The sequence below is a fragment of the Pseudobutyrivibrio sp. ACV-2 genome (genome assembly GCF_900107545.1).
Classification (GTDB): Bacteria; Bacillota; Clostridia; order Lachnospirales; family Lachnospiraceae; genus Pseudobutyrivibrio.
Genome location: NZ_FNQZ01000021.1, coordinates 1 through 40389 on the forward strand (window position 1 = coordinate 1; position 40389 = coordinate 40389).

At 37.5% G+C, this 40389-nt stretch carries 36 protein-coding genes, 1 rRNA gene and 3 pseudogenes; 26 read left to right on the plus strand and 14 right to left on the minus strand.

Annotated elements, in window-relative coordinates; all coding sequences use genetic code 11:
- A pseudogene (locus tag BLV53_RS14915) lies at positions 1–191 on the minus strand (ISNCY family transposase); the annotation flags it as partial.
- A 396-nt stretch (positions 192–587) separates the two neighbouring features.
- Here BLV53_RS14915 and BLV53_RS14920 point away from each other — a divergent pair.
- Positions 588–2516 (plus strand): methyl-accepting chemotaxis protein, encoded by a 1929-nt coding sequence (locus tag BLV53_RS14920; protein ID WP_242879120.1) that lies wholly within the window; start codon positions 588–590, stop codon positions 2514–2516.
- A 39-nt stretch (positions 2517–2555) separates the two neighbouring features.
- Here the strand turns inward: BLV53_RS14920 and BLV53_RS14925 are convergent, their stop codons facing one another.
- Positions 2556–2972 (minus strand): sensor histidine kinase, encoded by a 417-nt coding sequence (locus BLV53_RS14925; protein ID WP_090302315.1) that lies wholly within the window; start codon positions 2970–2972, stop codon positions 2556–2558.
- A 336-nt stretch (positions 2973–3308) separates the two neighbouring features.
- Here BLV53_RS14925 and BLV53_RS17755 point away from each other — a divergent pair.
- Positions 3309–3446, plus strand: a pseudogene (locus tag BLV53_RS17755) (glutathione peroxidase); the annotation flags it as partial.
- 80 nt (positions 3447–3526) lie between these two features.
- Here BLV53_RS17755 and pdxT read toward each other — a convergent pair.
- Together pdxT and pdxS are read right to left on the minus strand one after the other, a co-directional pair.
- Positions 3527–4096, minus strand: coding sequence for a pyridoxal 5'-phosphate synthase glutaminase subunit PdxT (pdxT, locus tag BLV53_RS14935; protein ID WP_090302318.1), 570 nt, complete (start codon positions 4094–4096; stop codon positions 3527–3529).
- Between the two features lie 2 nt (positions 4097–4098).
- The gene (gene pdxS / locus BLV53_RS14940) at positions 4099–4974 is read right to left on the minus strand and encodes a pyridoxal 5'-phosphate synthase lyase subunit PdxS (protein WP_090302320.1); all 876 of its coding nucleotides are present in this window, start codon (positions 4972–4974) and stop codon (positions 4099–4101) included.
- Between the two features lie 82 nt (positions 4975–5056).
- Here pdxS and pdxR point away from each other — a divergent pair, with 82 nt between their 5' ends.
- The 3 genes from pdxR to BLV53_RS14955 all read left to right on the plus strand — a co-directional run bounded on the left by pdxR (position 5057) and on the right by BLV53_RS14955 (position 10884).
- Positions 5057–6136: a MocR-like pyridoxine biosynthesis transcription factor PdxR gene (gene pdxR, locus BLV53_RS14945; RefSeq protein ID WP_090302323.1), complete on the plus strand. Its 1080-nt coding sequence runs from the start codon at positions 5057–5059 to the stop codon at positions 6134–6136.
- Between the two features lie 184 nt (positions 6137–6320).
- Positions 6321–8420, plus strand: coding sequence for an endo-1,4-beta-xylanase (locus tag BLV53_RS14950; RefSeq protein WP_090302325.1), 2100 nt, complete (start codon positions 6321–6323; stop codon positions 8418–8420).
- Between the two features lie 82 nt (positions 8421–8502).
- Positions 8503–10884 carry a family 43 glycosylhydrolase gene (locus tag BLV53_RS14955; RefSeq protein ID WP_090302327.1) on the plus strand — a complete coding sequence of 794 codons (2382 nt, stop codon included), beginning with the start codon at positions 8503–8505 and terminating at the stop codon, positions 10882–10884.
- 208 nt (positions 10885–11092) lie between these two features.
- On the opposite strand, the gene BLV53_RS14960 is transcribed toward BLV53_RS14955, so the two are convergent.
- The 4 genes from BLV53_RS14960 to BLV53_RS14975 form a co-directional block, all read right to left on the minus strand.
- Complete coding sequence (locus BLV53_RS14960; protein WP_029319104.1) at positions 11093–11284, minus strand: helix-turn-helix transcriptional regulator; 192 nt, start codon at positions 11282–11284, stop codon at positions 11093–11095.
- Positions 11285–11287: 3 nt separating this feature from the next.
- Positions 11288–11815, minus strand: a complete 528-nt coding sequence (locus BLV53_RS14965; RefSeq protein ID WP_090302329.1) for a hypothetical protein — start codon at positions 11813–11815, stop codon at positions 11288–11290.
- 151 nt (positions 11816–11966) lie between these two features.
- Positions 11967–14237, minus strand: a complete 2271-nt coding sequence (gene lon / locus BLV53_RS14970) for an endopeptidase La (protein ID WP_090302331.1) — start codon at positions 14235–14237, stop codon at positions 11967–11969.
- Positions 14238–14444: 207 nt separating this feature from the next.
- Positions 14445–15389: an FIST N-terminal domain-containing protein gene (locus BLV53_RS14975; protein ID WP_090302333.1), complete on the minus strand. Its 945-nt coding sequence runs from the start codon at positions 15387–15389 to the stop codon at positions 14445–14447.
- Between the two features lie 229 nt (positions 15390–15618).
- On the opposite strand from BLV53_RS14975, the gene BLV53_RS14980 reads away from it, so the two are divergent.
- From BLV53_RS14980 to BLV53_RS15005, 6 genes are all read left to right on the plus strand, one after another.
- On the plus strand, positions 15619–16545 hold the full coding sequence (locus tag BLV53_RS14980; protein WP_090302335.1) for an ABC transporter substrate-binding protein: 927 nt from the start codon (positions 15619–15621) through the stop codon (positions 16543–16545).
- Between the two features lie 18 nt (positions 16546–16563).
- On the plus strand, positions 16564–17325 hold the full coding sequence (locus tag BLV53_RS14985; RefSeq protein ID WP_090302337.1) for an ABC transporter permease: 762 nt from the start codon (positions 16564–16566) through the stop codon (positions 17323–17325).
- On the plus strand, positions 17325–18098 hold the full coding sequence (locus tag BLV53_RS14990; RefSeq protein WP_090302339.1) for an ABC transporter ATP-binding protein: 774 nt from the start codon (positions 17325–17327) through the stop codon (positions 18096–18098). The genes BLV53_RS14985 and BLV53_RS14990 overlap by 1 nt, the downstream gene beginning before the upstream one ends.
- Before the next feature lie 34 nt (positions 18099–18132).
- On the plus strand, positions 18133–20265 hold the full coding sequence (gene cooS / locus BLV53_RS14995; RefSeq protein WP_090302341.1) for an anaerobic carbon-monoxide dehydrogenase catalytic subunit: 2133 nt from the start codon (positions 18133–18135) through the stop codon (positions 20263–20265).
- A 92-nt stretch (positions 20266–20357) separates the two neighbouring features.
- The gene (locus BLV53_RS15000) at positions 20358–20579 is read left to right on the plus strand and encodes a hypothetical protein (RefSeq protein ID WP_090302343.1); all 222 of its coding nucleotides are present in this window, start codon (positions 20358–20360) and stop codon (positions 20577–20579) included.
- A gap of 8 nt (positions 20580–20587) precedes the next feature.
- Positions 20588–20779 carry a hypothetical protein gene (locus BLV53_RS15005; protein WP_090302345.1) on the plus strand — a complete coding sequence of 64 codons (192 nt, stop codon included), beginning with the start codon at positions 20588–20590 and terminating at the stop codon, positions 20777–20779.
- A 14-nt stretch (positions 20780–20793) separates the two neighbouring features.
- Here BLV53_RS15005 and BLV53_RS15010 read toward each other — a convergent pair whose 3' ends face one another.
- The gene (locus BLV53_RS15010) at positions 20794–21618 is read right to left on the minus strand and encodes a PIN domain-containing protein (RefSeq protein ID WP_090302348.1); all 825 of its coding nucleotides are present in this window, start codon (positions 21616–21618) and stop codon (positions 20794–20796) included.
- Positions 21619–21773: 155 nt separating this feature from the next.
- Positions 21774–22631: a LysR family transcriptional regulator gene (locus tag BLV53_RS15015; protein WP_090302350.1), complete on the minus strand. Its 858-nt coding sequence runs from the start codon at positions 22629–22631 to the stop codon at positions 21774–21776.
- 137 nt (positions 22632–22768) lie between these two features.
- Here BLV53_RS15015 and BLV53_RS15020 point away from each other — a divergent pair, with 137 nt between their 5' ends.
- From BLV53_RS15020 to BLV53_RS15030, 3 genes are all read left to right on the plus strand, one after another.
- The gene (locus tag BLV53_RS15020; RefSeq protein WP_090302353.1) at positions 22769–25444 is read left to right on the plus strand and encodes a leucine-rich repeat protein; all 2676 of its coding nucleotides are present in this window, start codon (positions 22769–22771) and stop codon (positions 25442–25444) included.
- A 202-nt stretch (positions 25445–25646) separates the two neighbouring features.
- Entirely contained in the window at positions 25647–26564 is a 918-nt protein-coding gene (locus BLV53_RS15025) for a J domain-containing protein (RefSeq protein ID WP_090302355.1), read from the plus strand.
- A gap of 584 nt (positions 26565–27148) precedes the next feature.
- A complete protein-coding gene (locus BLV53_RS15030) occupies positions 27149–28420 on the plus strand; it encodes a hypothetical protein (RefSeq protein WP_090302357.1) in 1272 nt (423 codons plus the stop codon).
- 47 nt (positions 28421–28467) lie between these two features.
- Here the strand turns inward: BLV53_RS15030 and BLV53_RS15035 are convergent, their stop codons facing one another.
- Complete coding sequence (locus BLV53_RS15035) at positions 28468–29712, minus strand: hypothetical protein (RefSeq protein WP_090302359.1); 1245 nt, start codon at positions 29710–29712, stop codon at positions 28468–28470.
- A gap of 207 nt (positions 29713–29919) precedes the next feature.
- On the opposite strand from BLV53_RS15035, the gene BLV53_RS15040 reads away from it, so the two are divergent.
- From BLV53_RS15040 to BLV53_RS15060, 5 genes are all read left to right on the plus strand, one after another.
- Entirely contained in the window at positions 29920–30114 is a 195-nt protein-coding gene (locus BLV53_RS15040) for a hypothetical protein (RefSeq protein ID WP_090302361.1), read from the plus strand.
- Positions 30115–30343: 229 nt separating this feature from the next.
- Complete coding sequence (locus BLV53_RS15045; RefSeq protein ID WP_090302363.1) at positions 30344–30889, plus strand: GNAT family N-acetyltransferase; 546 nt, start codon at positions 30344–30346, stop codon at positions 30887–30889.
- Between the two features lie 51 nt (positions 30890–30940).
- On the plus strand, positions 30941–31681 hold the full coding sequence (locus BLV53_RS15050) for an HAD family hydrolase (RefSeq protein WP_090302366.1): 741 nt from the start codon (positions 30941–30943) through the stop codon (positions 31679–31681).
- 201 nt (positions 31682–31882) lie between these two features.
- Entirely contained in the window at positions 31883–33130 is a 1248-nt protein-coding gene (locus BLV53_RS15055; RefSeq protein ID WP_090302368.1) for a DUF3298 and DUF4163 domain-containing protein, read from the plus strand.
- A gap of 128 nt (positions 33131–33258) precedes the next feature.
- On the plus strand, positions 33259–33780 hold the full coding sequence (locus BLV53_RS15060) for a macro domain-containing protein (protein ID WP_090302370.1): 522 nt from the start codon (positions 33259–33261) through the stop codon (positions 33778–33780).
- Between the two features lie 126 nt (positions 33781–33906).
- On the opposite strand, the gene BLV53_RS15065 is transcribed toward BLV53_RS15060, so the two are convergent.
- Positions 33907–34494, minus strand: a complete 588-nt coding sequence (locus BLV53_RS15065; RefSeq protein ID WP_090302372.1) for a 50S ribosomal protein L25 — start codon at positions 34492–34494, stop codon at positions 33907–33909.
- Between the two features lie 180 nt (positions 34495–34674).
- On the opposite strand from BLV53_RS15065, the pseudogene BLV53_RS17760 reads away from it, so the two are divergent.
- Positions 34675–34773, plus strand: a pseudogene (locus tag BLV53_RS17760) (VOC family protein); the annotation flags it as partial.
- A gap of 12 nt (positions 34774–34785) precedes the next feature.
- Here the strand turns inward: BLV53_RS17760 and BLV53_RS15075 are convergent.
- Together BLV53_RS15075 and BLV53_RS15080 are read right to left on the minus strand one after the other, a co-directional pair.
- Positions 34786–35181 carry a substrate-binding domain-containing protein gene (locus BLV53_RS15075; RefSeq protein WP_090302374.1) on the minus strand — a complete coding sequence of 132 codons (396 nt, stop codon included), beginning with the start codon at positions 35179–35181 and terminating at the stop codon, positions 34786–34788.
- 45 nt (positions 35182–35226) lie between these two features.
- The gene (locus BLV53_RS15080; protein ID WP_170830897.1) at positions 35227–36042 is read right to left on the minus strand and encodes a helix-turn-helix domain-containing protein; all 816 of its coding nucleotides are present in this window, start codon (positions 36040–36042) and stop codon (positions 35227–35229) included.
- 299 nt (positions 36043–36341) lie between these two features.
- Here BLV53_RS15080 and BLV53_RS15085 point away from each other — a divergent pair, with 299 nt between their 5' ends.
- The 6 genes from BLV53_RS15085 to BLV53_RS15115 form a co-directional block, all read left to right on the plus strand.
- The gene (locus BLV53_RS15085) at positions 36342–36764 is read left to right on the plus strand and encodes a DUF4430 domain-containing protein (RefSeq protein WP_170830898.1); all 423 of its coding nucleotides are present in this window, start codon (positions 36342–36344) and stop codon (positions 36762–36764) included.
- A 4-nt stretch (positions 36765–36768) separates the two neighbouring features.
- Positions 36769–37281: a hypothetical protein gene (locus BLV53_RS15090; RefSeq protein WP_090302382.1), complete on the plus strand. Its 513-nt coding sequence runs from the start codon at positions 36769–36771 to the stop codon at positions 37279–37281.
- Between the two features lie 111 nt (positions 37282–37392).
- Positions 37393–38082, plus strand: a complete 690-nt coding sequence (locus BLV53_RS15095; RefSeq protein WP_090302384.1) for a hypothetical protein — start codon at positions 37393–37395, stop codon at positions 38080–38082.
- Between the two features lie 307 nt (positions 38083–38389).
- Positions 38390–38863 carry a MazG nucleotide pyrophosphohydrolase domain-containing protein gene (locus BLV53_RS15105; RefSeq protein WP_090302388.1) on the plus strand — a complete coding sequence of 158 codons (474 nt, stop codon included), beginning with the start codon at positions 38390–38392 and terminating at the stop codon, positions 38861–38863.
- On the plus strand, positions 38863–39603 hold the full coding sequence (locus BLV53_RS15110) for a YdcF family protein (RefSeq protein ID WP_090302390.1): 741 nt from the start codon (positions 38863–38865) through the stop codon (positions 39601–39603). Before BLV53_RS15105 ends, BLV53_RS15110 begins: the two co-directional genes overlap by 1 nt.
- A 672-nt stretch (positions 39604–40275) precedes the next feature.
- A 16S ribosomal RNA gene (locus tag BLV53_RS15115) occupies positions 40276–40389 on the plus strand; the annotation flags it as partial.

The following is a 40389-nucleotide window of genomic DNA, read 5'->3' on the forward strand; positions in this document are numbered from 1 at the left end:
AAGGCTTGTAAAGGGTATTTACGGGTTCGCCCCGTTGATGCATAGAAATGGTTTCTAAATGAAATCGGAATAATTTCATCAATGTCGATATAGGTCTCTAATAGAGAAAGAAAAGCAGGTTTGTCATTTTCAAATTTATCTTGGCAATCTTGAAAAATATCAGCCAAAGAAAGCTGTTTGTATGGTATCATAGATGTCAGAATAACTCCTTTCTTGGGTGTGTATGATAGTTTCTTTGAACAACTCTATTATACCATATCCAGTGAGGGGTTATTCTTTTTTAGTTAAGTGAAAATGCCGCATTTATGCGGCTTCTGGCGTTTCGCAAACGCCTAGTTTTCTTGAAAATAGTTGGAGGATTTTTTGATACTGGAATCAGAAAAGCCATATTTTATGCGGTCTGAAGATTCCGAGAGGCTATTTAATACAAATGGAGGTTTACGATGGGGATGAAGGATAATACTACAGGGTTTGCTGGTGGGGCTTCACCTAAAGCCATCAGTAGAAAGTTAGCTATGCTTTTTGGAACACTACTTATATGTAGTACTCTATTGGTGTAGAGTCTTATTCTTGGATTCGGGTATGGAATGATGAAGAAGCTGATTAATAGCTCCTTGAATAATGAAGTTGTAGTGGATGCAGGTCAGATTAACAAAGCACTGAATTCTATATTCTATTATCTGAATGGAATAGCAGACTCAACTGAAAAACTTCACTTTGAAGATAATGCTGAAATTATAGATTATTTGTCACAAACAGTAGGTAGATATGACCTTATTCCTACAGGAGCATATATTGGCACCAATACAGATGAATTTTTAGACCCATCAGGCTGGGTGCCTGGCGAAGATTATATGGTCACAGAAAAGAAATGGTATCAGCAGGGTATTGGATACGATAATACATGGTTTTACTACTATGATCAGCCATACTTTGATGCTGCGACAGGTGATTTGTGTGCAACAGTTATCCTTCATATTCATCTAAAAGATGGTAGAGAAGGTGTATTTGCAGCTGATTTGATTCTCACCGCATTACAATCTCAATTAAATGAAGTGACCCTCTATAAAACCGGTGGATGTATTATGGTCACAGCAGAAGGCCAAATTCTTTCGTATAGAGATACCACTCTTTGTGGAACCAATATCGCTGATAATTCATCAGACCAATTTTGGAAGGCAGTTGGAGAAAATCTCAGTGCTGAAGATAATGTGGTTTCAACAGTAAAGACACAGGGTGCAAGCTATTATATGGTTTCATCTACTGTAAGTGGAACCGACTGGAAGGTAATAGTATACGCTAAGAGAACAGAGGTATTGGAAGAACTTATCAGATTGGTTTATGTACTTATTGCTGCAACAATAATAGTTGTGCTTTTAGTTGTAGCACTTGTATTAAGAGTTCTTTCTAATATGATTAAAAAGCCTGTTACAATGCTTACAGAAAATATTGAAAAGATTGCAAGTGGTGATTTCACAGTTGAAATAACATCTACTGGTAATGATGAAATAGCATTTATGAATTCTGCTATGGGCAAATTTATAAATGGTATGAGAGATAGTCTGAGTGAAATAAAATCAGTTTCTACTAAGCTGATTGGAGATGCTCAGAATTCAAAGGATACTGCTGAGAATTTAAAGCTTGCAGCAAATGAGCAATCTGCTTCTATGAGCCAAATCAGGGATAATATTGATGATATGGCAGAAGCTGTAAATGAGGTTGCAGAAAACGCTACCGCTCTTGCTCATACTATTTCTGATGTTACGACAGAAGAAGAGCAGATTGAAGATATCATGAATCAGTTGGTTAAAAAGGCTGATGTGGGTCAAAACGACATGAAGTCTGTGGCTGAGGGAATGGATCACATTGTTTCTTCTATGAAGGACATGTCAGAAGCTGTACAGAGTGTAGATGATGCAGCACAGCAAATCACTCAGATTGTAGATATGATTAATTCTATTTCATCACAGACCAATCTGTTGTCTTTGAATGCTTCTATTGAAGCTGCCAGAGCAGGTGAGGCTGGAAAGGGATTTGCAGTTGTTGCTACTGAAATCGGAGCCCTTGCAAACAACTCTGCTGAGGCAACTAATCAGATAGTAGATATTATCAGAGAAATGTCTGATAGAGTAAAAGACCTTTCAGAGAAATCAGAGACTAATTCGCAGCTTATTGATGAAAGTTCAGGTTCTATTAATGCCGCAGCTGAGACCTTCCTTCAAATTACTACAGAGCTTAACAATGCCTCATCTACATTAAAAGATATGGCTGAACAGATGAGAAAGGTTAATGATGTGGCTACAAATATGGCATCTGTATCAGAGCAGCAATCTGCATCTACTCAGATGATTGCATCTAATGTTGAGAGAGTTACTATGGCATCACAGGAGGTTGCAGATTCCAGTGATCAGGTAGCAATTGCAGCAACAAACGTATCAAATGCAGTAGATACAATTAATAACAACTTGGTTAAGTTCACAATTGAAGCAAGTAATGAGATAAAAAATCAACTGTAATATAAGTGTAGATGCATTTACATGATACTTCTAAAGTGTTTATTGTAAAGGCAAAGTCACAATAAATTTACTGCCATTGCCGGGCTCACTCTCCACTAGAATAGTGCCGTGGTGAGCCTGAACAATGGCTTTTGTTATGGTAAGACCGATTCCTGCTCCACCTGTTTTTCTGGTTCTGGATTTATCTGTGCGATAAAATCTTTCAAACACGCGAGGCTGTTCCTCTTTAGAAATTCCTATGCCAGTGTCTTCCACAGCAAACTCCATTGCATTATCCTTTTTTGAAATAGAAATATTGATAGCGCCATCTTCATCTGTATATTTCAAAGCATTGGATAGAAGATTGGAGATGACTTGGCTGATTCTGTTTTTATCAGCAAAAATATTTACTGTGTCACCAACGAGGGATACACTAATATTTTTTTCACGGAAACCGGTCTCAAAGCTGGCTAAGATATTTTCTGCAAGTGTTTAGAGCGCATGTAATTGTTTCCTGACAGCTTGTACAAGCCATCCCTCCAACATTGATATGAATTGTTTTACTCATTTCACATACCTACCTTTTCTTTTGCGAGGATAATGTAGCAATTAGATATGTGGTTTTGTGTTGTTTTAAAGAAATTTGTTTTTCGGCATTATTATAAAGAGCACATAAGAATAGATGGATTTTTAGAGATGAAAAAAATAAAAAACTGCTCCATTACAGGAAAAATTGATGTAATGGAGCATGATGTAATGAGATTCGCCAAGGTGGCTAATCGTGTATGGGGCTGCCAGATGGACTTTGATCATCCAGAGGTAACTGCAAAGCCAGACATCAAGTGGAATTTCACAAAGTTCATCATCGATAGAAACGGTGAGGTTGTAGCTCGTTTTGAGCCTACAGCTGATGTTAAAGACATCGAAGAGTGCATTAAGACACTTTTATAATTTCAAATTATTAAAGCCTTGGGGTTATTTGTAATCCCCAAGGCTTTATTTTTGTGGATACAGTCTAAACTAATAAAGTCTCATTGGTTAGCCACCATGTCACAGAAATATTTATGAATGAGCAACGATTCATTAAGCTCAGGATGAAATGCAGTTACAAGCTGATTGCCTTGTCTAGCGGCTACTATATGACCATCAACTGTTGCCAGAGGTCTAGCTTTTTCTGAAACAGCTTTGATGTAAGGTGCTCTGATAAATGTCATGGGAACAGTACCAATTCCCTCGAATTCAGCTTCAGTGTAAAAGCTTCCAAGCTGTCTGCCATAGGCGTTTCTTTCAGCTACGATATCCATAGTCTGCAAGTAATTGCGATTGTCATTATTTATTTTATCTGCAAGAAGTAACAATCCTGCGCAGGTACCAAATACAGGAAGCCCATTTTCAATCATTTTTTTTATTGGAGCAAAAAGCTTGAGCTCTTTTAATAGCTTTCCCTGCACAGTACTTTCACCGCCAGGAATAATTAAACCATCGAAATCCTTTTCTAAATCAGGTAATTGTCTGATTTCTACAGTAGAAACTCCCAGCTTTTTTAGGATATTTTCATGCTCGATGAAGGCTCCCTGTAGGGCCAGTACAGCGATGTTCATTTTTACTTTCCCCTTTCAGCCATAAGTAAATCTATTTCCTGTTCATTAATTCCAACCATTGCTTCTCCTAAATCTTCAGAAAGCTCAGCAAGCATTTTTGCATCTGTAAAATTAGTGACAGCTTTAACAATAGCGGCAGCACGTTTTGCAGGATCTCCTGATTTAAATATTCCAGAACCAACAAATACACCCTCTGCTCCAAGCTGCATCATAAGAGCTGCGTCAGCAGGAGTGGCTACTCCGCCAGCAGCAAAATTTACAACTGGAAGCTTGCCATTTTCATGAACATATAGCACAAGCTCGTAAGGTACAGCAAGCTCTTTAGCTGTGTTGAAAAGCTCATCCTCTGACATCGAGCTGATGCGTCTGATTTCAGATTGCATTAAGCGCATATGTCTAACGGCCTGAACGATATCTCCTGTACCGGGCTCGCCCTTTGTGCGAATCATTGACGCGCCCTCATTTATTCTACGAAGAGCTTCCCCTAAGTCCTTGGCGCCGCATACAAATGGTACGTCAAATTTGGTTTTATCGATGTGATATTTGTCATCTGCTGGTGACAGCACTTCTGATTCATCGATGTAATCAATTTCAATAGCCTGAAGTATTTGTGCTTCTGCAAAGTGACCGATACGGCATTTTGCCATTACAGGAATTGATACAGCGTCCTGGATTCCTTTTATCATTTTTGGATCGCTCATTCGGGAAACGCCACCGGCTGCACGAATATCTGCAGGGATTCTTTCAAGTGCCATTACTGCGCAAGCACCTGCAGCCTCTGCGATTTTAGCCTGTTCTGGTGTGGTTACATCCATAATGACACCACCCTTTAACATCTGAGCGAGATTTTTGTTTAATTCATAACGATTATTAGACATTTTTAAATTCCTCCTTGCTTATGGGGGAAATTATAGAATATAATTGGATATATTAAATACCCAGTTTGGAGAAATAATATATATGCAAAACGAAAATAATGCCGCACATAACGAAAAAGTGCCCCAATACATACGTATTTACGATAATTTAAAAAAGAAAATTATTGAGGGAGATTATTCATATGGAAGTAGACTTCCTTCCAGGAAAACTATGGCTGATGAAATGAATGTCAGTGTAATAACCATAAAGCATGCCTATGAGCTTCTGTGTGATGAGGGGTATCTGGAATCCAAGGAAAGAAGCGGATACTATGTGATTTTTAAAAAGGAAGATGGCTTTGTTTCTACTGCAAAAATCATAAATCATGAAGGTCACTCCTATCATAGAACCACATATGCCTTTCCTTTTTCTGTATTAACAAAGGCTATGCGAAAAGTGGTGAATGACTATGGAGAAGCCATATTAGAAAGGCCTTCTAACAAGGGGTGTGAAGAAACAAGAGAGGCCATAAGAAAATATTTGGCCAGAAATAGAAATATACATGTAGATATCAGTCAAATCATCATAGGATCAGGCGCGGAGTATTTGTACAATCTTATAGTTGGTCTGTTTAGCAAGGATACAGTGTTTGCGCTAGAGTCGCCATCCTACAAGAAGATTGAACAGGTGTATAGAATGTCAGGGGTTACCTGTGAGATGCTGCCACTTGAGGAAAATGGTATTTCAAGCAGTGCTCTTTTAACCACAACGGCCTCTATACTACATATTTCACCTTACAGAAGTTTCCCGTCAGGGGTAACAGCATCCGCTTCGAAAAAATATGAGTATATAAGGTGGGCCTCACAGGGAGAGCGATACATAATAGAGGATGATTTTGAGTCAGAGTTTTCTATTTCAAGCAAACCGGAAGAAACAATGTTTTCCATTTCGGACAGGGACAATGTCATATATATGAATTCGTTTTCCCAGACCATATCATCATCATTACGTGCAGCATATATGGTACTGCCGAAACAGCTTACACAGATATTTGATGATAGGCTTGGGTTTTATTCGTGTACAGTGCCAACATTTGAGCAACTTGTGATAGCCCAACTGATAAATAGCGGTGATTTTGAACGACATATTAATCGAGTCAGAAGGAATAAGAGAAAGGCATAAAAATAGCCAATTTACTGTCCGCTCAAGGTGATAATCTACTAAAATTTAAAAAATGTCTATAATAGGCAATAATTGATAATTGTGGCGCAAGAATTGAAAATTAATGGCTTTTTAAATAAGTTACAATATTGTCACTTGAATGGGGAAGGGTAATAATACTCGAAATTTTACAGGGGGACAAACAATGAAAAGAAAAATGTTAAAGAGCTTATGCGGAAAGCTCTTGGCACTGGCATGCACATTTACAATGCTGCTTTCAGTGCCTGCGGTGGACGCTAAGGCGGCCAATGAAACACTCCTAAATACCTATGGAAGTGCATATGGTTATTCAGGAACATGTATTAATTTGTATCAGCTGCGTGATGCTGGCCAGTTGGCTACATTAAAGCAGCATTACAACAGTATTACACTTGAAAACGAAATGAAGCCGGATGCTTTGCTGGGAGGCTCAGCACGACTGATTTCAGTTTCTCAGGCAAAGAATCGTGGATATTATATCCCAGACAACTACCGTGAGTCTTATGTACCTGAAATCAACTTTAACACAGTTGATGAGGTAATGAAAATCTGCTACAACAACGGTCTTAAGATGAGAGCTCATACTTTGGTATGGCATTCACAGACACCATCATGGTTTTTCAGAAATAATTATGCTGGAAACGGTGGATTCGTAAATCAGCAGACAATGGATGCACGTCTTGAAATGTACGTAAAGACGGTAATGAATCACGTATATTTAAACCAGTATGGTAGTGTTGTGTATGCATGGGATGTTGCCAATGAAATCCTTCATGCAGAGAACTCAGGCTGGGAAGCAGTATATGGAAAAAACAAGGTAAATGCAACTTATGTAAAGAAGGCATTCAACTTTGCATATCAGACTCTTGAGTATTTCAAGCTTACAGATTCAGTTAAGCTTTTCTACAATGATTACAATACATACATGGAAGTAAATGATGTAATCAAGCTTGTAAATTATATTAACCAGGGTAAGAAGGTTTGTGCAGGTGTAGGTATGCAGTCTCACTTAGGTACAAATTTCCCTTCAGTTGATTACTACACATCAGCCCTCAATTCATTTTTAGGTGCTGGATTTGAAGTACAGATTACTGAGCTTGATATCAGCAACAAGGGTGATAGTGATTTAGCAAACTACACCTATCAGTTGATGAAGAATGTAAACAAAGCAAAGAAAAATGGCGGCAAGATTACAGGTGTAACATGGTGGGGTCTTTCTGATCAGACAACATGGGTAAAGAACCAGAAGCCACTGTTATTCTCTACACCAGGTAATCCAAAGCAGGCTTACTACAAAGCAATCCAGGCATATACAGAAACATTTGGTGCTGCGGGAAACACTCCAGTAAATCCACAGCCAACTAAGCCATCTGAAAACGTAAATACGAATTCAACTGCATCTATTGCAAATGGCTGGTACTATCTGAAGAATACAAATTCACAGAAGTATTTGACAGTACAGGATGATGCTGCAAAGCCAGCTGCAAATGTATGCATCAGCACAGGTACAGGTGTTAAAGGCCAGAAATGGTATGTTGAAAACAAGGGTGACGGATACATCACACTTAAGTCTGGACTTGGTGACTTTATGCTTGATGTGGCAAATGGTGTAGATGAGGATGGAGCAAATCTTCAGATTTACACAGCTTATGGTCATGATGCTCAGCAGTTTATCGTAAAGACTACAAAGAATAATGGTGTTTATACTATCGGAACAAAGTCTTCAGCTGCTACAAAATACGTAGATGTATATGAGCACAAGAAAGTGGATGGCACAAATGTATGTCAGTGGACATTCTATGGAAATCCAAATCAGGAGTGGATTTTTGAGCCAGTAAACAATTCAAATAATAATCAGGCATCTACTCTTCAGCAGCAGCCTACACAGCAGACACCGGCACAGGAGCCTGCTCAGACTCAGCCAGAGAGCAAGCCTGAAACAAAACCTGAGACAAAGCCAGAGACCAAACCAGCATCAAAGGGACTTGATTTAAGCTACTCTATCAACAGCTGGAATGGCGGCTACAATGTAAGCCTTAAGCTTGAAAATAATACAGGCTCAGCTGTAGATGGTTGGACAATCAAAATCAAAAAAAGTGATGTGACTATTGATTCGAGCTGGAATATGTCGGTTAAAACAGAGGGTAACTACTATGTAATCACACCTTCTGACTGGAACAAGACTATCGCAGCTGGACAGTCAGTAGAGATAGGCTTCCAGGGCAGCGGAGCAATCGGAAGCACAATCGATGCATCAGTTCAATAGAAATAATTAACAATCAGAAAATAACACCTGAGTAGAATTATCCTCCTCCCCATCAAGTATCAGACGAAAGAGGATAAATGTTATGAATAAACTTTATAAGAAAATGTTTGGAATACTCCTCACTGGAGCGATGATTCTAAGCCCGGCTATTACTGCAGATGCAGCATCTGTAGTAAACGGAAGTTATGTAAAGGGAGACAACGAAAACAATCCAATCGTTACCCAAAATTATGGAGCAGACCCAGGTGTGATGGTATATGGCGATACTGTTTATGTCTATACCACAAACGATACACAGCAGTTCACAGGCAATAATGAAAATAAATTTGACCGTATCAATCAGCTTAACTGCTATTCTTCAAAGGATATGGTGAACTGGACTGACCATGGTGCTTTCAATATTGCAGGAAAAAACGGCGCAGCAAAGTGGGCTAACAATTCCTGGGCTCCTACTATTTGCAGCAAAAGGATAAATGGTAAGGACAAGTTCTTCCTTTATTTTGCAAATAATGCAAGCAGCATCGGCGTGCTGACAGCGGACAGCCCAACAGGCCCTTGGAGAGATCCAATCGGCAGAGCTCTTATCACAAAGTCTACTCCAAACTGTAATGTGGAATGGCTTTTTGACCCAGCAGTTTTGGTGGATAGTGATGGTATTGGATATCTTTATTTTGGTGGTGGTGTACCAGCTGGACAGGCTGCGCATCCAAAGACCGCCAGAGTAATCAAGCTTGGAAATGATATGACAAGCACTGTTGGTACAGCAGCTACTATTGATGCACCCTATCTATTTGAGGATTCTGGAATCAATAAAATTGGTAATACTTATTACTATTCGTACTGCTCTAATTGGAATTGCAGCAATGGTTTTCGTAACGCCACAATTCAGGTTATGACAAGCCGCAATCCTATGGGACCTTTTACCTATCAGGGTGAGATTATGGCAAATCCTGCATCTGCCTTTAGGGGTTCGGACGGAAATAATCATCATCAGATATTTGAATTTAAGGGTAACTACTACATGGCATATCATACCCATACAGTAGAGACTCAGATTATAAGAAAGAATTTAGGATACAGATCAACTCACATCGACAGAGTAGATGTGTCTAATGGCAGAATCAACACAGTTAAGCAGACTCTTGCGGGTGTTCCAATGAATCCAAGCATTGATCCATATAGCTGGGTTCAGGCAGAAACATTGTTTACACAGGCTGGAATTACTGTAAAGGGCAATGGTGATGGATCGGCATGGGTTTCAAGCATTGATAATGGTGATTTCACAAAGGTAAAGGGTGTTAAGCTTTCAAATGGAGCCAAGAGCTTTACTGCCACAGTTTTAAGTAATGGAAATGGAAGCATAGACGTGAGAGAAGGTTCTCCATCGGGAAAACTTCTTTGCAATATTCCTGTTTCAAATACAAATGGCGCATTTAAGGACTTTAGCGCAAATGTTTCAAACGTATCTGGAACAAAAGATTTGTGCTTTGTATTCCATGGCAATTTTGCTTTTGACAGATGGATGGCTTCAGCTACAGAGCAGGGCAGCACTCCAGCTGTACAGGAACCTGAAAACGTAAATACGAATTCAACTGCATCTATTGCAAATGGCTGGTACTATCTGAAGAATACAAACTCACAGAAATATTTAACAGTACAGGATGATGCTGCAAAGCCAGCTGCAAATGTATGTATCAGCACAGGTACAGGTGTTAAGGGCCAGAAATGGTATGTTGAAAACAAAGGTGACGGATACATCACACTTAAGTCTGGACTTGGTGACTTTATGCTTGATGTAGCAAATGGTGCAGACGAGGATGGAGCAAATCTTCAGATTTACACAGCTTATGGTCATGATGCTCAGCAGTTTATCGTAAAGACGACAAAGAATAATGGTGTTTATACTATCGGAACAAAGTCTTCATCTGCTACAAAATACGTAGATGTATATGAGCACAAGAAAGTGGATGGCACAAATGTATGTCAGTGGACATTCTATGGAAATCTAAATCAGGAGTGGATTTTTGAGCCAGTAAACAATTCAAATAATAATCAGGCATCTGCTCCTCAGCAGCAGCCTACACAGCAGACACCTGCACAGGAGCCTGCTCAGACTCAGCCAGAGAGCAAACCTGAAACAAAGCCAGAGACCAAACCTGAAACTAAGCCAGCAGCAAAGGGCCTTGAATTAAGCTACACAATCAATAGCTGGAATGGCGGCTACAATGTAAGCCTTAAGCTTGAAAACAATACAGGCACTGCTGTAGATGGCTGGACAATTAAAATCAAAAAGAGCGATGTAACTATTGATTCAAGCTGGAATATGTCAGTGAAGACAGATGGAAATTACTATGTAATCACACCATCAGACTGGAACAAGACTATTGCAGCCGGACAGTCAGTAGAGATAGGCTTCCAGGGCAGCGGAGCAATCGGAAGCACTATTGATGCATCAGTTCAGTAAAAACCTAATCCTATTTATTAGCCACAAAATCTTTTTTTATCATATTAACACTCTAAATGGGTTGTAAAAAATTCTCTAAAAATGAAGGGTTCAGGGACTATCTTCGGATAGCCACTGAACCTTTTTAAGTCATTATGTTCTTTATGTTTTCAGTCGTTGTTCTGTGGCTAAATATATAGTATAATTTAGTCTTAGAATGATTTTTTTATTACTCCCAAAACAATTCATCTAGTGTTTTATCCAAAGCCTTACAGATGGCGATACAAAGCTTGATAGTAGGGTTGTAATCACCCTTTTCTATAGCACTGATTGTTTGTCTACTAACATCGCATAGTTTTGCCAAATCTTCTTGGGACAAATCTTTTGCAGCACGAGCTGATTTTAGACGTAGATTTTTCATTAACTAATTCTCCCATTTATCCATTGCTTTTCTTGCAAAAAAAACTACTGGAGTAATCCCATATACCAATGCCATTGCTAACTGTACAATTGGGCTGTTGCACTGTAATATTCCATTTTCGATGGCAAGAGGCAGTTCATCTAAATCAAGGGCAAAAGCTGCAAGATTGATGAATGCAATGGAGCCATACAAAATAAAAACGCCGGTTCCTTTTTGATTAACCTGTATGTAGGCGTGATTCCAAATGCTATAAGAGATGTCAACGGTAATACCAAGTACAATTGAAATGATGGCAAGCAAGGATGAAGAAAGTCTTATGAATGTATCACCCCAAATATAATCATATACAAAATATATTCCTAGAAAGCTGATAGTTGTAAGAAAAGCGACTTTACTGGCTTTGCCTCTATTTATCTCCTGCATTTCATCATAGTGCCCTTGATTATATTTTTGAGTAGGAATTAAAAATAGTAGACAGGTACCAAAAACTAGTGCAAATAGCACTAACATAAATATTTTTTTATTATCCATGACAGAACCCTCCTGAAAAAACATTATATTACTTATTACATAGCTTTAATTTAAGTATATACTCTATATGAAAAATGTCAAATATATTATACAAAATTCATATGGATTCACATCCTAAAGGCAGCCTATCATATATTCTAATGAATCACTATTATTTTATTCCTACAGCTGCAAGCACTTCATCCACAGTATTTACAGGAATGATTTCCAAATTATTTTTAACTTCTTCAGCGACATCTATTAAATCCTGCTCATTTTCAGCTGGGATAAATACCTGTTTTACGCCTGCACGTTCTGCAGCCATTAATTTTTCAGGTAGACCGCCTATGGCTGAAACCACACCTCTAAGAGAGACTTCACCTGTCATGGCAAATGTTGGCTTTACAGGGTTACCTGTTACAAGGGATGCAATAGCTGTGGTCATTGTGATACCTGCTGATGGACCATCCTTTGGAACGGCACCTTCTGGAACATGGATATGTAAATCGTTTTCTTCAAAAAGCTTTGACTTGTCAGGATACATGGATTTTACCAGGCTGACTGCAATTTGGGCTGATTCCTTCATTACCTCGCCGAGTTTACCGGTTATAATGATTCCACCCTTACCTTTTGTAAATAATGTTTCAATGTATAGAATTTTGCCACCTACTGCTGTCCAAGCAAGACCTGTTACTACACCAGGCTTTTGACTTTCTGGAACAGTATCGTGGTGAACCGGTCTCATATCAAGCTCAGTTCTAAGCTGTTCTGGTGTGATTTTCACAGGCTCATCTTCACCACGGGCTATCATCACAGCAGCGCCTCTGCATAGACTATCGATTCGTTTTCTAAGCCCACGCACACCAGCCTCTCTAGTGTAATCTGAGATAATGGTGTTGATTACATCATCGCTTACCTCAAGCTGCTTGTCATTTATGCCCATAGCATCCATTGATTTTGGAAGGAGATGTTTTCTGGCAATCTTTAGCTTTTCATCTGGTGTATAGCCAGTGAAGTTGATTACCTCCATACGGTTTAAAAGTGGGGCAGGAATGGTGTCGATGCTGTTGGCAGTGCAGATGAAAAGTACATCTGAAAGGTCGTAAGGCACATTCATGTAGTGGTCTGTAAAGGTGTTGTTCTGCTCTGGGTCAAGCACCTCTAATAGGGCGCTTGCAGGGTCACCATTATAGCTTTGAGAGAGCTTGTCAATCTCATCTAAAACCATTACCGGGTTGCTTACACCTGATTTTGAAATGGCATCCATAATACGTCCTGGCATAGCGCCAATATAGGTACGTCTGTGACCACGGATATCAGCTTCGTCTCTAACACCGCCCAAAGAAACTCTGGCGTATTTACGGCCTAAGCTTTTAGCAATGGATTTTCCGATACTTGTTTTACCAGTACCAGGGGCGCCTACAAATAACAGGATAGAGCCTGATTGCTTACGCTTAAGGTTCATTACCGCAATCTGCTGAATAATACGTTTTTTAACCTTTGCAAGGCCATAGTGATCTTCATCGAGAATTTTTTCAGCTTCAGGTAAATCTATGAATCTAGTCTCTTCCTTTTTCCATGAAAGGCCTGTCACGAAATCCAGATAATCATAAAGCATACCTGTTTCTGAGCTGTGGTGTCCCTCCTGCTTTAAGCGGTTTAACACCTTTTCAGCTTCTTTGCGGGCATCCTCGTTCATGCCGGAATCTTTGATTTTATTTTCAAAGCGCTGGATGTCAGTTACATTCTCAGGATGCATCTCATCCAATTCTTTTTGCAAATACTCCATCTGCTTTTTGATGGCTGATTCTCTGTATAAATCCTTGTATTCCTGTTCACGGGCAGTGTTGGCATCTGTTGTGACCTTTGTCACTTCCACGTATTCTACGATTTCCTGCTCCATCAATGCCATACGCTTGTTAACGCTGTCGTTTGCAAGTATATTTTGCATTTCCTCATTGGAATTTTTGAACCAGTATGAGAGGGACGCTGCAAGCTCTTCCACATTAGAAATGCCACTTAACAGTAGCTCTACGAAATTGGAAAACTGGAATCTCTTTGATAAATCCCTTACATCATTTTTTAGCGCTGCAAGGGTTTCAGCCTCTTTGTTGGTATCTAAAACATCCTCATCATTTCTGCGGGAAATGTTTAATTCTATTTCATGATTTTCATTTATAGAAATCTCTTCTACATTGATACGGCTGGTCACCGTTACGGTTACATAGCCATCAGGACTGATAGAAGACAGTGTACCTACAGCACCAATCTTATAAAAATTGTCTGCTGTCATCTCATTTCTGGCCTGATAATACTTGTTTTGAAGGATGATAACCTTTTCATCTTGAACAGCCTTACCAGCTAAAGATTTGAAGACATCTGTCTGGAAATACATGTTACCGCGGGATATTAATTGAATATTATAAAGTGGTAATACAATCATAATAGACCTCCTGTAATTGAAATCATAACTGTTCTGCTAGCAGACGCGTTCAATGAGTGCTAAGCATAGTGTAAAAAAATTAGCTCACTTTAGGAGCTATTTTTAATGAATTGTGCAAAATATAATTGTTAGGTTGATGATATCACCACTGAAATATGCTGTCAATAAATCAAATATTAAATAATTATAAAATTACAGAAGCAGACTCTAATTAAGGACTACCTCTGCACAGAAATTTTCCAAATCCTGAACCGATTGTTCAGTTAAAGCAAAAAGTTGTTCAGGGGTGGCATAGGACAACCTAAAATGATCGCCCACATGCACATCAGAAGCAAAGGCTATCTGTCCTTCTTCAGTGCAAGCCTCAGGAACTCTGGCTATCTGGTGGCCATTGCGCTCTAGTATCAAAGGAAAATCGCAAACATTCTGTACAAAATATTGGTTTGGGTTAACCTTTAAATACTTTGCATAAACTTCTGTGGCAGGATTTTTATCAATCTCAGAGACAATGTTGTCACCCTCAGTTTTGGTAATCGCCATTTCTCTGCCGATTGGTTGCCAGCCCAGATTATTCTCCATAAATAGTTTTAGGGTTGAGTTGATAAATGCAACTACAACAATACCATTAGCATAAACGTCCCTGCCATATACATGGGCAGTATTTTTTCTATTAATATTTCTGCCAGCTTTGATTCCAAACATAGGCAGCTTATGATGCCTGAATTCGTTTCTGAATACGGTTACGGAAATACTGTTTGAAGCATAGAACACCTGGAGACACTTTACATTATCCAATGTCTCTAGGATTTCGTTCATTACTCGGCCAGCCACAAATGATGTGGTGGTTTCCATATTGTAATCGTATTGAATTAGTTTCGTTTTAGTGAAAAATGTGACGGATAACTCCAGTGGAAAGAAGCTGATATCAAATTTCTCGCCGCCTAAATTTGCCACTGATACACCAGAAATACAAGCATCTGGAAAAGCATGATTTAATGTTTTAATAATCAAAGATTCATCTAAATCCAGGCGTGGATTATAAAGCTGCATCAAAACACCTGAAGCAGATTGAAATGCTGTTTCAGACTTAATATCACTAATGACATCATTTAGTTCGTTGAAATCATGAAAATGGTAGGTCTTTTGAATCATAGTTTTATTATCCAATGCTTGTTAACGGTTTAACTGACTAAATAATAACATCTATATTTGACATAACTGTGTTTTGTGCAACTTAGTTTTTTGCTATAAATAATATTGATATGTAGCTATCAGAAATGGTGGGAACCAGGTTTATTGACCAGATTTAATTCTTCTGTTAATATCCTATTAACCTAGTAGGTGGTAGGGATTTATCAGGATAAAGTGGAGGATAGTAAATATGAAAAAAATCTTACAGTTGACGACATTATTAATCATTACATCATTGACATTTATTGGCTGTGGAACTGCAAAGGCAAATGAGTCTGCAGAGACAGTGAAGATTGCTTATCTTCCAATAACACACTCGCTGGCTGCATTAGAAGAGGCTGATGAGCTTGCAGAAAATGATAATGTGCGAGTGGAGCTGGTAAAGTATGGATCATGGCCTGAGCTTTTGGATGCACTGAATTCAGGACAAGTGGATGGTGCCTCAGTTCTTATTGAACTTGCCATGAAATCAAAAGCTGAAGGCGTTGGAATAAAGGCCGTAGCACTTGGTCATAAGGACGGTAATGTAATCGTAGTATCAAATGATGTGAAAGACGGGGCAGATTTAAAGGGAAGAACAATTGCTATCCCACATCGCCAGTCATCACATAATATCCTGGTAAACGATGCCTTGGCAAAGGATGGATTGGCAATAGATGACATCAACGTAATAGAGCTTGCACCTACAGAAATGCCTTCGGCCCTTGCCGCTGGAACAATTGATGGCTATTGTGTGGCTGAACCATTTGGTGCTATGGGAGTTTCCATCGGGGCAGGAAAGGTACTTTATACTTCCGAGGAGCTTTGGGATGACTCAGTTTGCTGCGCACTTGTTTTGACAGATGATTTTATTGAAAATCACAAGGAGACAGCAAAGCTTTTCGTAGATGGATATAAAACAGCTGGAAACAATCTTGATGCAGATACTGCGAAAAAAGTAGCACAGAAATATTTAAATCAGAAGGATGATGTGCTTGATATTTCATTAAAGTGGATTTCATATGATGACCTTGATATTACAGAAGAACAGTACGGTGAGCTTTCTGAGAAGGTAAAGGATTATGGTTTGTCAGATAACCCACCTGCATACGAAGAATTTGTAAAGAATGATTTTTAATAATCAAAAGGGGAAAGCATGAAAAAATTAATCTCTATTAGATATGTAGTAGTTTCAATATTATTGCTTGTGGGATTATGGCAGTTGGCATTTATCATCAGTGATTATAGTGAAGCTCTGTTTCCTTCTCCGCTAATGGCTTTGCAGGCTTTGATAGAAATGATTTTAGATGGAACGCTTCTATTATCTATTTCAGCCAGCATGTATAGATTTGTAATAGGGTATGGCCTGTCTGTTATAATTGCAGTTTTTTTGGGACTTATTCTGGGTAGTTTACCAAAGGTATTTAATTATGTTAACCCATCTTTACAACTACTTCGTCCAATCTCTCCAACTGCTTGGATGCCTTTTGTAGTCTTGCTGTTTGGAATAGGTGATTTGCCAGCTATAGTGATTATTTTCATAGCAGCATTTTTCCCTGTGCTTCTGTCTACAGTTTCTGCGGTTTTAAAGATTGATGACATTTACTTTAGAGTAGCTGATAATTTCGGAATCAGACAGCCAGCTCTTATGTGGGAGGTAATTCTTCCCGCAGCTTTTCCACAGATTGCGAATGCTATTCATCTCGCACTTGGTAGCGCATGGATTTTTTTGGTAGCAGGTGAGATGGTAGGAGCTCAGTCAGGTTTGGGATATCAAATCATCGATGCAAGAAACAATATCAGAGCCGATATTTTGCTTGCTACTATTTTTGTTATAGGTGTTATTGGTTTGCTATTGGACTTTTTGATAGGATTGGCGGAAAAGAAAATTCTAAAGGCCTGGGGAGGTGAACAGTAATGTCATATATTCATATTGAAAATGCAGGTAAAACCTTTACTGAGAATGGACAAGAATTTACAGCCCTTTCAAACGTGAATTTGGATATTGAAAAAGGTGAGTTTATATGCTTACTTGGACCCTCTGGATGTGGGAAAAGTACACTTTTAAATGCTATTGCAGGTTTTGATTTGGCTAACAAGGGTATTGTTCAGATTGATGGGAAAGATGTGGTAAGTCCTAGTACAAAAAATGTTACCATCTTTCAAAATTACGGACTGTTACCTTGGCGTACTGTCATCAAAAATATTGAACTAGGTCTTGAGTCTAAGGGAGTTGAAAAAAGTGAGAGACGAGAAATAGCAAATAAATATCTTAAGCTTGTGAAGCTGGAAAATTTTGCGGATAGCTTTCCAAGACAACTTTCTGGTGGAATGAAACAGCGTGTAGCTATAGCGAGAGCCCTTGCGGTGGAGCCGGATATTATTTTTATGGATGAACCATTCGGTGCGCTAGACGCCATTACACGTATGAAGCTTCAGGATGACATCCTTGATATCTGTAAGAATGAGAAGAAAACAATTATTTTTGTCACACATGATATTGAGGAGGCTGTTTTTCTAGCTGATAGGATTGTTGTAATGACGCCAAATCCTGGCAAAGTTAAAGGCGTTTTAAAGGTACCTCTTCATCATTTTAGAGATAGAACAAGCGGAGACTTTCTATTGGTCCGCGATAAAATTTTTGACTTACTTAATATGAAAACTGAAGAGAATATCGAATACAACATTTAAGGTGATAATAACTGTAAAGGGAGAATTTTTTAGCATGAGCAATACACATAATGAACACCATACACATGAGCATGACCACGAACATTCACATAGTCATTCACACTCTCATTCCCATGGGAAAAATGGTGTAGAACACATCCATTCACATAGAAATCTTATTGGCTTTGATGAGCATGGAATTCCTACTGTTACATTAAAGGCAAGTGATCATGGTGGAGAGAGCAGTCCTGAGGATTTTACAAGAGACTACATGAATGCAGTTTCTGAATATAGAAAGACTTTCCCATCAAAGCAGGATGTGATAGACCAGACACCAGACCCTGCTGTTAGGGATATGCTTTTAAGAATGGAACAACTTGGTATCGATACAGCCTTTGACAGATTTGATGCTCAAAAGCCACAATGTAATTTTGGACTTTGTGGTACCTGTTGTAAGATTTGTAATATGGGACCTTGTCGTATCACTCCTAAATCTCCAAAAGGCGTGTGTGGTGCAGATGCAGACTTGATTGTAGCCAGAAATCTGCTTCGTTCCGCTGCTGCCGGAGCCGCCCAGCATGGAATGCATGCTCGTGAGGTTATGCTCACATTAAAGAAGGTGGCAGAAGGAGAACTCGACATCCCAATTCTTGGCGAACAGAAAATAAGAAGCACAGCCAGAGCATTTGGAATCAGGGAAAAAAGCAGACAGCTGAAAAATGTTGCTAGGGATTTGGCCGACGTTTTACTTGAAGATTTATCCAGAACAGTGCCTGATGATTACAAGACTATAAGAGCCTGTGCGCTACCTGAAAGACAGAAGGTCTGGGAGGAACTGGATATTCTTCCAATAAGTGCATATCATGAGGTTTTTGAAGCATATCATAAATCAGGGTGTGCAACTGATGGTGACTGGAAGAGTATCATGCAGCAATTCTTGCGTTGTGGACTAGCTTTCACATTTTCCGGTGTTGTAGGCGCTAGCATCGCTACTGATTCTCTGTTTGGCGTAGGAGATAGAGTTACATCCAAGGTTAATATTGGCGCTCTTGAAAAGGGTTATGTAAACATAGCTGTTCATGGACATCTCCCAACTCTTGTAAGCCAGATTGTGGCTGCTGGAAAGAGAGAGGATTTGTTAGAGCTAGCAAAATCCAAGGGGGCAAAAGGAATACGTTTTTACGGTATCTGTTGCTCAGGATTGTCTGCGATGTACAGAGACAGTGGAGTTATTCCTCTTTCTAACGCTGTATCAGCAGAACTTGTTCTTGGTACAGGAGCCCTCGATCTTTGGGTTGCTGATGTACAGGATGTATTCCCATCTATTATGGATGTTGCAAAATGTTTTAAGACTGTTGTAGTCACTACCAGTGACTCAGCGCGTCTACCAGGAGCAGAAAGATATGAATACGATCATCATCACAGTAATATTGGACAGACAAAGGAGCTTGCTGAAAAGATAGTAAGACGTGCTATTGAAAGCTTTGAGGGAAGAAAAGGAATCCCAGTCTATATTCCTCCATATGAGGTTGAGGCAGAGGTTGGTTTTTCGGTGGAATACATTCACAAGAAATTTGGTAGCATGAAGCCACTAGCAGAGGCTATCAAATCTGGCCAGATTCTTGGTGTTGTAAATATGGTTGGCTGCAACAATCCAAAGGTTCTTTATGAAAAATGTATTATAGATGTTGCTGATGAGCTACTCAAAAATAATGTACTTATCATCACAAATGGTTGTGCATCGTTCCCACTTATGAAGCTTGGCTATTGTGCTATATCAGGAAAAGAAAAAGCAGGAGAGTCGTTAAAGGAATTTTTAGAGCCAGATTTACCACCAGTATGGCATGTGGGTGAATGTATTGATAACACTCGCTCAACAGGCATATTTGCTGGAATAGCAGGAGAATTAGGTAAAAATCTTTATGAACTTCCATTTGCATTTTCATCGCCTGAGTGGGGAAATGAAAAGGGAATAGATGCAGCTCTTGGATTTAGACTTAACGGAATCAATTCATACCATTGTGTAGAGGCTCCAATCTATGGCTCAAAGAATGTAATTGAATTCCTTAAGTATGGAACAAAGGAGCTATTAGGTTCTACTATGAACGTAAATACGGACCCAGTTGAGTTGGCAAAGCTTATTGTGTCAGATATGAAGGAAAAGAGAAAAGCTTTAGGTTGGGATTAGTACAGCTAAATAATAAAACTAATATTGCTATTTACCTACTGACATAGTATGCTTTAGAAAAGAGCAGTAGGTTGTAGTAGGAGGGCTGTATTATGAAGTCTATTCTTATCAAAGATACTACTAAAGAAGAGCGGGAAGAAATTATTAAAGCATCCCTTGATTGTGGGGGAGGCTGTGAAAATTGTTCTTCATGTTGGCTAGGTGGAGGAAGTCCCTGGGATATTTATCAGGATTACATAGATGGCAGGCGTGAGATTTCCGAGATTAATGCTGATTATATGTCAGTATATCGTCAGGACAGACAAATAAAGTAGGTAAAAATATGGCTCCAGATATTTCATCTTCAACAATAGAAGAACGTAGAGAATACATAAAAAATACCTTTCCATGTATAGCCGACTGCGATATGTGTGGGCTTTGTAAAATCTTTCATGGAAAGGATGCCGAAACGGCTTATGATGATTATATAACGGGCAAGCGCTCCTATATGGAAGTATCTGCTGATTATAGGTGAGCGAGATAAGAATATTATTTCTTTGCATTCTCGAAAATTTTTGAAGTAGCCTTATAAACTACACTTGTCTTATCATTGCCAAGTGATTTTTGCAGCTTGTTATTGTAAGCCGAGGTGTTGTCGCAGGATGCAAAAGCATCGTAAACCTTTTTGTAATCTGGCGCACTAAGTTCAGCCCCTTTAAGGGCGGCTCTTAATTCAGCCTTTTGTTTTTCAGTAACTGTAGGTCGATTAGCAGTTTCTCTAGGTTTCTTTGACTGTGGCTTTGTCACAACCTTAGGCCTGGTGGATCTGGTAGTTGGCCTACTTTGATTTCCAGTTCTTCTGGTATATGTGCGACGAGTTTTCGTTTTTGGACTTTCTTCAGTCGTTTCTTCAGGATTTTCCTTGTTCACTTTTTCTTCTACAATGATAGATGGCTGGCGCTTTATTGCGTAGCCTCTTTCACCCCAAAAATCTACTACAGCATCAAATCCGGAATCCTTAGTGATTACATATATTTCATCAATAGAATTCTGCCCTAATTTGTAACCTAAATATGTGGTTAACTGAAAATCTAAATAGTTTTTTGCAGTTTTTTCAGCCTTCATATGCTCTATACTGGCAGCGGAGCTGGTGATGGCTATAAGCGATTCATAAGCTACAGTCTTTACCTTTGAACCATAAAAAATCACAACAATGTCATCGCATGTTAACTGGTCAACACCAATAACCCCTGCATCTGAAACATTCTCATAATCTACAAGATATAAGCGTTTATTGTTTTTTGTCACACTAATACTTTCGTTTACTTCAGTAACTTTATTTTCATTTTTAATTTCTTTATTAAATAATCCCATATCCAACCTCATACAGTTCAATAATTTGCGGTTTTATTGTATCACAGAATTGTGTAAAAATATTTGGCAAAATTTAAACATCATCATTGCAGTTATATGACTGCAGTGGTGGTGTTTTTTGTGAAAAAGTATTGGTCGGGTATAGCCTAATAGATTTAATCCTGGTTTTCTTCAATCCATTTCTTAACTAAAGACGAAAATTGATGGTAACTATCGTTAATTTCTTTATCTTTATCCCAGGCTACTACCAGCTGTCTCATAGGGTGATCTTTTATTGGGATTAGCTTTACGTCCTTGCTTTCTACGGAATTCCAGGAAGATGAAGGAACAAAAGCTATACCAAGATTTGCATCTATCATGGATCTAAATGAATCCACAGAATGGGCTTCAAAAATAATATTCGGTGAAAAATTATTTTGTTTGCAATAGTCATCTATAAAAATCCTTAGAGGGTTATTACTATCATAGGTGATAAATTTTTCATTCTGCAAATCTGAAAGCTGTATCATATGCTTTTTGCTTAGGGGATTTTTCTTATGAATGGCGACCATGATTTCTTCATCTGCCAGTTTAAAATAATCGTAAATCTTTGTATCTATAGGCAGCTGCACGATATTAAAATCACTGGTAATACCTTCCTTGCTTTCCCCTTGATATAGAACGATTTTCAGGTGAGGATCTGTGCGTTTAATATATGATATAAGCTTGTCTGCAATGCGCACGCCACTGACGATTTGTATAGAAATAATCTGTGGTTCCTCTTCTTTAAGCTTATTGATACCATCGTCTAATGTGTTTAAGGCCTTGTCCACATTTTTAAGAAAGGCTTTTCCATTAGTGTTCAGGGAGATGTTTTTTCCATTTCTATCAAAGAGCTGACAGTTCAGCTCCTGTTCGAGCCTTTTAATGGTCTTACTGATTGCAGATTGTGGAATCATATGATAAGCGGCAGCCTTAGAAAAATTTTCGAATTTTGCGGCAGTTCTAAAGTATCTCAATTGTAGTAATTCCATAATTATAGTCCCTTCTCCTTATACCCTGCAGTATATATGATTATATAGGATTTGATTATTTCGAACAACGATTATATGAAATAGGATATTTGATGGAGTAAATAATACTTTTAGCAAATATAAAGAAAGGAGCATTCATGAAAAAATTTTTAAGGGGGAATTTGTTTGCAGTACTTTCTGCTGGGTTGATTAGCGTGTTTATTCCTGGGTTTGCATTTAATGCGCAGGCAGCAGTATCCTACGATGAGTATCTGCAGGTGCAAATTGGTGACGACAAAAAAGGTATGCGATTGTACGAAGATGGACTGTATGAGACTACAGTAAATGTTCCATCTTCTGTGGATACCTACCAGATTCTGGCTGACGATGAGGTTATAAAAGAAGAGTCTATAGATACAAATGGTCAGTCAAAGAAAGTGCTTATAAGATACTATTCAAAAGACGATAAAGTGGTAACAAGTCTTGATGAATCTTTAGACTCTAATGGTAATTTAGTTCAAGGTGTAAAAAAGGTTGCAAACTGGACAGGAAACTTTTTTAATGCAAAAAAGGTAGAAGAGTTTAAACAGTTTGGTAGCTGGGATCAAAGCTATGGAAATACATATTCTAGATTGAATTACGTAGGCGGTGGTATTTTCAACAGAGAATTCGTATATACGATACCTCAAGCAGATTCAAAATATGCATACAAAATTAATTTTGATGGTGCCTGGAACAACGGTGAGATTGGTGATAATGGTGGCAACATGTACGTTATCTTTCCAGGTGGTGAAGGAACTGACAAGTTTTTCATTTGGGCTGATTCTGTACACCAGACTACCTTCAATTCTATAAATGATGATGAAACAGTATTTAAGCTTGCATCAGATGATTCTGAAGCTGGTGAGGAATATAGCGTTCCTGCTGGACTGGCAGATGTAAATCTGGTACTGAAAAGAGGGGATGAGTCTCATTCCTTTGAAATGATTCAGACCAGCAAGGACAGTTACATGGTGACTGTTTTTGTAAAGCCTGGGTTTTACAGCTGGAACGATTCGGTAGATGGCAACAAAGGGGCGCAAAAAGGAACATTTACAGTAGATAAGGATTCTGCAGTTACCTTCTATTATTCTGTGGACCCTGATGATTATGCTATGAGAAATACTGTAGTAAATCCAAATCTTTATTACGGCGATGAGACTGAAGATGAAGAAGCACCTGAAGAAGAGCAGTATGATGATGGCTATATCGTTGAAAGCAACAAAGTCCTTCAGTTAGATTTGTCTGCAGGTGAGACAGTGGTAGATGATGGGCCATATGATGTAAAAATACTTATGATAGGTAACAGTTTAACTCGTTACAATGATGTGGCTTCAAAGGTAAAGAACCTGTTTGAGTATGCTGGTATCAAGGCAAAAATAGATGTAAAGGCTCAGATGTCTGCTTCTCTGTCAGACCATGCCACAGTAGCTGCACGCACATATGAGGATTTGATAGCAAATGGCGGTTATGATTATGTAATCCTTCAAGACAAATCTTCTGGATTTACAGAAGAAATGCTTGTGGAAGGTGTGACTGGATTTATTCCATGGCTGGAAAACTCTAATAGCAAGCTGCTTTTATATATGCCATGGGCAAATGAAGATGTATTTGAAACAATGCAGGATACATTTACTTCAGCTTACAAGAATGTTGCTGCTGAGTACGACGCACTTTTAGCTCCTAGTGGAGTGGCATACTACGATTTATATTTCAATCATAATAAGCATTGGTATCGTAAAGGCGATAATGTTCATGGAAATGATTTGGCTTCATTGATATCTGCCAGCTCAATATTCTATGCTATCAATAATCCTGACAAGCCTTTAGAATTTACTGAGGATAATATGGCGGTGGTAAAGAAACTCGTAGAAAGCGATGAATATCGTAATTACGTAGTGGATTATGATGCTAGCACTGTTAATCTAATTCAGAAAACAGCATATAAATATGCTAACAAATATAATGATAGAAAGAAGGCTGAGCCTGAAAAGAAGCCAGAGAAAGATTCAGAGAAGGAGCCTACAAAAGAGCCAGAAAAAGAACCAGAAAAAGAACCAGAAAAGGAAGAAGTAAAGACTCCTGAAACAGTTTCCGAAAAGGAACCAGAGACAAAGCCAGTAGAGAATAATAATTCAAACAAAACTGTAGAGAATAATAGTTCAAACAAAGCTGTAGCGAATAATCATTCCTCAAGCGCAAGTTCAACTTCAAAAAATGATGCACCTAGCAGCCCATCAAAGGAGGCTACTGAAACTAGTCAATCTACAATTAATACTGGTGTAGCTGAGGCGGTTCAGATATCAGAACCAAAAGCTCCAACAAAGGGACCTAAGAAAACCAGTAAAAATGCTGTGGCAGTAGGCACAAAATTTACATCAGGTGGATTATCATTCAAGGTGACAAAGGCTTCAAAAAATGCATTTGAGGTTCAGGTATTAAAGTCTACAAAAAAGACACTTAAAAAGCTTACAATTCCAGGAACTGTTAAGTACAACAAGCAGACCTTCAAAGTAACATCAGTTCGTGCAAATGCATTTAAAAATAACTCTAAGTTAAAGACTGTTACCATTGGAAAAAATGTGAAATCTGTTGGTAAAAAGGCATTCTATGGATGTAAGAATCTTAAGACTGTAAGCATGAATGGAAGCAAGGCAAAGACAATAGGAACTGATGCATTTTCTGACACAAGCGATAATATCGTATTTACGGTAAATAAGAAAACGGTAGATGATTATAAAGAATCATTAAAGGGTAATGCACCATCTAAATATAAAGTGAAGAAGGTAAAATAAAGCCTTTTAGTTTATGAGTAGAAGAAGAAATTTTTATTTCGACTTCTACTCTTTTTATTGTTTTGAAAAATTTTTATAGATGTATGTACGTAGTTTCACAAAAAAGTGCCTGATAAGTATTATAATACTCCAATAGTACTTTTTCAAAAAAATTTTTATAATGTGTAACATGTAATAAATATTGCAAGAGAAGAGAATATCAATGAATAAAAACCAAGCCCGCAAAATCCTTGGATTGGATGGAACGGAAGATGAGAAAACAGTAAAGAAAAAATATAGGAAGTTGATGCTTGAGCATCATCCTGATAGCAACGGGATTGATGACAGCGCAGCTGCAGCCAAAATAAACACAGCCTATGAACTGATTATGAAAAGTTTTGATAGTGGAGAGAAAATTAAATCAGCTGTCAAAAGAAAAGCTAAAGCGAAAAATTGGAATGCAAAAGAAAATAAAAATGCATACTGCGCCAGACCGATTTTTCATGAGGTTGAAGATTTCGATGGAAACAGTATCGGCACTATAGAAATAGCTAGAGGAAAATATGTCTGGTCAAAGGATGAGGAGTTTTCACTATTTCTAAAGAGCTTATATGAAACCAGCAAAGAACTGCTAGAATCAGCTCGACTGTCACTATTTTTTGAAGTGCCTGATGTAATCAAGCAGAAATATTTGGCAGATATTACTTATCTGCTTACAGGCCAGTTTATAGATAGTTCGTTGACATTAAAAGAGCTGGGGATTTTAGATGCAGATGCCTATAAAATCGATGCTATGGTGGAGCTTGATATAAATGCTACTACTCCTAAGGAAGGCAATACTCTATATCCTGCCGGTGTATCTAATCATAAGCTTTATCTGAGAAACAAGAGTGGTCAAATAATTGGGTACCTCAGTTTCAAGGACGATAGACTTTATTATGTAATTATCCCACTGCTTGAGCAGAAGAAGGCTCAGGTGAAAATGGTGGTATCTGCTAATTCCCTTAAATCTAAAACAAGAAAGAAATATGTAGATTTAGATTTGTGGATCAGGCTTATAGAAACAGATACATCCGGGATAGAAAGTACAAGTCTTAAGATTGATGAGCTGCTAAAAAAATACGCTAAAGAAGGCTTCTAGCAATGTTAACTGAGATTTAATATACGCTTCTACTTCATGTGACATTATTATGATTCTGCATTAATGCCAACTTACGATGTTAAAACAGATTCCTTCAGCAGTCTTAAATATGGAAACTATAGTAATGCAGTGGTTTACGTTAGTGCATATCTTGATACCGATGGGTCTGAAACTGTATTTTTAGGAGGAAGAAGATTCTGAGCAGGCAGCTTCATAAAATTTTAGGAGTCTCCCGAGAGAATGCTCCATTTGTTTTAATGATTTATAATTGTATCAAATTCTTTCATTGATTTTAATGATAGGTCTCATGGATTCGCCTAACTTGCTAGGGGCGTATTCTCTATAAAACGTTGATTTATGAGTGAAACGGAAGTCTGTATATTCGGCACACCATTATATTTCAAACAAACATGGTATAACACAGGTTATGAGAAAGGTTGCTAATCACAGGTGTTAATAGGATTAACACATATTAGTGTTATTATCTGCAATGTAGTTAGTGATTTTGATTTTAAGGTGTTATAAAATGAATGCCCATTGGGTGGGGTGTACATCTTAAAACAGAGCTAATTGGGAGGAATACAATGATTCGAGTAACAACAGGAGATGCATTACATTTATATGGAAGTGTTGGCCGGATTAACTATTCAGTTAGGTTGTGCGTTCGAATGGATGAAAATATCAATAGTGAGGCTATTGTGGATGCTTTGAAAAGCACACAAAAGCGGTATCCATATTTGTGCGTGCGGCTTAAGAAGAATGACACTGAGTACTATTACGAAGAAAACAATCTACCGGTTTGCTGCTTTAATACAAGTAACCAAATAATTTTAAATTCTACAGAAACTAATTATCATGTTTGGGCCGTTTGTTATGAAAATGACTTTATATATTTGGATTTTTTTCATGGGATATGTGATGGAACGGGGATGTATTATGTCTTAAGTACACTTCTTTACTATTATCTGTCAAAAATCTATGGAGATATAAGTCATGATGGGATAAGAACACTTGATGATACCATTGAAGAGAGCGAATATATTGATCCAGTGGATGCACTTGAGGAAATTGATTTGTCACAGATACCACCAAGTCTTAGTAGGCTTAATCCAGCGTTTTCGATTGTGAATGATGGAGGGATGACCATCAGCAACGCGCCAATGGTAAGAGATGTGATTATTCCTGAAAAAGAACTGCTTAAATTTACCTCCTCAAATGATGCCAGTCCTGGAACTTTTATAGCAGTCCTTGCAGCGAGAGCAATCGATAAGATAAACCCTGAAAGGAAAAAGGATATTGTTGGTTCGTATATTATCAATGGAAGACCAATGCTAGGGAAATCCTGTACACATCATAACTGTGTAAATACCACGATATTAAAGTATTCTGATAAGTTGAAGAAAATGGCATTAGACAGGCAATGCACTGCATATAGGGGAATGACTTTCCTTCAGAGTGATGAGGAAAATGTATATAAAAAAATGGTATTTTCATCTTCAAGAAATAAGATGATATTGAAAGCCCCTAAGATTGAAGATAAGCGAGAAGCTTTTTCTAAGATGATAGATGGTGGAAGGAATTTCTTTTCGTACATTGTTAGTTATGTAGGGCAATGGAAGTATAAGGACATTGGGATGCATATTCGTGAGTTTTGGACTCATGTACCTATGGCTAATGGTTTCCTAATTGAAATTGCTGCAGTAAATAGAAATATTTTTCTTTCAATACATCAAAATTTTGAGGAAGATATTTATTACAAAGCTTTACTTAATGAGCTTGCTGATAATGGCATACCATATACGGAAAGAGCAGCATTAATTAATGATGTAGCAAAATTTGAGGAACCTATGGATTGATAGAGAAAAACAGGAGACCGAGCATGATGATATCGGTCTCCTGTTCATTATTGTTTATAAAAAACATATCCCTGTAGCTTCCCATAGAAATAGTTTCCATTATAACCTGCAACATAATATGCCAAACCACCTGTATCTGGACCCCAACATTTGATTTCTAACATTGGGCATGCACCCTTTGCAGAGCGGTCTACAAGCTTCCACTGGTAGAGCGTATCTCCATACATTTCCAAATATGGGATATACACATATGCTCCCTCAGAGCTTAGCCTGATAGCTTCACCGTTACTTGGATCATACCAGGTTCCTGTGTAATCCTTTGTCATTAAGGCTGCTATATCCTGCATTTTGTTTGTGTCCACTGTATCGTCGCAGGTTTTCTTGAAAGAATTGTATTCTTCTGTAGTAATTGGGCCAAAATCATTTAAGCTACTTGTTTTTGTTCCTTGAGGTTCCTGAGATTTGGTCTTGTTCTCAGGTAACTTTATTGTTTCCTTTGTCTTAATTTCGGATTCAGATTCCGTTTCTTCTTCTGGTGTGATTTCAGAATCTGGTTCAACCTCTTCCTCAGGCTTAATTTCAGATTCAGCCTCTTTCTCTTCTTCAGGAATATTCTTAGCATCTGATTCATCATTTGCCTCGTCATCCTCTTTATCATCATCCATAATTTCAAGTTTTACAAAACTATAGCCATCAAAGCAGCTGTCAGGATTCTTTTTTAACTCAAAATTGATATATGTTTCCACTGGTAAAAAATCTGATTCACCATTGTCATCTACAACCAAAGAATAGTATATGGTGTATTTGGCAGTTCCAGTTACTTCATCTCCATCTTCCGTGAAATCACAATACTGGAAAGTAGCATAGCTTCCTTCTGTATAGTCATTTAAATTATGTCTATCTATATTTTCACTATCTTTTGATGTAAAGGTCATATGACGTCCCGTCAGTGAATACTGCATATTTTCAGCATCTTTCTTTGGAATCTTTCCACCATTTTTTTCACTAATCTCATCCAGATATTCAAAACTATATGTATTATTTAACAGAAAGTTGTGAATGAAATATTCTTCCCACATACCTCTGTCATCCAAAATTTCTAAATTATCATATGTATGTCCGCCATATTCATATAAAACCAAAATACTCATCGCATTTTTGATTTCACTTGTCATCTCAAATTTTGTATCTTTTTTTCTTACGTGCATGTACAGCACGGTTATGGTTGCCATAATGGCGAGAATTATAACAATTATCCATGTTATAATTGCGATTTTTCTACTTCTTTTCATTTTTTCTTCCCTTCTGCATGCCTTGCTGATTTCTACCCTATGAATTTTTTCGTATGACAGCAAAAAGCACCATCCATGTATTTTAATACTCCAATAGTACTTTTTCAAAAAAATATTTATAAGAAGTCATACTCTACTACCTCATGTGACATTATTGTGATTAATTGAGTGTTACATTACGTAATAAATTAACGAGTGCAACAAAAAATGAACTACACAGGTGGCAATCCAAATTATGTACGTTCTACAGTTGATCCTTATATGGCCTATTTGGCTTCTGGAAAGGGCTATGAAGAGCAGACAGTTGAAACTGAGGATACTACAACAAATGCTGCAAAAGAGGAAAATGAAGAACCTGTTGAAATCATAGAGCAGCAGGAGGAAGTAATACCAGTAGCCTAAGTTATTTATTAGTTAGTATTCTTAGGAATTTATAAAAATTTAGCTGGATAAGATGTTTGGTTGAATACCGAATGTTTTATCCAGTTTTTCTATGAGAAATGATGATTGTCTTTTCCGTTTCAGGGTCTTTTGTTATGGGAGTATATTGGTTATAATTGTGAAATGAAAAACGACAAAACATACATAGTGAGTATGTTACGAGTTAAGATTTTTAGAAAGAGGCAAACCGGTGAAGTTCAATCAGACACTAACTCTTAAAAATGGTAAAAAGGTAATAATTAGAAATGGTGATGAGCCAAATGGAAAAGAAGTTTTTGATGTGTTTAATATAACCCATGAAGAGACAGATTATCTGTTGTCATATCCTGAGGAAAACAGTTTTACTGCTGAACAGGAGGCTCAGTTTCTAAAAGAAAAAGCCTTGAGCTCAAATGCCATAGAATTAATCGCTATAGTGGACGGAAAGATAGTCGGGATGGCTGGAATTGAGCCTGTTGGCGAAAAGTATAAAGTAAGGCATAGAGCAGATTTTGGCATCAGTGTTTTAAAGGAATACTGGGGACTAGGCCTTGGGAAAATGCTTGCATCAGCCTGCATTAAGTGTGCAAAAGAAGCAGGATTTAATCAGCTGGAGCTTCAGGTGGTGGCAGAAAATGATAGAGCAATAGCACTGTATAAGAGTCTGGGATTTGTGGAATATGGTCGAAATCCTAAAGGATTTAACTCAAAATTCACAGGTTATCAGGAATTGATTTACATGCTATTGGAGCTATAGTAAATTTGAAAAGAGATTATAAATTTGCAGAAATAAATTTAGGGAGAAGCTATGCGTTATAAGAACTATATTTTTGATTTATACGGAACACTGATAGATATTCATACTGATGAGAATCAGCAAGAATTATGGGAATTTATGTCTAAATATTTGGAGGATAACTTTGGAACTACAGTTACTACTGAAGTATTGCGCAGGGATTATCGCATTATATGTTCAGAAGAAGAACAGAAGCTGGCAGAACAGAATGGAAGCAAGCATCCGGAGATAAAGATTGAAAATGTTTGGCAGCGACTTATTGGAAAAGATGTAACTATCAAGGATATGAGAAAGCTCTGCAATACATTTAGAGAAAAATCTAGAGACAAGCTTGTCAGATATGATGGAGTTGCTGAGCTATTGAACAGGATAAAGGCAGATGGAGGAAAGATATATCTTCTATCAAATGCTCAGCGTCTTTTCACAGAGAAAGAGCTTGAAGATACAGATTTAGTAAAGTATTTTGACGATATATTTATTTCCTCAGATTTAGGGATTAAAAAACCTGATGGGAATTTCATGGAAGCACTTATCGAAAAGCACAAGCTGGTAAAATCTGAGTGTGTTATGGTGGGCAATGAGGTCTTGGCTGATTGCGGTGTAGCTGCCGCTGCCGGCGTAGATGTAATCTACATAAACTCATACAATCATTCCGATAGTTCCATTCAATCAGATTTGATTAAGTGCGGGGCAAAAGATGCAGGGATAACGGTAGAATTACTGCCTGCTGGTGGCTATGATAATATTTACTAGTTTTTTTAGGATTTAAACAGATTTTATCCGTAGAGGATTGAATCTGTTTTCTAGTTTTTACTACTTCCACCAAAATTTTCTATGTAATTTGTAATTATAAAGATTTCTAAAATTTAACTGTACTACTTGATATAATACAGAGATTGTGTATACTGAGGTTGAAAAATAAAATAGAGTTTTAAATTTTATGGAGGAACTTCTATGAAAAAAAGATTAGCAATGCTTTTAATCTGCGCTGTTACAGTATCAAGTCTTATGGCCTGCGGGAAGCCTGTTGCAGATTCTACAAATACAGACAATAACGTGGTAGAGGCTGAAAAAGAGGCTGCTGAAAAGGAGTCTGTCAGTGCTACGGCACCGGAGATTTCGTTTACTTCTGTCACTGCAGATGATTACGATTATTTTACAGGTCATGTCCAGTGCTTACAGATTACTGATGACGATCATCCTGAGCTAAAGGATGCAGTAGAAAAATACTTCAGCGGTCTGGTTAAGAATTTCAACAGTGGCATAGAAGAAATGAACGACCAAGCTAAACAGGAGAATGAAGATTTCGGTGATGCTGAGTATCAAGTTAAATATTCTGACGACATCACTGTTGAAATTATGCGTCGCGATAATAAGCTTCTTAGTCTTGTTATTAACGATTATACCTTCATGGGTGGTGCTCATGGTGGTGGAAGCTATACGGGAGTCAACTTTGACGTTGCCACAGGCAAGCAAATTACACTTGATGATTTAGGTGATGCCGATACTATTAGGCAGGTTTCAAAGGATTTTATTTTAGATACAATTGCCACCTCTTCCGAAGCGGCTAGAGGAAACCTATACAGTGATGATATAGTTAACTATAAGGAAGCAATCGAAGAACTATTTGCAAATGGTAATCAACCAGAGTTCTATTTGGATACTGTTGGTATTACATTTATTTTTCAGCAGTATGATATAGCTCCTTATGCTGCCGGTACTATTTCGTTTACAGTACCTTATTCTCAGTACGCTGAAATTAATGATAGATACACTCCACTTGAAGACGCACCATATGTACTGAAGCTTTCTGAAACAGGTTTAAATAGCAGAGTTGATTTTAATGGTGATGGTAAGCTTGAGAGCGTTAGCCTTATCAATACCTGGGATGAAGAAACTGATAGAAACTTCGTTACATTGACAGTCGGAGCTGAGGAACAGAAAGAAGAGTCTGGAAATGGTAGCTGGTATACCGGCTATTTCATTCACAACGACGAGGGCAACTTTGTGCTTGTTGCAAACGATGGCATCAGCGTAGACCTCTACGAGGTTTCTCATGGTATCACTAAAAAAGGTCACATGGATACTACACTTTCTATTAAGGAAGTGACAGATTCTGGATTCACCATGGGTGAAAAAACTTATGGTGATAATGAAATTGTATGGAGCAATGAACAGCAGTATGGATTTGATTTCAAGTAAAGTAACATCATATTATAAGCTTTAAGCTTGATAGAAATTAATTACATGATATACTACCTAAATGCCTTGTGAAAACAGGGCATTTTTGTATTACAATGATATTAAAATAATGACAGGAGGATTTTACTATGAGCAGTATCAGATTAATCAATGCATCCTGTGCAGATCAAAAAGTAGACGCAATTGTTAATGCTGCCAACAGATATCTGGCTGCTGGCGGTGGTATTTGTGGGGTAATATTTGATAAAGCAGGCATGAGAGAATTGTCTGATGCCTGCAGGAAATGCAATACACCTCTTAATGATGGTCAGGCCGCTATAACTCCTGCATTTAACATGACTAATTGCAAATACATTATCCATGCCGTAGGGCCAAATTTTGCCTCCACACCGAATGCATTCAAGGAACTATTTGAGGCATACTATAATTCTCTAGTTGTTTTAAAAGATAATGGATTACACAGCATATCTTTTCCGTTAATAAGCTCTGGCATATTCGGCGGAAATCTTGCCGATGCCCCAGGGGAATCAGCTAAGCAGTGTAAAAGGGCATATGAAAGTTTTACGACAGACTTTCCTGATTACGAAGTACAAGTGTTACTCTGCGCTTTTACAAGTAGAGAAATGGATTCTGCAAAATTATATATTTAAATCCTTTCTATATACATATATTTTACATTTTCCGACTCTTAAAATATATAAAAAAACAATGGCGGGGCCTAAGTCCCGCCTTGTAATAGAGTCTCCACATATGGAGACTCACTTAAATACTATTCTTTATGAAGCTGCCTGAGATGCATCCTCTTCTTCCTCAGCATCAGTAACTTTATTTTTTGCTGCAATAACCTCAACTACTACCTGTTCAGCGTGTGTGGTTACTTCAACTTTCTTGTTATTTGATATTGCTAAATCAGCAACTGTGACTGTATCGCCTAGTCTTAGTGAGCTACAATCTATTACGATTTTTTCGACTACATCCTCAGCCTTTGCCTTGTAAGCTACTTCAGAAAGCAGTTGCTCTAATACGCCTTCTGTAACAGCATCCTTGTTTTCAAGAACAACTTCAGCTGTAGCATGGATAACCTCGCCTTTGACAAGCTCCTGAAAATCCATCTCTACAATCTGATGTTTAGCTGCATCATAGTGTAGTTCCTTTAATAACACATTGTACTTTTTTCCTTCCAAATCAAGGGTCATCTGAGTATGTCCACTTTTTCTTAGGCTTTCAGCCTCCTTAACCTCGAACTGGAGTGGGATTGATTGCTCGATATCTCTACCGAACAGGTTACCTGTAACGTAGCCGTCTCTTCTCAACCTCTTTGCTTTCTTTTCCATGTCACGTCTTTGTACTCTGTAAGTATCCATTTGTCTCTTCCTCCTAAAAATACAAATATTTGAGCAGGGAAATTTGCGGAATGTCGATATTCAATTGGCGTTTCGTTTGTTTCTCTTGTTCGACTATGTTATAGCCCTCTTTCTTTAAATAGTCAAGTGTCAAAAATTATGGTGAAGTATCTTGGCGATATGTAATCAGTGCAATATGCAGGCTATGAGGTGGTTTCCGGTCCAAGGACTACAGGCGATGGTTACTATGAATCTTGTATTGTAGCTATTGAAAATAATCAGATAGAGATTACTATTTGAGAGCCTCCCCATCTAGTATTCTCTCTGATCAATCAATAGCTCAGAATCATTTTGAGCATATATTTTTTCTTCTGTAATGATTCTAAAAGGCATAGTTTTACCACTCACCAAATCTCGGATAGCCTTCATCAGCTGATTTCCAATGAGAGGGTTACATTCTACTGTGCAGTTTAGGTCGCCATTGTTCATGGCTACAAAGGCAGGCTTTGTGGCATCGACTGATATGATGATGACATCCTCCCCAGGGATGATTCCGTGTGATTTCAAAGCATCGATAGCGCCGAGAGCCATGTCGTCATTTTGGGCATATATAATGTCTATATCCCATTTATGTGATGAGAGATAATTTTCTAAGATTGCTTTGCCACCATCATAAAGGTTGCATTTTTTTAATCTGCGTTTTGCAATAAATAATTTTTTCCAATAATCAAATAGAAGCTATTTAGACTTGTATCACATGAGTCTTTTATAGATATCAAGCATGCTTTCAATCTGATATTTAAGCAACCATGCAGCATTGTTATATTCAGTAGTTTTTTTAATTGTTTTAAGAAGTGCAGGATAGTACTCCTCGGTTTCAGTAATCATTCTGTATATTTTTTCACGGCTTAGCCCCCAGGACATGGTAGTAAGATTGTTGCATCTGTCCATGCACTTTATCAAAGATGCTTTAGGATTATTTTTAATTTTTTCATAGTAAGGGCCAATGATCTCCTTGCGATTTTCAGGAGTTGTTTTTTTACAGGTTAATAAATCTACAAGTTCCTTGACTTCTTCATCAACAGGAAGACTATCCAACTGCACACCGCAATCTTCTACAACATCGTGAAGAAGGCTGCCTGCAATAATATCATCCTCAATAATATTCATTGAGAGTGCATGACAGGCAAGATTAAGTGGATGATAAATATATGGAACTGTAGATTTTTTTCGTATCTGTCCTTCATGAGCATATACTGCAAAATCCACTGCAGCGAGGGTATTCTTGAGCTTGAAGTTTCTAGCAGTTGTCTTGACGAATGTTTTCATATGCTCCCAATCATAAATAGCGTCTTTTGTCTTAAATATGTGATTGTTTTCTTCAAGTATGGCGGATACAGAGACATCGAAAATTTCTGCAAGTTTCACTAGCTTATCTGTATCTGGTTTATATTCGTTTCGCTCCCAGGAAGACACAGCTTGAAAAGTTACCCCTAAGGCTTCAGCAACTTGTTCTTGTGTTAGATGTTGTTCTTCTCTATGAAGTTTGATGTTTGAACCTATACTCATATGAACTATCTCCTTATGCATACATGATAAGGTCGAATCTAACTATATTCTATAGAGTAAATATTTAACTTACAATAAAAAAATCAAGTTACTCTTGATATATTCATACTTGGAGTAGCTTCTACAAATACAGAGAATGGTAAGTAGGTAGCAGTACATTTTCATAGTAAAGTTGAAGCTAATTTGAAACTGATCTACTGATGGTACTCACTTTTTAGATTTACAAACATATTTTGCCACGATTCAAAGAGAATATGGTAGAATTAGTGGCAATAAAATTATTGAAATGGAGAATAAAAATGCAAAAGAAAAAATCAAAAATAGTAGTAATAAGCGGGTTAATCCTTGTTGCCCTGATTGCAGTATTTACAATCTGTTACAATGTATTTTCTGCAAAACCATCAGAAGGCAGCAAAAATGTAGTAATCGAGGTAGTAAATAGCACAGGTGCTAAGGCAGACTATGAACTAAGTACAGATGCAGAGTATTTAAAGGATGCGATGGATGAGTTAGCTGAAAACAATGACAGCTTTTCTTACAGTGGCACAGATGGTGACTATGGAATCATGGTAGAAGTTGTGAATGGTGAGCAGGCTATTTATGCTGAGGATAATGCTTATTGGGCACTTTATGTAAATGGTGATTATGGTCAGTACAGTGCAAATCAACAGCCAGTAGTTGACGGTGACACCTACACATGGATATACGAGAAAGCTAATTAGTTAAATGCAGAAAAGACTTACTACTAAAGATATAGCTGTTATCGGCTTAATGGTAGCTATAATTGAGACATGCAAATTTGCTCTAAGCTTTGCACCAAATATCGAGCTGACAACATTTTGGTTGATTATGTTTACAAGGCGTATCGGTAAAAAAGTTGCTTTAATAGTGCCAGTATTGATACTTGTTGAGGGTATGATGTATGGCATAAATACATGGTGGATTATGTATTTATATATTTGGCCTTTGCTTGTGATTTTGGCATATCTTTTTAGAAATGTTGAATCAGCCTTATTTTGGGCTATTTTTGCAGGAATATTTGGCCTTTGTTTTGGAATGCTGTGTTCTATTACATACTTTTTTATTGGTATGAGGGATGGCGGAATCATAGGAGGATTTAATACAGCATTTCCCTGGTGGATTTCAGGGATTATATGGGACATGGTTCATTGCGCTGGTAATTTTGTTTTAATGCTGATTTTGTATTATCCAATTGATAATGTAATGAAAACCAGGTAGCACATAATGGAATTGGAAGAATGTTAGAATAAGAGTTTTTCATCTTATGGAATCAATAACTGCGAAATTAAGAGATATGATTTTTATAGAAGGAAAGGACAAAAAATAATAATGAAGAAAATATTATTTATAGGCAACAGCCACACCTATATGAACGATATGCCTGAACTTACAAGGCAAATGATTGAAAACATAACAGGAGAAGACTGCCAGGTATTTATGTTGGCGTATTCTGCCAGGACTTTGAAATGGCATATGGAGGAAGAATATTTTTCTGAGCGATTCAACATTCTCTATGGGCATTATGACTATTGTGTTATTCAAGAGTATGCTCATCCACTACCTGATTTTGATGATACTGTAAAGTTCGCTCATGATATAATAGAACTGTGCAAGAAGGTTAATACAACACCTATCATATTTGAAACCTGGTCTGAAAAAGAAAAACCGGAAAATCAGCAGGAAATGAATCGTAGATATAGAAAAATAGCTACTGATGAAAGCATTACACTTGCTCCTGTAGGAGAAGTCTGGAGCAATGTTCTAAGAGAAATAAATGATATTCCTGGTGCTGATTTGTATTATAAAGATGGTGCACATGCATCTGCTTTAGGTGATTACCTGGTTTCTATGGTTTTAGCAAAAGCGATAACAGGAAAGCTACCGGATTCTTCATTTAAATCTGCCTATGACTTTACATTACCAGATGATGATTGGAATCATGTAAAGGTAGAAATAGAAGATGAGAAAGTCGCAATACCTGAAAATCTTGTAAATATAATCAGAAGTAACGTAGGGTAATTTATGTATTTTCGAATCAGAAGATCAGATAAAAAACACAAATCCAAAACAAACTAAGCTTGCAAAGCATACTTTTATCTTTATAGATTTCCTGCCAATGGTATTTGGCGGAAAGGAAATAATAAATGCATGGTTCATTCCAATAGTAATGTTTATAAAAACATATTGCATTTGGCGGAATTGAAGAGATTGGCTGGAGATATTTCTTTCAGTGCTCTATGTAAAGACAAAGAATCTATGGCTATGTGTAATGACACATTCTCTATTATTGATGTAAAGAAAAATATATTGATGAGGACAATTAAATATGGCTGAGATAGATAGATTAAAAGAAATCGTAGAAACACTTAGAAGTGAAAACGGCTGTCCATGGGATAGGGCGCAAACTCATGAAAGTTTAAAACCTGGATGTATAGAAGAAGCTGCTGAAGCCATTAATGGTATTAATAACTATATCAAGACAGGCGATGCAGAAAATCTTAAGGAAGAATTAGGCGATTTGCTCCTACAGGTAATGTTTCATTCAGTAATAGCAGAAGAGGAGGGCTTGTTTACTTTTGATGAAGTAGCAAAGACTGTGTCTGAAAAGATGGTAAGACGCCACCCTCATGTTTTTGCTGGAGTAACCTATAACTCAAAGGAAGAACAACATTCTGCCTGGGAAGAAATAAAGAAGCAAGAAAAAGAAGGTAAAGAATGGTTTGCCGATACGCTTCCAGAAGCTTTTGAGGAAGCCAAAGAGCTTATCGAAAGGGCTAAAGAGCGGAAGGGGTATAAGTAATGAAAAAGTTGAGATTTATATATGCTTTCCTGGCTATTATCTCATTATTATATTCCGTAGCCGTATATATGGTAGGAAGCGGTACTTTTTCATTTATCATTTGGATTTTCGCAGCTTTCTTTTTTGAATTTTTATATATAATGGACAAGAAAAATATATGGCCTAAAGTTCCTAAAATTTTGAGATATGCATTTAGAACTATAGTGACGATTGGACTTACTGTTTTCGTCATTTGCCAAGGCTGTATTCTTACTCAGTTTTTTGCAAAGGGCGACTCGGGGGCTGATTATATAATCGTGTTAGGTGCACAGATGAGAGATTGGGGCCCAAGTGTAGTCTATAAAGCCAGACTTGATTCTGCTAAAGAATATTTAAATGATAATCCAGACACAAAGGTGATTGTTACTGGGGGTCAGGGAATTAACGAATCTATATCTGAAGGTGAAGGTGGGAAAATCTATCTTGTAGAGCAGGGTATCAGAGAGGATAGGATTTTGATAGAAAATGATTCTCTTGATACAGATGAAAATATTAGTAATGCTTTAATGCTCATAGATACTGATGATGATATGAAGATAGGTATTGTAACAAATAATTTTCATGTGTTCAGAGGCGTAATGATAGCCAAGAGATATACTGATGCAAAAGTTTCAGGCATTGCAGCTTATACTGAATATCAGTACCTTCCTAACAACATGGTTAGAGAAACCTTTGGTATTTTAAAAAATATATTTAAATAAATTCATTTTAAATTACAGGTTCATCGATATTTATCATGTATACTATATGATTCAAAAGATAATTGATTAAGTAGAGGATACCTATCTGTGTTAGATCAAGACTGGCAACCATTCGTATTGAGTGGTTGCGTTTTTTCTTATTTCAAATTAGGGTTTTCATTATCTATATAGAAGTATTACAAAGCATATATTTGATAAATACATTGGACAATCAAAAATGTGTTCCTTCTATACTATATGAGGAACCAAATATTAGGCAGTAATTAACGCAAATAAGAATTGTGAAAATTATTAACACAATTCTAATAACTAAAGTTTTTTGGGTGAATAGATGTACTTTAGAAAATGGCGAAAAATCTGTTGACTTTAGTAATTTAGGATGATACTATAATCGAGCACTGAGGGACAGCAAGTCACACAGAGCAATACAAATAAATGAAGATTGATAACTGAACAGTGAAACAAACCTTGAATTAATACAAGTTATTTATAGTTAACATGTATCCTTGAAATTCATTTAAGTTTCTTAAAGAAACGAAACCTTTATTAAGCAAATATGAATTCTTGAATTCATATTCTAGTAAGAATCTTTGATTCTTACATTTACAGTAAACAAGTCAGTTTTGTGCTGACCTGGAATTGAACTCAAGTAACTTCGGTTACTTACATATTTAACATGAGAGTTTGATCCTGGCTCAGGATGAACGCTGGCGGCGTGCTTAACACATGCAAGTCGAACGAAGCAGTTTATCACGATCCCTTCGGGGTGACGATTTACTGACTGAG

Excerpts from the sequence above, each read along its gene's own strand:
- BLV53_RS15055 (WP_090302368.1), top strand. The coding sequence starts at position 31,883 with ATGAAAAAAAGATTAGCAATGCTTTTAATCTGCGCTGTTACAGTATCA.
- BLV53_RS15090 (WP_090302382.1), top strand. The coding sequence starts at position 36,769 with ATGCAGAAAAGACTTACTACTAAAGATATAGCTGTTATCGGCTTAATG.
- BLV53_RS15010 (WP_090302348.1), bottom strand. The coding sequence starts at position 21,618 with ATGGGATTATTTAATAAAGAAATTAAAAATGAAAATAAAGTTACTGAA.
- BLV53_RS15085 (WP_170830898.1), top strand. The coding sequence starts at position 36,342 with ATGCAAAAGAAAAAATCAAAAATAGTAGTAATAAGCGGGTTAATCCTT.
- BLV53_RS15025 (WP_090302355.1), top strand. The coding sequence starts at position 25,647 with ATGAATAAAAACCAAGCCCGCAAAATCCTTGGATTGGATGGAACGGAA.
- BLV53_RS15015 (WP_090302350.1), bottom strand. The coding sequence starts at position 22,631 with ATGGAATTACTACAATTGAGATACTTTAGAACTGCCGCAAAATTCGAA.
- pdxR (WP_090302323.1), top strand. The coding sequence starts at position 5,057 with ATGCAAAACGAAAATAATGCCGCACATAACGAAAAAGTGCCCCAATAC.
- BLV53_RS14990 (WP_090302339.1), top strand. The coding sequence starts at position 17,325 with ATGTCATATATTCATATTGAAAATGCAGGTAAAACCTTTACTGAGAAT.
- BLV53_RS14965 (WP_090302329.1), bottom strand. The coding sequence starts at position 11,815 with ATGGATAATAAAAAAATATTTATGTTAGTGCTATTTGCACTAGTTTTT.
- BLV53_RS14980 (WP_090302335.1), top strand. The coding sequence starts at position 15,619 with ATGAAAAAAATCTTACAGTTGACGACATTATTAATCATTACATCATTG.
- BLV53_RS14955 (WP_090302327.1), top strand. The coding sequence starts at position 8,503 with ATGAATAAACTTTATAAGAAAATGTTTGGAATACTCCTCACTGGAGCG.
- BLV53_RS15040 (WP_090302361.1), top strand. The coding sequence starts at position 29,920 with ATGAACTACACAGGTGGCAATCCAAATTATGTACGTTCTACAGTTGAT.
- BLV53_RS15060 (WP_090302370.1), top strand. The coding sequence starts at position 33,259 with ATGAGCAGTATCAGATTAATCAATGCATCCTGTGCAGATCAAAAAGTA.
- lon (WP_090302331.1), bottom strand. The coding sequence starts at position 14,237 with ATGATTGTATTACCACTTTATAATATTCAATTAATATCCCGCGGTAAC.
- BLV53_RS14960 (WP_029319104.1), bottom strand. The coding sequence starts at position 11,284 with ATGAAAAATCTACGTCTAAAATCAGCTCGTGCTGCAAAAGATTTGTCC.
- BLV53_RS15110 (WP_090302390.1), top strand. The coding sequence starts at position 38,863 with ATGAAAAAGTTGAGATTTATATATGCTTTCCTGGCTATTATCTCATTA.
- BLV53_RS15020 (WP_090302353.1), top strand. The coding sequence starts at position 22,769 with ATGAAAAAATTTTTAAGGGGGAATTTGTTTGCAGTACTTTCTGCTGGG.
- BLV53_RS15080 (WP_170830897.1), bottom strand. The coding sequence starts at position 36,042 with ATGAGTATAGGTTCAAACATCAAACTTCATAGAGAAGAACAACATCTA.
- BLV53_RS14920 (WP_242879120.1), top strand. The coding sequence starts at position 588 with ATGATGAAGAAGCTGATTAATAGCTCCTTGAATAATGAAGTTGTAGTG.
- BLV53_RS15105 (WP_090302388.1), top strand. The coding sequence starts at position 38,390 with ATGGCTGAGATAGATAGATTAAAAGAAATCGTAGAAACACTTAGAAGT.
- BLV53_RS14985 (WP_090302337.1), top strand. The coding sequence starts at position 16,564 with ATGAAAAAATTAATCTCTATTAGATATGTAGTAGTTTCAATATTATTG.
- BLV53_RS15065 (WP_090302372.1), bottom strand. The coding sequence starts at position 34,494 with ATGGATACTTACAGAGTACAAAGACGTGACATGGAAAAGAAAGCAAAG.
- BLV53_RS15030 (WP_090302357.1), top strand. The coding sequence starts at position 27,149 with ATGATTCGAGTAACAACAGGAGATGCATTACATTTATATGGAAGTGTT.
- BLV53_RS15000 (WP_090302343.1), top strand. The coding sequence starts at position 20,358 with ATGAAGTCTATTCTTATCAAAGATACTACTAAAGAAGAGCGGGAAGAA.
- BLV53_RS15050 (WP_090302366.1), top strand. The coding sequence starts at position 30,941 with ATGCGTTATAAGAACTATATTTTTGATTTATACGGAACACTGATAGAT.
- BLV53_RS15035 (WP_090302359.1), bottom strand. The coding sequence starts at position 29,712 with ATGAAAAGAAGTAGAAAAATCGCAATTATAACATGGATAATTGTTATA.
- pdxT (WP_090302318.1), bottom strand. The coding sequence starts at position 4,096 with ATGAACATCGCTGTACTGGCCCTACAGGGAGCCTTCATCGAGCATGAA.
- BLV53_RS15005 (WP_090302345.1), top strand. The coding sequence starts at position 20,588 with ATGGCTCCAGATATTTCATCTTCAACAATAGAAGAACGTAGAGAATAC.
- BLV53_RS14975 (WP_090302333.1), bottom strand. The coding sequence starts at position 15,389 with ATGATTCAAAAGACCTACCATTTTCATGATTTCAACGAACTAAATGAT.
- BLV53_RS14950 (WP_090302325.1), top strand. The coding sequence starts at position 6,321 with ATGAAAAGAAAAATGTTAAAGAGCTTATGCGGAAAGCTCTTGGCACTG.
- cooS (WP_090302341.1), top strand. The coding sequence starts at position 18,133 with ATGAGCAATACACATAATGAACACCATACACATGAGCATGACCACGAA.
- BLV53_RS15095 (WP_090302384.1), top strand. The coding sequence starts at position 37,393 with ATGAAGAAAATATTATTTATAGGCAACAGCCACACCTATATGAACGAT.
- pdxS (WP_090302320.1), bottom strand. The coding sequence starts at position 4,974 with ATGTCTAATAATCGTTATGAATTAAACAAAAATCTCGCTCAGATGTTA.